At 29.8% G+C, this 57,671-nt stretch carries 56 protein-coding genes and 1 pseudogene (1 of these 57 only partly in view); 9 read left to right on the top strand and 48 right to left on the bottom strand.

Features of this window, described 5'->3' with window-relative positions; all coding sequences use genetic code 11:
• The 8 genes from ACWW38_RS14245 to ACWW38_RS14210 all read right to left on the bottom strand — a co-directional run.
• Nucleotides 1-461, bottom strand: partial view of a response regulator transcription factor gene (locus ACWW38_RS14245; RefSeq protein ID WP_456258189.1) — the 5' portion only. The gene continues 205 nt to the left of window position 1, outside the view; only the first 461 of its 666 coding nucleotides appear in the window; the start codon lies at nucleotides 459-461; the stop codon falls past the left edge of the window.
• Nucleotides 462-615: 154 nt separating this feature from the next.
• Nucleotides 616-1,635: a glycoside hydrolase family 5 protein gene (locus ACWW38_RS14240; RefSeq protein WP_456258188.1), complete on the bottom strand. Its 1,020-nt coding sequence runs from the start codon at nucleotides 1,633-1,635 to the stop codon at nucleotides 616-618.
• 5 nt (nucleotides 1,636-1,640) lie between these two features.
• Complete coding sequence (locus ACWW38_RS14235; RefSeq protein ID WP_456258187.1) at nucleotides 1,641-2,204, bottom strand: hypothetical protein; 564 nt, start codon at nucleotides 2,202-2,204, stop codon at nucleotides 1,641-1,643.
• A gap of 234 nt (nucleotides 2,205-2,438) precedes the next feature.
• The gene (locus ACWW38_RS14230) at nucleotides 2,439-3,503 is read right to left on the bottom strand and encodes a glycosyl hydrolase family 18 protein (protein ID WP_456258186.1); all 1,065 of its coding nucleotides are present in this window, start codon (nucleotides 3,501-3,503) and stop codon (nucleotides 2,439-2,441) included.
• Between the two features lie 15 nt (nucleotides 3,504-3,518).
• A complete protein-coding gene (locus ACWW38_RS14225; RefSeq protein WP_456258185.1) occupies nucleotides 3,519-5,204 on the bottom strand; it encodes a glycoside hydrolase in 1,686 nt (561 codons plus the stop codon).
• Nucleotides 5,194-7,080 carry a glycosyltransferase gene (locus tag ACWW38_RS14220; protein WP_456258184.1) on the bottom strand — a complete coding sequence of 629 codons (1,887 nt, stop codon included), beginning with the start codon at nucleotides 7,078-7,080 and terminating at the stop codon, nucleotides 5,194-5,196. The genes ACWW38_RS14225 and ACWW38_RS14220 overlap by 11 nt, the downstream gene beginning before the upstream one ends.
• A 101-nt stretch (nucleotides 7,081-7,181) precedes the next feature.
• Entirely contained in the window at nucleotides 7,182-9,773 is a 2,592-nt protein-coding gene (locus ACWW38_RS14215; protein ID WP_456258183.1) for a polysaccharide deacetylase family protein, read from the bottom strand.
• An 83-nt stretch (nucleotides 9,774-9,856) separates the two neighbouring features.
• Nucleotides 9,857-9,979, bottom strand: a complete 123-nt coding sequence (locus tag ACWW38_RS14210) for a hypothetical protein (protein WP_456258182.1) — start codon at nucleotides 9,977-9,979, stop codon at nucleotides 9,857-9,859.
• A 700-nt stretch (nucleotides 9,980-10,679) separates the two neighbouring features.
• Here ACWW38_RS14210 and ACWW38_RS14205 point away from each other — a divergent pair.
• Together ACWW38_RS14205 and ACWW38_RS14200 are read left to right on the top strand one after the other, a co-directional pair.
• Nucleotides 10,680-12,182, top strand: a complete 1,503-nt coding sequence (locus ACWW38_RS14205) for a sodium-dependent transporter (protein WP_456258181.1) — start codon at nucleotides 10,680-10,682, stop codon at nucleotides 12,180-12,182.
• Nucleotides 12,183-12,290, top strand: coding sequence for a MetS family NSS transporter small subunit (locus tag ACWW38_RS14200; RefSeq protein ID WP_456258180.1), 108 nt, complete (start codon nucleotides 12,183-12,185; stop codon nucleotides 12,288-12,290).
• Nucleotides 12,291-12,345: 55 nt separating this feature from the next.
• On the opposite strand, the gene ACWW38_RS14195 is transcribed toward ACWW38_RS14200, so the two are convergent.
• The 14 genes from ACWW38_RS14195 to ACWW38_RS14130 all read right to left on the bottom strand — a co-directional run bounded on the left by ACWW38_RS14195 (nucleotide 12,346) and on the right by ACWW38_RS14130 (nucleotide 24,116).
• Nucleotides 12,346-13,836: a phytoene desaturase family protein gene (locus tag ACWW38_RS14195; protein WP_456258179.1), complete on the bottom strand. Its 1,491-nt coding sequence runs from the start codon at nucleotides 13,834-13,836 to the stop codon at nucleotides 12,346-12,348.
• 169 nt (nucleotides 13,837-14,005) lie between these two features.
• The gene (locus ACWW38_RS14190; protein ID WP_456258178.1) at nucleotides 14,006-14,725 is read right to left on the bottom strand and encodes a nitroreductase family protein; all 720 of its coding nucleotides are present in this window, start codon (nucleotides 14,723-14,725) and stop codon (nucleotides 14,006-14,008) included.
• Nucleotides 14,726-14,862: 137 nt separating this feature from the next.
• The gene (locus ACWW38_RS14185) at nucleotides 14,863-15,132 is read right to left on the bottom strand and encodes a hypothetical protein (protein WP_456258177.1); all 270 of its coding nucleotides are present in this window, start codon (nucleotides 15,130-15,132) and stop codon (nucleotides 14,863-14,865) included.
• A 255-nt stretch (nucleotides 15,133-15,387) separates the two neighbouring features.
• Nucleotides 15,388-15,585 (bottom strand): DUF2179 domain-containing protein, encoded by a 198-nt coding sequence (locus ACWW38_RS14180; protein WP_456258176.1) that lies wholly within the window; start codon nucleotides 15,583-15,585, stop codon nucleotides 15,388-15,390.
• 179 nt (nucleotides 15,586-15,764) lie between these two features.
• Nucleotides 15,765-17,153 (bottom strand): GntP family permease, encoded by a 1,389-nt coding sequence (locus ACWW38_RS14175; RefSeq protein ID WP_456258175.1) that lies wholly within the window; start codon nucleotides 17,151-17,153, stop codon nucleotides 15,765-15,767.
• A 184-nt stretch (nucleotides 17,154-17,337) separates the two neighbouring features.
• Nucleotides 17,338-18,339 (bottom strand): 4-hydroxythreonine-4-phosphate dehydrogenase PdxA, encoded by a 1,002-nt coding sequence (pdxA, locus tag ACWW38_RS14170; protein WP_456258174.1) that lies wholly within the window; start codon nucleotides 18,337-18,339, stop codon nucleotides 17,338-17,340.
• Nucleotides 18,340-18,353: 14 nt separating this feature from the next.
• Nucleotides 18,354-19,679, bottom strand: a complete 1,326-nt coding sequence (locus ACWW38_RS14165; protein ID WP_456258173.1) for a four-carbon acid sugar kinase family protein — start codon at nucleotides 19,677-19,679, stop codon at nucleotides 18,354-18,356.
• A gap of 19 nt (nucleotides 19,680-19,698) precedes the next feature.
• Nucleotides 19,699-20,457: a DeoR/GlpR family DNA-binding transcription regulator gene (locus tag ACWW38_RS14160; RefSeq protein WP_456258172.1), complete on the bottom strand. Its 759-nt coding sequence runs from the start codon at nucleotides 20,455-20,457 to the stop codon at nucleotides 19,699-19,701.
• A gap of 264 nt (nucleotides 20,458-20,721) precedes the next feature.
• Nucleotides 20,722-21,618, bottom strand: coding sequence for a DNA-3-methyladenine glycosylase family protein (locus ACWW38_RS14155; RefSeq protein ID WP_456258171.1), 897 nt, complete (start codon nucleotides 21,616-21,618; stop codon nucleotides 20,722-20,724).
• Between the two features lie 208 nt (nucleotides 21,619-21,826).
• Nucleotides 21,827-22,054: a small acid-soluble spore protein Tlp gene (gene tlp, locus ACWW38_RS14150; RefSeq protein WP_456258170.1), complete on the bottom strand. Its 228-nt coding sequence runs from the start codon at nucleotides 22,052-22,054 to the stop codon at nucleotides 21,827-21,829.
• Between the two features lie 216 nt (nucleotides 22,055-22,270).
• Complete coding sequence (locus ACWW38_RS14145; protein WP_456258169.1) at nucleotides 22,271-22,843, bottom strand: zeta toxin family protein; 573 nt, start codon at nucleotides 22,841-22,843, stop codon at nucleotides 22,271-22,273.
• Nucleotides 22,844-22,845: 2 nt separating this feature from the next.
• Nucleotides 22,846-23,010 (bottom strand): hypothetical protein, encoded by a 165-nt coding sequence (locus tag ACWW38_RS14140; protein ID WP_456258168.1) that lies wholly within the window; start codon nucleotides 23,008-23,010, stop codon nucleotides 22,846-22,848.
• Nucleotides 23,011-23,148: 138 nt separating this feature from the next.
• Nucleotides 23,149-23,427 (bottom strand): DUF3784 domain-containing protein, encoded by a 279-nt coding sequence (locus ACWW38_RS14135; RefSeq protein WP_456258167.1) that lies wholly within the window; start codon nucleotides 23,425-23,427, stop codon nucleotides 23,149-23,151.
• Nucleotides 23,428-23,588: 161 nt separating this feature from the next.
• Entirely contained in the window at nucleotides 23,589-24,116 is a 528-nt protein-coding gene (locus ACWW38_RS14130; protein WP_456258166.1) for a DUF2179 domain-containing protein, read from the bottom strand.
• Between the two features lie 274 nt (nucleotides 24,117-24,390).
• On the opposite strand from ACWW38_RS14130, the gene ACWW38_RS14125 reads away from it, so the two are divergent.
• A complete protein-coding gene (locus ACWW38_RS14125) occupies nucleotides 24,391-25,164 on the top strand; it encodes a YhfC family intramembrane metalloprotease (protein WP_456258165.1) in 774 nt (257 codons plus the stop codon).
• 464 nt (nucleotides 25,165-25,628) lie between these two features.
• Here ACWW38_RS14125 and ACWW38_RS14120 read toward each other — a convergent pair whose 3' ends face one another.
• On the bottom strand, nucleotides 25,629-25,904 hold the full coding sequence (locus ACWW38_RS14120) for a hypothetical protein (protein WP_456258164.1): 276 nt from the start codon (nucleotides 25,902-25,904) through the stop codon (nucleotides 25,629-25,631).
• A gap of 225 nt (nucleotides 25,905-26,129) precedes the next feature.
• Complete coding sequence (locus ACWW38_RS14115; RefSeq protein ID WP_456258163.1) at nucleotides 26,130-26,471, bottom strand: hypothetical protein; 342 nt, start codon at nucleotides 26,469-26,471, stop codon at nucleotides 26,130-26,132.
• Nucleotides 26,472-27,333: 862 nt separating this feature from the next.
• Here ACWW38_RS14115 and ACWW38_RS14110 point away from each other — a divergent pair.
• Nucleotides 27,334-30,312, top strand: coding sequence for a DUF3427 domain-containing protein (locus tag ACWW38_RS14110; protein WP_456258162.1), 2,979 nt, complete (start codon nucleotides 27,334-27,336; stop codon nucleotides 30,310-30,312).
• A 65-nt stretch (nucleotides 30,313-30,377) separates the two neighbouring features.
• Here the strand turns inward: ACWW38_RS14110 and mutT are convergent, their stop codons facing one another.
• The 6 genes from mutT to ACWW38_RS14080 form a co-directional block, all read right to left on the bottom strand.
• Entirely contained in the window at nucleotides 30,378-30,761 is a 384-nt protein-coding gene (gene mutT, locus ACWW38_RS14105) for an 8-oxo-dGTP diphosphatase MutT (RefSeq protein WP_456258161.1), read from the bottom strand.
• A 652-nt stretch (nucleotides 30,762-31,413) separates the two neighbouring features.
• A complete protein-coding gene (locus ACWW38_RS14100) occupies nucleotides 31,414-32,007 on the bottom strand; it encodes a nuclease-related domain-containing protein (RefSeq protein ID WP_456258160.1) in 594 nt (197 codons plus the stop codon).
• Between the two features lie 687 nt (nucleotides 32,008-32,694).
• Nucleotides 32,695-34,365, bottom strand: coding sequence for a DUF262 domain-containing protein (locus ACWW38_RS14095; protein ID WP_456258159.1), 1,671 nt, complete (start codon nucleotides 34,363-34,365; stop codon nucleotides 32,695-32,697).
• Between the two features lie 563 nt (nucleotides 34,366-34,928).
• Entirely contained in the window at nucleotides 34,929-36,041 is a 1,113-nt protein-coding gene (locus tag ACWW38_RS14090; RefSeq protein ID WP_456258158.1) for a 4Fe-4S binding protein, read from the bottom strand.
• Nucleotides 36,042-36,078: 37 nt separating this feature from the next.
• Nucleotides 36,079-36,282, bottom strand: coding sequence for a hypothetical protein (locus ACWW38_RS14085; RefSeq protein ID WP_456258157.1), 204 nt, complete (start codon nucleotides 36,280-36,282; stop codon nucleotides 36,079-36,081).
• A gap of 60 nt (nucleotides 36,283-36,342) precedes the next feature.
• Nucleotides 36,343-36,942 carry an NUDIX hydrolase gene (locus ACWW38_RS14080; protein WP_456258156.1) on the bottom strand — a complete coding sequence of 200 codons (600 nt, stop codon included), beginning with the start codon at nucleotides 36,940-36,942 and terminating at the stop codon, nucleotides 36,343-36,345.
• A gap of 243 nt (nucleotides 36,943-37,185) precedes the next feature.
• Between ACWW38_RS14080 and ACWW38_RS14075 the strand changes: the two genes are divergently transcribed.
• A complete protein-coding gene (locus ACWW38_RS14075) occupies nucleotides 37,186-37,983 on the top strand; it encodes a methyl-accepting chemotaxis protein (RefSeq protein ID WP_456258155.1) in 798 nt (265 codons plus the stop codon).
• Between the two features lie 104 nt (nucleotides 37,984-38,087).
• Here ACWW38_RS14075 and ACWW38_RS14070 read toward each other — a convergent pair whose 3' ends face one another.
• On the bottom strand, nucleotides 38,088-38,396 hold the full coding sequence (locus ACWW38_RS14070) for a winged helix-turn-helix transcriptional regulator (protein WP_456258154.1): 309 nt from the start codon (nucleotides 38,394-38,396) through the stop codon (nucleotides 38,088-38,090).
• A 256-nt stretch (nucleotides 38,397-38,652) separates the two neighbouring features.
• Between ACWW38_RS14070 and ACWW38_RS14065 the strand changes: the two genes are divergently transcribed.
• From ACWW38_RS14065 to ACWW38_RS14055, 3 genes are all read left to right on the top strand, one after another.
• The gene (locus ACWW38_RS14065; protein WP_456258153.1) at nucleotides 38,653-39,252 is read left to right on the top strand and encodes a nitroreductase family protein; all 600 of its coding nucleotides are present in this window, start codon (nucleotides 38,653-38,655) and stop codon (nucleotides 39,250-39,252) included.
• 268 nt (nucleotides 39,253-39,520) lie between these two features.
• Nucleotides 39,521-41,200, top strand: a complete 1,680-nt coding sequence (locus ACWW38_RS14060; RefSeq protein WP_456258152.1) for a MutS-related protein — start codon at nucleotides 39,521-39,523, stop codon at nucleotides 41,198-41,200.
• 104 nt (nucleotides 41,201-41,304) lie between these two features.
• Nucleotides 41,305-42,072, top strand: a complete 768-nt coding sequence (locus ACWW38_RS14055; protein WP_456258151.1) for a hypothetical protein — start codon at nucleotides 41,305-41,307, stop codon at nucleotides 42,070-42,072.
• Between the two features lie 136 nt (nucleotides 42,073-42,208).
• Here the strand turns inward: ACWW38_RS14055 and ACWW38_RS14050 are convergent, their stop codons facing one another.
• The 11 genes and pseudogenes from ACWW38_RS14050 to ACWW38_RS14000 form a co-directional block, all read right to left on the bottom strand.
• Complete coding sequence (locus tag ACWW38_RS14050) at nucleotides 42,209-42,439, bottom strand: hypothetical protein (RefSeq protein WP_456258150.1); 231 nt, start codon at nucleotides 42,437-42,439, stop codon at nucleotides 42,209-42,211.
• Between the two features lie 12 nt (nucleotides 42,440-42,451).
• A complete protein-coding gene (locus ACWW38_RS14045) occupies nucleotides 42,452-43,615 on the bottom strand; it encodes a radical SAM protein (protein ID WP_456258149.1) in 1,164 nt (387 codons plus the stop codon).
• 104 nt (nucleotides 43,616-43,719) lie between these two features.
• Nucleotides 43,720-43,941, bottom strand: a pseudogene (locus ACWW38_RS14040) (DnaB-like helicase C-terminal domain-containing protein); the annotation flags it as partial.
• A 140-nt stretch (nucleotides 43,942-44,081) separates the two neighbouring features.
• Nucleotides 44,082-44,516, bottom strand: a complete 435-nt coding sequence (hepT, locus tag ACWW38_RS14035; protein WP_456258148.1) for a type VII toxin-antitoxin system HepT family RNase toxin — start codon at nucleotides 44,514-44,516, stop codon at nucleotides 44,082-44,084.
• Nucleotides 44,513-44,953, bottom strand: coding sequence for a type VII toxin-antitoxin system MntA family adenylyltransferase antitoxin (gene mntA / locus ACWW38_RS14030; RefSeq protein WP_456258147.1), 441 nt, complete (start codon nucleotides 44,951-44,953; stop codon nucleotides 44,513-44,515). Before mntA ends, hepT begins: the two co-directional genes overlap by 4 nt.
• Before the next feature lie 141 nt (nucleotides 44,954-45,094).
• Entirely contained in the window at nucleotides 45,095-46,402 is a 1,308-nt protein-coding gene (locus ACWW38_RS14025; protein WP_456258146.1) for a DUF4179 domain-containing protein, read from the bottom strand.
• The gene (locus ACWW38_RS14020) at nucleotides 46,399-46,935 is read right to left on the bottom strand and encodes a sigma-70 family RNA polymerase sigma factor (protein ID WP_456260468.1); all 537 of its coding nucleotides are present in this window, start codon (nucleotides 46,933-46,935) and stop codon (nucleotides 46,399-46,401) included. Before ACWW38_RS14020 ends, ACWW38_RS14025 begins: the two co-directional genes overlap by 4 nt.
• 32 nt (nucleotides 46,936-46,967) lie before the next feature.
• Nucleotides 46,968-47,714 carry a sulfite exporter TauE/SafE family protein gene (locus ACWW38_RS14015; protein WP_456258145.1) on the bottom strand — a complete coding sequence of 249 codons (747 nt, stop codon included), beginning with the start codon at nucleotides 47,712-47,714 and terminating at the stop codon, nucleotides 46,968-46,970.
• A gap of 153 nt (nucleotides 47,715-47,867) precedes the next feature.
• Nucleotides 47,868-48,068 carry a DUF2992 family protein gene (locus tag ACWW38_RS14010; protein WP_456258144.1) on the bottom strand — a complete coding sequence of 67 codons (201 nt, stop codon included), beginning with the start codon at nucleotides 48,066-48,068 and terminating at the stop codon, nucleotides 47,868-47,870.
• 91 nt (nucleotides 48,069-48,159) lie between these two features.
• Complete coding sequence (locus tag ACWW38_RS14005; protein WP_456258143.1) at nucleotides 48,160-48,945, bottom strand: hypothetical protein; 786 nt, start codon at nucleotides 48,943-48,945, stop codon at nucleotides 48,160-48,162.
• Nucleotides 48,946-49,229: 284 nt separating this feature from the next.
• Nucleotides 49,230-51,188 carry an endonuclease MutS2 gene (locus ACWW38_RS14000; RefSeq protein WP_456258142.1) on the bottom strand — a complete coding sequence of 653 codons (1,959 nt, stop codon included), beginning with the start codon at nucleotides 51,186-51,188 and terminating at the stop codon, nucleotides 49,230-49,232.
• A gap of 503 nt (nucleotides 51,189-51,691) precedes the next feature.
• Here ACWW38_RS14000 and ACWW38_RS13995 point away from each other — a divergent pair.
• Nucleotides 51,692-52,549 (top strand): CAP domain-containing protein, encoded by an 858-nt coding sequence (locus tag ACWW38_RS13995; RefSeq protein ID WP_456258141.1) that lies wholly within the window; start codon nucleotides 51,692-51,694, stop codon nucleotides 52,547-52,549.
• A 201-nt stretch (nucleotides 52,550-52,750) separates the two neighbouring features.
• Here ACWW38_RS13995 and ACWW38_RS13990 read toward each other — a convergent pair whose 3' ends face one another.
• The 6 genes from ACWW38_RS13990 to ACWW38_RS13965 all read right to left on the bottom strand — a co-directional run bounded on the left by ACWW38_RS13990 (nucleotide 52,751) and on the right by ACWW38_RS13965 (nucleotide 57,336).
• Nucleotides 52,751-53,224 (bottom strand): pyridoxamine 5'-phosphate oxidase family protein, encoded by a 474-nt coding sequence (locus ACWW38_RS13990; protein ID WP_456258140.1) that lies wholly within the window; start codon nucleotides 53,222-53,224, stop codon nucleotides 52,751-52,753.
• 103 nt (nucleotides 53,225-53,327) lie between these two features.
• On the bottom strand, nucleotides 53,328-54,737 hold the full coding sequence (gene pdxR, locus ACWW38_RS13985; RefSeq protein ID WP_456258139.1) for a MocR-like pyridoxine biosynthesis transcription factor PdxR: 1,410 nt from the start codon (nucleotides 54,735-54,737) through the stop codon (nucleotides 53,328-53,330).
• Nucleotides 54,738-54,900: 163 nt separating this feature from the next.
• On the bottom strand, nucleotides 54,901-55,563 hold the full coding sequence (locus tag ACWW38_RS13980; RefSeq protein WP_456258138.1) for a DUF4397 domain-containing protein: 663 nt from the start codon (nucleotides 55,561-55,563) through the stop codon (nucleotides 54,901-54,903).
• Between the two features lie 601 nt (nucleotides 55,564-56,164).
• Nucleotides 56,165-56,611: a DMT family transporter gene (locus ACWW38_RS13975; RefSeq protein ID WP_456258137.1), complete on the bottom strand. Its 447-nt coding sequence runs from the start codon at nucleotides 56,609-56,611 to the stop codon at nucleotides 56,165-56,167.
• Nucleotides 56,612-56,623: 12 nt separating this feature from the next.
• Nucleotides 56,624-57,046 carry a DMT family transporter gene (locus ACWW38_RS13970; protein ID WP_456258136.1) on the bottom strand — a complete coding sequence of 141 codons (423 nt, stop codon included), beginning with the start codon at nucleotides 57,044-57,046 and terminating at the stop codon, nucleotides 56,624-56,626.
• Between the two features lie 122 nt (nucleotides 57,047-57,168).
• Complete coding sequence (locus ACWW38_RS13965) at nucleotides 57,169-57,336, bottom strand: zinc-ribbon domain-containing protein (RefSeq protein WP_456258135.1); 168 nt, start codon at nucleotides 57,334-57,336, stop codon at nucleotides 57,169-57,171.
• Nucleotides 57,337-57,671 lie beyond the last annotated feature (335 nt).

Below are 57,671 nucleotides of genomic sequence, written 5' to 3'. Positions count from 1 at the left end.
GTCATAGATAACTCTTTATCATTGTACTTTACTATTCTCTTTTCTACATCTATAGTATACCCTTCTATGGTTAAGGTTTTATTATCTATATTGCTGTTATACACCCTTTTTAAAAGTTTTTGTACTCTAATAACAAGTTCTCTAGGCATGAAAGGTTTTGCAATATAATCATCGCTACCCATTTCAAGACCAATAATCCTATCTATATCTTTGTCTCTTGCAGATATAAAAATAATAGGAATATTCTTGTCCTTGTCTTTTATTTCTTTTAACAACTGAAATCCATCTATGTCCGGAAGCATAATATCTAGTACCCATAAATCAGGTTTATTCTCTATATTACTTCTAGCTGATTCTCCATTTAAAAAAGAGGTAACTTGAAATCCTTCTTTTTCAAGGTAAGATTTTAATATATCGTTTAAGTTTTCTTCATCTTCTACTAAATATATTTTGTAGCCCATATCCTTATATCCCTCTCCTCTGACTATGTCTTATATAATTATATCAATAAAATCCTTAATAAATAAGTAAAAATATACCCCTATTTAAAATCAAGGGGTATTCTATATATTAACATAATTAAATTATTAGCTAGAACATATTTACTCTATTAATCTATTTATAAAATATTACTTGGAAAATTGGTTGCATTCTTTCTATCCATGTATTAGATTCTCGGTTATAAAATTTCGTATCAGAATTAACAGCAAATGGTATTCCTGCTTTATCAAGTTGTTGAACCATATATTTTGAAAATTCAACTTGCTCGTTAATAGAATAGTCATCACCATCATTATAATTACTAGGCATCCAAGCACCTACCCATGTAGGAATTTTTGTTTTATTTTGCCATTCTAATGCACTATCAACTTTATCAGTAATCATTTTCTTTTCTTTTTCACTTCCAGTTAACCATAGCTTCCTTTCGTTTGTTTTGCTTGGACCAGCCGCATAAAAATGCCACTCTGCAATTAAGTAACCATTATGGTTTGATGGGATTTTTAGTTCATTTAAATAATCAGCATCAGATCTAAGACGTGGAGAAATCATAATTATTCTAGTCTTATTAGTACTTCTGATTTCTGTAACAACTTTTTCGTAAAGCTCATTAAGTTTTTCAGGTTGCTTATTTAGAGCATCTGTAGCCTCAATTAACAAGTCAAATGCTAATAAGTGAGAATAACTTTTGTATCTTTCTGCAACTATCTTCCACCATTCAACTACCTTTTTAATATTTTCTTCATTTGGCTCATTTTTAAACTCATCTGCTTGATAAGCTATTACTGGTATTATTTTATTTTCAAGGCAATCATTAATTTGTTTATCTAAACCTTTTAATAACTCTTCTGTGGCATCATTTGCAATACGGATACGAACATGAGAAACCTTTGCCTCTTTAAAGTCCTTTACAGTTTGTTCATTGTAATATTTCCTACCTTGAGCATTTTTTGACCAATCTACATCAATTCCATGCCCTAAAAGTTTTACATAATCCCAAGGCTTAATTGCTTCATCTGAATATAAAATATTCTCTTTTGATGAGACAACTTTCTTATCAAAATTTGTAGTTGCTATTGAATATACTATTATTATAACGGTAAAAATTGAAAATATAATATCAAATCGTTTTTTCATACTATTTAATTTAATGAAGCAAGTACTTTATTTAGTATTGCACTTTTTTGTTTTATATTTTCTAATATAGAAGTCTTCTTTTCGATTATACTTTTAAAAATTGCTTCTGCTGCTGTATAATCCTTATTTTTAATATTCTCCTTATAGGTATTCCATAATTGTTTCTTTTCTTGTTGCTGAGTTTTTATAGTTTCTTGCATTGCTTTAACCTGCTTAAGCTGATCTTTAACATTATTTTTTAACTCTTTATTTGCACCTTTTTCTTTTGTATTTAGTTTAGTTTTTTCTCTAATTTTGTCTTTTATTTGTTTATAAACTGCCTTATTAGCTTCCATAGCATCTTTTGTTTGTTGTCTAAGTAATAGAAGTTGATTTTTATCATTAAGATGTACTTTTAAGTAGGCATCTTTTGCCTGTTTTTGTTCTAGTGTAAGTTTTTCATTTTTAGTACTTGTTGTAACTTGAGTTGCAGTTGTTGCATCATTTCCTTCTGCAAGAGCAATTGTAGATGCACCTACAGCTAATGATAGTGTAATTAAAATTGATATAATTTTTTTTGTTTTCTTCAAAATAATCACCTCTCTGTTTTGTATAGTTTAATTATAGATAATTTTTATGGTAAAAATATTAAATAATTATGTGAAATTATGTGAATTACTTATATACATAACGACAAAAAAATCACCACATTATAAATTGCATTAAATAAGTATATAAATAAAAAGGGTCATTACAGAGCTACGACTCTGCAATGACCCTTTTTATGCTTATTCTCCTGAATATACTTGTGAAACCACATCATTTCAGAATAAATTTCCGCCTAGTCTCCAGATGCTAATATCGTATCCATTCTCTATTATGACCTTCATCCAAGACTTTAAGGTAATAACATCAGCATACCATATCTGATGTTCTATATTATTTTCATCTTTATAATTAAAAAACAAACACTGGCTTTCATTGTCACGTTCTACTTTAGTGCTATACTCTTTCGATATATGGTCAGCCTCAGTTTCTGAAAGAGAGGTAGCCTTTCCATTAGATGCCCAGTTAAACCCTCCAGTAGCAATTGCAAACTCTTTTTTTCCTGGAACTTTATCCATCTTTTCTATTAAACCCTTAATAAATTTAGGATTTGCCTTTTCTCCTGGTTCACTAAAAGCTCCATGTAAATTGTAGCACATCATTACATATGTAGGGCCTTCATTAAAACTTAGCTTATTAAAAGGCGTATTAGGCTCTAATACAATTCTTAGTCTTAACCCTTCTTTTTCTGCTTTCTGGTATAGTTCATTTATAAATAATATATAGTTATCCCACAATTTTATATCATTTTTTATTTGTTCATAATCAATTTCTATACCCTCAAAGCCATATTTAACTGCTAAATTTATAATATCTTTAATATGACTACTTCTTGAATCTGAATCACTTAATAGCTCTTTTAACAGATTTACATCTTTTAATGAAGAACTTCCATCATTATTTATTTTATCATTAACAATAGTTATATATTTATTGTAATCATAACTCTTTGTTTCATTATAGTAATTAGTTAATTTTTCTGGCATCACTAATTCATTATTGGAGTTAAAATTAGCAGCAAAGTAAGAAATATTTTTTAATTTCTTGCCTAAAGTTTTAATTTCACTATCAGAATTTAAATCCCAGTATACAACCCAAGCTGATAGATTATTTATATCTTCTCCAAATGCCTGTTTCGTTTCTTCATTTAGGTTTGCATTATTATCTTTATTTGTAAAATTACCCTCTTTTGAAGTAACATTTATATATGTGAATGTTACTATTGATAATATTAAAATTATCAATCCAGTAGAAATCAAGTTTTTTCTCACATTATTCTTCATTTGACACCTCTTAAACTATAGGTTTTTAATAAACCAATTCACAAGTTTATTGAAAGAATTTTTAATCTTATAAGTTACAGCCTTTACTCCTTTTAACGAAGCATCATATAGTACTTCATTATTTATATCAGTTACTTTAAAGCTTTTAAAAACTCCATCATATACATCATCTGCAATATTTCTTTGACTATATCCATATTCTCCCCATGCAGACTCAAGAAAAATACTTCCTCCATTTTCATTATTTACTTTTAAACCTTCTACTATTTTCTTTTCATCAATGTCTAAAGTAAGTTTTTTATCAACTAATGTTATATCAACTTTTTTACTTCCAGGTTCCTTTATATCAATCTTTTTATCCTTATTCTTATCATTTAAATCTAAGGAATATATTATATTTTTATTTCCATTTGAAAATTTAATAATATTAACTATATTATTAATAAGTTGAACACATATACTATTGCTTCCATCTTCATTAGACTTTAAGTATATAGATTGAGAACCTATAACATTCCCCATTAATGTGGTTGATATTTTAATATCCTTGTACCTTTCACTATTTAACAACTTAATAAGCCCTCTATCCTTTGGTAATGATGTTAATACAATTTTATCATCTATAAACTCTGCTTGCCCTTTTATTTCTTTGAACTTGCTCTCCTTTTCTTTATCTCCTGAAACAAATTCAATATTCTTTTTAGTATCATCCCAAATTCTCATCAACAAATGATTAGTTGACCAGTATGCCTGTGGCTGAATCCTAGTTAAATCATAAATAGAACTATTTGATAAATTTAATGAATGTCCCTCTCTATTAAAGTTCATGCTAAATAACTCTTTAATCCATTTACCATTTACTTCGCTAGCTTTATCATTTGTGCCAAACTTACCTGTATTCGAATGCATTAGTGCATATGCAGATGGCATAGATCCAACCTCTTCATTATATATTTTTGATAAACTTTCGTAGTCATTACTAATGCGCTCTTTCATCTCTTCATAAGTTTCCATAGGAATACCATGTTCATCTCTAATATAATCCATCAAATAATGATTGTATTCTCTATTAATCTTAGAAGCTGCCTCTGAAAACTGAACTGAATTCAATGTTCCTAAATAATTTGAGTTTTTATCAAAAACATTTATATATTCTAACCTATATCCATTAGTCCCTAATTCCCAATAAGAGCTATCTTTTAATTTTAGTAAATCCTTAGGCATTAAAAACTTTGGATCTTTTTTTGCAAATTTGTCTGCATAAGTCAGCATTGTAGCTTTATAATTATACTCTTCTAGAATTTTTTGAGAAAATATTGCTGTGTCTCTTCTTCCATCCTCAAATAATAAAAATAACGCCTTTTCCGGTAACGTCTTCCCTTTTATATAATAATCTAATATATCTTGCTGAGTAATAGTTATATAACCGTTATCTTTTAACGCTTTAATATGCTTTTCTAATGTTTCAGTACTTATTAGTGTATCATCACCAGTTCTATCCACACCAAAATATGATACTGCAACAAATCCACTATTCCTATCTTTAGAAACCTCTTGAGAGCTATATGGTTTGTATACTGAAAAAGTGAACAGTGCTTTTATAATAAGTACTAATATTATAAATAAAGTTATTCCTTGAAATGTGCCCCTTATTCTCTTAATTCTATCTTTTTTTTCAGGAGAAAAATTTTTATCTTTCATAATTATTCTCTACCCTTTTTCTTAATATACTGGAAGCTTTCCTTTGCTCTTTTTTTCTTTGGGCTGCTATATCACTTGGGGTCATTCTTGTGCCCCATGTGGATTTCCAAAATGTTACCCAAGCTATAGGCATCTGCCAAAGCAATACTGCTTCATAAAAAATACAAAATACCATTCCAAAAATCCAAGTTGTGCTTTTCCTAAAAAGCATTTGAGCAAAACTCATCATTAACGCCATCATTAGCAGTCCAACAAGAAATGTAGTTGGAAATATTTTGTGTACAATTGGTATATAAACTAGGTTATAGCAAACTATTACAGGTGCAGCAATGGGAACGAATACTCCCATATAAAAGAAGGCAGCCATAAAAGGTTCCTTTTTCCACATAAACTTTCCTGCGATAATCGATTCTCTGAGCCATGACCGTTTCCATCTCATTTGCTGCTTAAGAAATACCTTATACTTATTAGGTACAATTGTAGAACAAATTGCCGTATCTTGATAGCTGGTTCTATGTCCATTTAATACAAAATTAGTCATAGCTCTATCGTCCCCAAAGGTTGCCTTTTGCCCTAAAAATTTTTGATTTATCCATTCATCCATATTATCCATAATTATTTGCTTTCTGTAGCAGGATAGTGGTCCTGACAGGCATGTAACTGCATCAAAATAAGCTTCTGCAGCTTTCATAATTCTAAAAGCAATATAGTATCTAACAGACTGCATTTTGGTTAAAGTATTTGTATAAGTATTGGCAACATCCGTTCTGCCTGATACTCCACCCATTTTAGGATCTTTAAAAGGTTGTACTAAATTTCTTATTGCAAAGGGATCTAAAAAGCTATCTGAATCAACAAATACTACTAAATCGTGCTTTGCATTTAATACTCCCCTGGATAGTGCTTCTCTCTTTCCTAGGTTCTTTTCTTGAACAAAATACTTCACCCTATTTGGAGCATCAAATCTTTCCGCTTCATTATTTAACTTATTTATGGTTTCCTTAATTTTATCTACAGAATTATCATTAGAACAATCATCCACAACTATAATTTCCAAATTATCAATAGGATAATCTTGGTTGATACAACTTAAGATTGTCCTTTCTATCCACTCCGCTTCATTAAAACAAGGAATAATAATAGTTACACCTGGTGTATAATCTACATCTATTGGCATAGGCTTGTACAAAACACCAAATAAATATCTACTTAATAGAAATACAGCTGCAATAATACTATATAGGTATATCCACTTATTAAATTTAAAGTATATTATACTCTCTGCACGCATTAATAAAATGAAAGCACTTATAAATAATAATAATAAACTAGATGCAGCTAATACATACCTATCCTTTTTTCTATTGGAGTATTCTGATAAAGTCTCAATAAATTCTATTCCACACAATATTTTTCCATCTTCTGTAATAGAATTTCGAACCTTTTTCCCTTTAATCTTTACACTCATTTCATATCCTTCTGGCATAGAACCAGGCAATATTTTGAAGTCTAATTTAATGCTTTTAGCATTGCCAATTATATTTAATTGTTCTTTATCTTTTAATTCTAATAAAATTCCCGTTGTAGAAATATCTACAGATTTAACGCTAAATGTGATATTGCTACTTTGATTTTTACATACTACTTTAATGTCAGCTTGCATTATATATCTTATTCCAGCTTTTTTACTTTCTATAAATGCATTAGGATCTCCCTTATAGTCCTCTAATACCTTTTTACCTCTACGATCAACACTATTTCTTATAGCTTCTTTATCAGGTACATTTGCTAGCAGTCTTCTATCTACACGGGGATTTAAAAGAATATCATGGGTTTTACCTTGCTTCTTTTTTAATTTCTTGTATTCAACCCTCATTCTTTAAACTCCTTATTTGACATATTAAGGCACATTCAAATAAATAACAGGTCATCACGCTAGTCTATTTTGACTTTTTATTTATTCTCATATGCCTAACATTATTTTTCTAGATAATCACTTAGTTTTGCAACTTTATATTTTTCTCCATACAATCCTTTTTCATTGTTAGTTAAGAATATGTCTAAAGCCTCTGCAGTGTAATAGCTTTGGTCATTCATATGCATTACCACTACATTTCCCTTGCCTTTAACTAGTTCTTCTTTTATATAATCAGCAATTTCTTGCGCAGAAGACCTTTCATAGTCATGAGTTGTAATATTTCCACTAATAGTATATTTATATCCACTCTCAAATACAGCAGCTAGTCCTTCTTTTCTTAAAAGCAAGGTAGGCGGTCTAAAATATGGTCTCAATGAATGTAAATCACCTATTACATTAGACATAACATCATAAGATTTAATTAGAGAAACTTCAAGCTCTTCTCTGCTTGCTTCTAAAAGTTCATGGTTATAGTTATGACTTCCTATATCATGACCATTTAAAGCGATAGTTCTAAGTAGGTTTGGATTAATATTTGATATACCACTGTTAACATCTGTATATTTTGATATTACAAAAAATCCTGCCTTTACTTTATGCTTATTTAACACATCTAGTATTTCATTAACTATTGGATCTCCTCCCCAGTCATCAAAGGTAAAGAATATAACATTTTCACCATTTGTATCAATGGTTCCATCCTTATCAATAGATAATTTTTCATCATCACTAAAGTCACTTAAATCTACATATTTATTACCTATATAATTAGTTTTCATCATTCCTAGTGCATCTTCATAGGTTCTTTTCTTCATATGGGTCCAGTTATTTATAATATTGTATCTGCCCAGTTGTGATGGTGCTTCAATTGTATTTTGTAAGTTACACAATGTTACTACTGAATATCCTAATGGCTTTTCAGCTAAATCATAGGATTGTGATTTTTCATTATATCTATTAACATAACCATTTTGAACATAATTTTTAGTTAATAACTCAACTATATTGGCAATAATATCATCACTTTTAAATAAATCTGAATCTAATCTAAAATAAACTATCTCTCCCTTTCTAAGGGATACATATGAATTTATATTGAAATAATCATGCACAATCTCTTCAGCACTCATATTTTTATATCTATGAATAATAGGTGCCTTAGAACAGGTAAATAACTCATAGTTTTTAAAAGAAGGAATATTAGTCATTGCCGACACAGCTTCTTGAATTTCCCTATCTGAGTACCCATATCCGGCCATATATGCGTTAGTATTTATTCCACTTTCTTTTAATAACTTGTCCACTTCATATATTTCTCTACATATTTCCTCTGTTGATTTATTTAATAAAGTGGAACTAGCTGTTATTCCTCCATTTCCAATTTCGTGTCCTGCTTTTAATATTTTATTTATTCTATCTGGATACTTCAGTATTTCATCCTTTGTCACAAAAAATGTTCCCTTGGCATTAAGTTTTCCAAGCATCTCCAATGTTTTATCTAGACTAGCTTCATTACTTAGACCTCTAAATGTATATGCTAAAGACTTCTGAGTTGTGTAAAATTGTGAGATAACAGGGGCAAGTTTCTTATTATTTTTGTCTATTAATTCTTTAAAGTTAATTAAATCTATGTCATTTTTCACTTCATTATTTTCTGATTTAATATTTCCTGGTTTATTACCTTCTGATTTATTATTTTTCAATTTATTATTTTGCTTGTATATCTTATTTAATATATTCTTACTATTGTATAATTCATTATATTTTTTAATACTTGGCAGATCAGCTACCTTAACAGCCATCTTTTTTTGTTCATCCATTGATTTTAGTAACCATTCTACTATTTCTACAATTGTTACTTCTTCTTTATCCTTGCTTTTAGATTCATCTATTCCGGCTTTCTTATCTATTGCAGGTTTTTCTTCAGCCCTTCGCTGTCCATATTCAAAACTATCTAAAACACCCTCTAATTTAATAGAAACTATGGTTCCATTTTGCAAATTCTTCATATACCAATAGGCTTCATCATAATTTTTAAAACTCTGATAACTTAAATAATGATTACTATTAACAACATACTTATTTCCAGATGCATAAGCCGTTGTTAAAACACTATCATTATAGGTTGTAGAATTGCATTTTAATAGATCAGGAACTTTACCTGTTATAGATTTTAAAATCTTGTTAGTATTACAAAAATCAGTAACCAACTCTTCTTTAGACAACTTTTCCATGTTTTTAGTTCCAGAAAGAGTACCATTTCCTATATCATGTCCACTTTTTTTTATCATTTTTATTATGCTGGGATCTTCTGCTGCTTTAATCCCAGGGACGAAAAAGGTTGCCTTTATACCATAAGTATCTAATAGATCTATTATTTTATTCATAGTATCTTTATTACCAAGCCCTTCAAAAGACAAAGTTACCATATTTGATGATGTATTAACATTAGTTATTACATCTGCCTTTTTACTACTATCCAATGAGTTTAATGCTTCACTAATTTCCTTTGATGCATCATAACTACTTTTCTTATTTATAGTTAGCTCTCCTGTGCTATTATCTATATCATAATTTCTATAAATAAAGATACCTATAAAAATACTTACTAATAAAATTACACCAACAATGATAGTATACTTTTTTTTCATATTTCACCTCACAACCTGTAACTCCATTTATTTAATTATTATACTATATTTTTGAAATTATTTTGAGCTCTTTAATTATAATTTTATATTTTCAAACTCCCCTCACTTCCTGTATGTTCTATGGTTGCAACAGATATTTTAAGATTTCTTTCTATAGCTCCTTTCAATATTGGCAAATTTAAATTAATTTTTTCAATTTTCAGCATACCTTCTATATTTTTTATAGTTTAATTCCTGTTGTGTCATATTCTCTGGATCACCCATCTTTATCCACTCATCAAATACCAAATCATTTTCCCTGTTTTCCTCTCAATGTAAAACTTTATTTGCTAGAAAAACGCATTGCATTTATAATTTATTTACACCTGATAGATTAACTTTTATATTATAAAAATTCTATTGGAATGGTAATATTTTAAATCATAATCACTCCTAAAGAGCCTATTTAGAAATTATTCATATTTGACAATATTATATATATGTGATACCATTACACAAATTATAGTTTCCTAAATTAATTATTGTAATGTTACTTTTGTAGAAATAATATTACAATAAGTTAACGAAAATAAAAGCCTAAATCCTTAAAAGTTAGGTTAATCAATGTTTGCACAATTTCTAAACAGACTAAAATTATAATTAGGAGGATATATTATGAATTTTAAAATTAATACACCAATATCAAAATTAAATAATTCCCTCTTATTATTAGCTAACTTAATTTAGCGATTGTATATAGATAGACAAAAATACTATCATAAATACAATCGCTTAAACAAATGCGTATTGTATCTATGATAGCTAATATAATATTTATGATTAAATATATTGAAGCCTCGTAGATAATATAATAAACTACTAGGCTTTTTTATTTTATAAAAAAATATATTAAAGGGGCTGAAACAAATGAAAAAATCTCGTGAACAATGGGGAACTAAAATGGGTTTTATCCTTGCAGCAGTTGGTTCTGCAATAGGATTAGGAAACATATGGCGATTCCCATATGTAGCTTATTCCAATGGTGGTGGTGCTTTTTTAATACCCTACTTTTTTGCTATATTTACAGCAGGAATACCTTTATTAATTCTTGAATACGGAATGGGACACAAATATAGAGGATCTACCCCTCTTACAATTGCAAGATCAAATAAAAAATGGGAATGGCTTGGATGGTGGCCAATAATTAGTTCAAGTATAATTCTATGTTATTATTCAATGATTTTAAGCTGGGCTATAAAATATTTAACACTAAGCTTCAAAAAAGGCTGGGGCACTGATACCAATAAATATTTTTTCAATGATTTCTTAAATTTATCAACATCACCTTTTGATTTTGGCGGTATAGTAATGCCAGTACTGATAAGTATAATTCTAGTTTGGATTATTAATTGGATAATATGTTATAAAGGAATAAAATATGGAATAGAAAAACTAAACAAGATCGTATTACCAACACTACTAATAATTATGATAATTATAGTTATAAAAGGAATATCTTTAGAAGGCTCATCGGTAGGCTTAAACAAATTATTTACACCGGAATGGTCAAAAGTAAAAGATCCTAAAGTTTGGATTGCAGCCTACGGACAAGTATTTTTTTCACTAAGTATAGCTACAGGTATAATGATGACTTATGCAAGTTATTTATCTGAAAAAACAGATATAAATAATAGTGCCTTCATAACCGCCTTTGCAAATTGTGGTTTTGAATTTTTATCTGCTATTGGAGTATTTGCAATAATTGGATTTATGGCAAATAATCAAGGAGTAGGTATTGATGAAGTTGTATCTAGTGGTATAGGACTTGCCTTTATAGTTTTCCCAAAGGTATTTTCAATTATGGGATTTTGGGGAAATATTCTAGGTGTTTTATTTTTCTCTTGTCTACTATTCGCTGGATTAACATCTTCCGTATCTTTGGTAGAAGCTATTTCTTCTTCTATAATTGATAAAACAGGATGGGATCGTAAAAAAGTAGTGTCTATTATGTCTTTAATTGGGCTTTGTATAAGCTCAATATTTGCAACAAATGCAGGACTTTATTTATTAGATATTATGGATAATTTTATAAACAATTACGGAATAGTAGTTGTAGGATTATTAGAATCTATATTGGTAGGTTGGATAATTAAAGCAAAAACAATACGTAATCATACAAATTCAGTTTCCTATTATAAAATAGGTAAATGGTGGGATATAATTATCAAATATATTACACCAACTATATTAACTTATATGTTAGTTAATAGTATTATTACAGAAATACGTTCACCTTATGGGGATTATGAATTATCAAGCTTATTAACATATGGATGGAGTATAATTTTATTTGGTATTACATTAGCAATAATAATTAGTAAAACATCTTGGAAAGAAGATATTAACTCTGAACAAGAGGAGGCGATCTAAATGTCATATAGTGCAATACTATTTTTTATTATAGGAGCAACAGTTCTTTGGGGAGGACTATTATGTACTCTCACAATTGCAATAAAAAAAGAAAAAAAATCAAATTAATCACAAGTGCCACTGGGGACAACGGCAACGGCATTGCCCCCAGAGGTGATTTTGCTTAAGAAAAATCCTTTAATATTTCTTCAACAGCAAGCTTACTAGAAAGCAATACTATAGACACTCCTGTGCCAGGGTGAACAGAACTTCCTACAAAATAAAGGTTATCAATTGTATCTGACTTTATATGGGGTCTAAAATAATTAGTTTGTGTAATAGTAGGACTAAGACCGAAAGCTGTTCCACCATAAGAGTTAAACCTAGTTGACAAGTCTTTAGGTGTAAGGTAGCTTTCATATATTATGTTTTTTTCTAAGTCTTCTAAACCTTTTATATTGGAAAGCTCATTAAATATTTTTTCTCTTAAAAGATTTATAGTATTATCATTCCAATTAATATTGTTAAATAACATGTTAGGCACACGAACCGTAACATTTAAAGATTCTGTATTGCCTTTTGCCATAGCATGATCAATTCTACTTGGACAATAGATATATAAAGAAGGATTTTCAGGAAGCTTGCCTAAAAAAGCTGAATCTATATTTTCTTTAAAATTCTGTCCAACATAGATATTATGAACTGAAAGTTCAGGATATTTTTTTCTTAAACCAAGGTACATTATGAATGTAGAACAAGAATATTTCATTTTAGAAAGTTTTTTATCTGTATATTTTCCCTTATTCCTCTTATCTTTAACTAATTCTTTAATTGCATAAGGAAAGTCTGCATTACAGATAACAATATCCCCTTTGTCTATTCCCAAGGTACTCTTAACCCCTACAGCCTTATTATCCTCAATTAAAATTTCTTCTATAAAAGTATTTTTACTAATAGTTCCTCCCAACTCATATATTAGTTTTTCCAATGCTTCTATGAAAGAGTACATTCCTCCTTGAAGATACCAAAGTCCGTAAAGTTGATTTATAGTAGGTACAAGAGTATAAATATTAGGTCCTTCAAATGGAGAAATACCTACGTACAATGATTGAAAAGCTATTAAATTTCGAACTTTTTGGTCCTTTATGTATTTTGAAATATAGTTATACGCAGTAGAAAAGGAATTTATTTTAAATATCTTTTCTATGGAAACAGGATTAAAGAAATCTATAGGTTTTCTATAAGTCCGTTGAAGAAAATATTTATCAGCAATAATGTACTTTTCATAAACATGCGAAAGAAATTTATAGTAACCTATAGAATCTTCCTTTGATATTTTTTCTAAACTTTCAGTAAGCCTTGAAGTATCACTAAAAAGATCAAAGTTACTCCCATCAGAATAATATACTCTATAAATTGGATCAATTTTTATAAATTTTAAGTAATCTTTATAATTTCTGCCTGCGTACTGGAAAATCTCCTTGTATATTTCTGGAGTCATCAAAATAGACGCAGTTAAATCAAATTTAAAATTCTCTGTTTCAATAAAATTTACCTTTCCTCCAACTGACTTTTCTTTTTCATAAATAGTAACTTTATAGCCTTTGCTCAGTAATCTTACTGCAGTAGCTAGCCCACCTACCCCTGCACCTATAATTATTGCTGTTTTATCCAATGTAATTCTACTCCTTTTATTAATCCTATTATGAGTATTTTTAGCTTTATGGTAAAACTTATCCATCATATATGAAAAATATTTAAGATGCGAAGGAGCGGAGGGAATAAAACATTTTACACTCTCCTCAATAATATCTGCACTGTTGAATAGTAGTCTTTTATTATATTTATCCCACAGTTCCTATATAAATGTATCCTTTTATCTCTTTAGGATCTTCTTCTTTTTCAAAAATAAAATTCTTTCCATGATATTCTGTTGCAATATACAAATGACAAACTGCAATGCCCATATCTATCTTGTTCATTTTATCATATATAAGTGCTTGCACTAGATTCAATCGTTTTTGATATGCATGAATCTTTCCATTATCTGCAACGAAAAACCAGTTTTGACTATTGGTTGCAGATGGTGAAAGTCTTGCTACTTCCAATCGTTCATCTATTCCCATTGAAATTTCAGACAGGGATTTTCTTTTAAACTCTGAAAGTTCACGATATGGACTATTTATGGCCTTACCAAAGGCAAGAATAATTACAAATTCTAGCTTAGTGTTAATTTTTTTATTAGGCTTTGCCATTCCAAGCCAACATGACCCTAAGCCTTTACTTGACAAATACAAGTCCATCTGCTGAAACATAAAGCCAACATTAGTAAGATATCCATCTTTTTTTTCACTTGAGATAATAAAATAATGTGGTGCTTTTACAGGTAAAATATTTCTTACATCTGTAGCATTTGCAATAAAATATTCTACCTTGATATCCTTATAAAGAGGCTTTAAGTTATCTGCAAAGTTTTTGATTTCCGCAAGCTGTTCCTCTTGCAGCGGTGTCATATCATATTTTCGTGTAGATTTTCTTTTAAATATATAGTTATATAAATTCATAAATTACCCACCTACATTGCTTTATAGTATTATATATTTTACTTCATTTGGAGATAAATTAATAGCAACTTACTTAAATTGGTTTTTTATCCAACCCTAAAATACTTTTTAACGAATTATGGATACTAATCTCTTATTCAATTTTTCATAATCCTTTCACAAACAAACTTAGCCACCTGCTTTTTAACCCATTCCGGCGGTACTTTGTCCATAAATGTTACTCTTAATTTATTAATTCCCATAGATATTTTAATCACTAACTTAACATCTTGAAATTTAAGCAACTTATAAAATTCTCCATCTTTAATTTTATGAAGACATTCTATATCAGATCTATTTAAATATACCATGCACTGCTGAAAACTGAAATCTTTAGGTACGTCAATTTCTATATAACCCTTAGTCATGAAATATCTCCTTTTTTAGTGGCATCATGTTAACACTAAAATTTGTACTTGTAGATATATTCTACCATGAAAATGTGAATATATAGCAAAACATCACTAAAAATATCTATATATCTCTTTAATAATTTAAAATTAAAAAGTAGAATTATAATTTTCTACAATTCTACTTTTTATTTCTAAACATTATGTGAATTGAATTCTATCTACATTATCTCTTCTATCATCTAGTTTGCTTTTCATATTATAATTTCATTATTATTTCTTATCTTTTAATTTTTTCATAGTATTCACCATGAATCCACCTTTAAATCTTCTTGCTTCATAAGAAATAATAAATGCTTTAGGTTCATATTCTTCAATTATTTGTAGCAGTTCCTCTTCTCGACTCCTCTTTGTAAGAATATCTAGACGGTATCGCTTACTGTCTCGACCTTCTCCTTCATACACAAGCATTGCTGCTGGTCCCTTTTTTCCGCTAAATACAAGAGACAGGCCAAATACATATTTGAACTTTTTAATATTTAATTAAATTTATTATTTTTTCATTTGTCAAGTTAATCTTATCCACAAGAAATAAGTAAGAACAGGAAGGATAAAATTATATCCTTCCTGTTCTTATTTACTTTGCCATATTAAAATACAGCATTAACTATTAATAGCTCTACAAGACCTACTGCCCAAGCAATAGTTGTTGTAACAGACCAAACCTTCATCTGCTCTTTACCATCTTTTATACCAAGTGAACGGTTAACTACCCAGAAAAAGCTATCATTAAAGTAAGAGAATAATAATGATCCCATACAAGCTCCTAGTGCTGCAAACACTGGATTTACATTTAATGATGTAATTATAGGTGCTGTAATTGAAGCAGCCGTAATCATAGCTACTGTACCACTTCCTTGTACTAGACGAACAAGAGATGCTATTATAAATGGTAATAGTATAGCTGGCACGTGAGATGCAACAATTAATTTAGCAATATAATCTCCTGTTCCACTATTACGAAGTACCATTCCTAGTGCTCCGCCACCACCTGTAACTAATATTATAATACCTGCTGATTTTATTCCTTTTTCCATTTCATTTATAACATCTTGTCTATTCATTTTTCCTGCTAGTCCATAAATAGCCACTATTAATCCTAATCCAACAGCTATTATTGGTGTTCCTAAGAATACAAATACGTTAGTTACTGTATTTGGATCTATTGACTTTTGTTTAATAAGTGCTGATAATATTGTATTTATTAAAATTAAAATTATAGGAATTATTATAGGTGCAAATGCCATAGCTGTAGATGGTAAGTTTTTATCCTCTTTTTCCATCTCAAACCCATAAACTGGTTCTTGATATTCTGGCCTTAACCAGGTATCTTCTTCTTCACCTGGTATTTGATATATCTCCCTACCAACACGTTTAGCATATATTAATCCAACTAGCATCATTGGTATAGCTAAAACAATTCCCCATAGAATAAATGTTCCAACGCTTACTCCAAAAATACCAGCAACCCCAACTGGACCTGGTGTAGGAGGTACTAGACTGTGAGTGATAACAAGTCCAAGACCAAGTGCAGCTCCTAATCCTACTACTGATTTTTTAGTTTTCCTAGATATAGCTTTTGCAAGTGGTGCTAAAATTATAAAACCTGAATCACAAAATATTGGAATAGATACTAAAAATCCTGTTATTGCAAGAGCAAGTTCTTCACGTTTTTTTCCAAGAACTCTTATAAAGGTTTTTGCCATTCTTTCAGCTGCTCCTGAAACCTCAAAGATCTGTCCCATCATTACGCCAAAACCAATTATTATACCTATACTTCCCAAAGTTCCACCGAAGCCTTGAGTTATTGAATCTAATACTTTGCTTGAAGGCATTCCGCCTACAATACCAGTAACCGCTGCAGATATTATTAGTGCTAAAAATGTGTGTATCTTTGTCTTAAGAATTAAAAATACCAATATTGTAATACCAATAAGCAGTCCAATTATCATTTGGCTTCCTACTACTGTATTTTCCATTTACCTTTCCCCCTTAATTTAGTTTAAAACCACTTCATCACTCATGCTAATCGTTTACTTAAATAGTTCTATGAGCCTTACTTCTACTCCCACTCCTCCTTTTTCTTTTGTACTTAATCAGTATATATTTATCTTAAGTACCTCCTAATAAATAGGAGGTACTCTCTTTATCCTATCTTTGATCCTATCTTTGAAAATTTGGTGAGTACTTAGCTGCTAAAAGGATAGCTTCTACCATGCTTACACTGCTTGCCTTACCTGTTCCTGCAATATCAAAAGCAGTTCCATGGTCAACTGAAGTTCTTAAAATTGGCATTCCATTTGTTATAGCTATAGTTCTTTCAAAGTCTAATGTCTTAGTAGCTATATGACCTTGATCATGGTATAGTGATAAAACTGAATTAAATCTTCCTTGAAGTGCTAAGTGGAATACTGAATCTGCTCCTATTGGTCCTACTACTTTATATCCCATTTTCTTAGCTTCTTCTATTGCAGGCTCAACTCCTGTCATTTCCTCATCACCAAACAATCCATGTTCTCCACTGTGAGGGTTTAAACCTGCAACTGCCATAGTTCCATCTTTTACTCCTAATCTTTCAAGAGCTTCTGTACATCTAACTATATAGTCTAGAACTTTTTCTTTTGTAACTAAATCACAAGCTTTTCTAAGTGACACATGTCTTGTTAAGAAGAAAACTCTCATTCCCCTTACTTCAAACATTGTTAATGGATCTTTTGTTCCAGTTAAATCTGCAAGTATTTCAGTATGTCCAATATAATTTATATTTGCTGCTCTAAGAGATTCTTTATTTATTGGTGTTGTAGCAATAGCATCAACTTCTTTTGACATAGCCATTTCTACTGACTTTTTAATATATTCAAAGGCTGCTTTTCCCCCTAAAGCTTGAACTTTTCCCATTTTTAGCTCACTTATATTTACATTATCTAAATCTATTAAATCTATAGTTCCTAAAGTGTATTTTCCTTCCTCTGCACTATTAACTATATTTATATCTAAATCTAATCCACAAAAATCTAAAGCTTGTTTTATTACATCCTTGTCTCCAATTAAAATAGGTCTACACTCTTCAAATATCTTTTTTTCTATTAAAGACTTTACAACAATTTCAGGTCCAATACCTGCTGGATCTCCTATAGGTATACCTATTAATGGTCTTGCTGTCATAATATATTCCTCCCTTAATTTTGGCTATTAATTCTATCTAATAAATATTGAACACATATTTTCATACCTTCTTCGTTCCCAACTATTCCACCCTTACTTACAATCTTTAACTCCGGGAACTCTCCTCCAATAAGACTTCCATAGGCTGCTAGCGGAATTACTTCGCCAATTAACTCTAATCCTGCTGAATTAAATTTCTTACATACTTCTACACTTATATCTCCGCCACTGCTAAATATTCCGCCTATATCTGGTATGTTTCTTATTATTCTATTGCTAATTTCCGCAATAGATTCGTTTATCCTTAATGATAAATTTTCCTTTGTGGTATTCCTAATACTTGCTATAACATCTAAATCTATTCTGTTTTCAGGGTTAACGGAATTTACAGCTACACATAGTATGTTAGCTTTATCTTTGCCCTCTAATACAGCCTCAGTAACTCTGTTGATTTCACACTCTCTTTCATCATCACTTTCTATCAATCTTTTAACAATTATATCTACCTTAAATACATTAAAATCAGTAACTATTTTTTCTAATTGTACTTTTGTAGTATTAGTTATGCTGCCTATTGCCATTAACACTTTTTTTTCTTTAGACATATCATCTAAGGATTTTTCCTGCTTATTGTTAAATTCCTTTGCAACAGCTGCTGTAAATGGACCTGGATCCACAGATACAAATTTTAATTTTGTTTCTATTAAGGCTTTAGCTATAACTTCTAAATCATTGTTGCTTATAGCATCAAATATAATTAAACGTTTGCAGTTATTATGCAATTCTAAAATCTTATTTTTTATCTCATCAATTCCACTTTTAACTATATCTAAATTTATAGTTGCCGCTTCATATTTAGTTTGTTTTTTTACTAACTCTTCAATTACCGATGTATTTATAGGTCTTTTACTGTCTCTAGCTGCATCTGTTTCTTGAAGTGGAACTCCATCTATTAAAAGGTATCCTCCAACAGCAATTCTATTTACATCTGGAAAAACTGGAACTATAGCTGCTATACGTTCCTCTCCTAATCCTTCTAGAATAGCATCAATTTCTGCTCCTAAATTTCCCCTTAGAGTTGTATCTATTCTTTTGCTATAGGCCTTCACATCTTCACTTTTCAGCTTTTCAGCTGCTTCAAAAACTTCTTTATAGGCTTCCTCTTTTGACATTCCCCTGCTGTCTGTAGAATAAAGAATAGTATCATATTTTGAATTATTTAAAGAAGCTTTCATTGCAAAATCTGTAAGTGTAACTGGTTTTAAGGAAAGTTTTTTTAATAAAGCTCCAGTAGCATTTGCACCAGTGAGATCATCAGCAATAACTACATAATTTATCATCTATTTTCCCCCTTGCATATCATAATTTTATTATTTCTACGTCAAATTTATTTAAATCATTTATCTCAGCTTCATTAAAAATTTTATCTGTAATAATTGCATTTAATTCTTTAATAGATGCCACTTTTACAAAAGATTCTTTATTAAACTTACTGCTATCAGCAATAAGTACTGAATATGATGAACTATTTATAATTTTTTTCTTTAAAGATGATTTTTCAAAGCTCGGAGTGGATAGATACCAGTCACTAGTTATACTAGAAGTTCCCACAAAAGCTATATTGACTCTTATACTTTCTATAAATTCTTCTGCTGTTGGACCTAAGGTGCATCCTATGTCTTCTTGTATCTTTCCTCCTACAATAAATACCTTTATACGATTTTGGTATAACTCTAAAGCAATCTTTAAATCATTAGTTATAACTGTGATATCAGTTTTATTTTTTAGAAGTCTTGATAGCTCAAATGTAGTGGTCCCCGCATCAAGAAATATAGTATCTCCATCTTTTATTTTGTCTAAAGCCGCAATAGCTATTTTTTCTTTGGCTTCAATATTACTAATCTTTTTTAAATCATAAGCTTGTTCTAATGGATAAAGAGACCTTAACACAGCTCCTCCGTGACTTCTATATAGCAATCCTTTTTCTTCTAACCTGCCTAAATCTCTTCTTACCGTCATAAGACTTATGCCCAGCTCATTAGCTATTTCTTCTACTTTTACGCTTCCATTTTTATTTAACTTTTCAACTATATAGTTTTCTCTTTCTGCTGGTATCAAGTTATCACCTCAATCACATATTTGTGTTCGTTTTGTTTCGTTTTTGTTCTTTACTGTTACTTATATAATATATTTTGTATTATTTTTTGTCAATACGCACAGAAAAGATAATTTTTTAACAATAATGATATTTTTTTAACAATTATAAAAGAAAATAAAAAGACACTTAAGGAAGCTTTGCCATTAAATGTCTTTTTTATTAATAACCTCTTTAATTTTACGAGCAAGAACTAAAAAATGTTAGTACCAGCCCCTTGACATTTTCTAGTCATATAAATGCCTCCATAAGTAGAATGCAGCATAAGCTTTCCAGCCTCTCCAGTTTGATGATAAATTTTCTATCTCATCTATTGTTGGTTTTTTATCCAACCCTAAAATACTTTTTAACGAATTATGGATACCAACATCAGCTATAGGAAAAGCTTCATTTATATTAAAGCATTTCATAATTACATAATCTGCTGTCCAATTTCCTACTCCTCTAATTGATACTAATCTCTTCTTCAATTTTTCATAATCTTTCTCCAAAGCTAATTCTTCTTTATTAATTATTCCGTCATTAAAAAGCTTTGAAATGCCGATTATATACTCAGCTTTTCTCGTAGTAAATTGTAGCTGTTTCAAATCTTCAACCTGAAGTTTAGAAATAACCTGTGGAGTTGGAAATAAGAAGTATTCCTCATTTTCATATATTACTTTTTCTCCATAAACCTCCACCAGCCTCTTTTTTAAGGTATATGCAAACTTTAGATTTATCTGTTGTCCAATAATAGCCCAGCATATTGCTTCGAAGATATCATTAATTTTTACAATTCTAAGCCCTTTGTATTTATCAATTAAAATCGCAAGAATCGAATCATTTTCGGCTAATTTATAAAAGCTTGTCAAATCAGTTTCTAGATCAAACATATCCCAAACAAACTTAGCCACCTGCTTTTTAACCCATTCCGGCGGTACTTTGTCCATAAATGTTACTCTTAATTTATTAATTCCCATAGATATTTTAATCACTAACTTAACATCTTGAAATTTAAGCAACTTATAAAATTCTCCATCTTTAATTTTATGAAGACATTCTATATCAGATCTATTTAAATACACCATACACTGCTGAAAACTGAAATCTTTAGATACGTCAATTTCTATATAATCCTTAGTCATGAAATATCTCCTTTTTTAGTGGCATCATGTTAACACCAAAATTTGTACTTGTGAATATATTCTACCATGAAAATGTGAATATATAGCAAAACATCACTAAAAATATCTATATATATCTTTAATAATTTAAAATTAAAAAGTAGAATTATAATTTTCTACAATTCTACTTTTCGCTAACAAATATTATGTTACATGTTTTAAACTTCCTTTACTTGTATCCATTTTTCTTATCTCTTGCTTCATCTTCAATCTCTCTTCTCATGCCATTGAGAGCTTCTTTTCTCCTTGTATTCTTCTCAGTTAATGTTTTCTTCATTTTTTCATCACTTGTTTCTGCAATCATTTCCTCTGCAAGCTCACAGTTTTCGATAGTTTTATTGATATTATATTGAATTCTATCTACATTATCTCTTCTATCATCTGGTTTGTTTTTCATAGATCATATCTCCTTTAATATAAAAAATATAGTTTTAATAGACAAACACTTCTTTTTTATTATTGCTAGAAATATGTTTTCTATACTTTTGTAATAATAGCTGAAGAATAATGTTATAAAAAATAATTACTTAAATAAATGCGGTCTTATACAATAATTAACCATATGATTTTTTTTAAATTAGCATAAGCCAATGATATCTTTATTATCATTGGCTTATTTATTAATATTTAAAATATTTTTTGCCCACCTTGGCATATTTTTATCCTTCCAAATAAGTTTACCATCTTTAAAATTTATTATCTCTTTGAGCATTTCTGTATTATCATATATATTTATTTCATCGCAAATTTCAATAATATCATTTAAGTTATTTATTGAATCAAAATATCTTCTTTCAATAGCCTCACTTGGTATACCATGTCCACCTTTACTTACCCTTATTCTTACTCTTTCCTTTGCAATTTCAACACTTTCTACACCTATATAATTCATTACAACATAAAAGTTTTTTTCTTTTGCCATCTTTATATTTTTAATTATACTTTTACCTGATAAAGTAGTTTCTTGGTTAAAAGATACTCCTTGTGAAATATAACTTTTTATAAGTTTCACAGCTTCCCTTGCACATTTTATTTGAAGATTACTATCCTGCCACGAACCAATGCGAGCTACCATTTCATCAGTATTTATTCTTTTCTCATACTTCTTTTCATTATAATAAATTGACTTATAAATCGATGTTTTGCCTGCTCCATTAACCCCTGCAAATATTGTATATGTTGGCATAATTATTTACCTATTACCTTTGCTTGTTCTCTTTGCAAAACTATATTAGATAAGGCCATATAAAAATCTTGTTCTTCTTTTGTCTTTGCGCTCTTAAATAAATTCTTTAATTCACTATATGAATAATTCAAAAATATATCATATAATTTATCCTTTTTATTTTCCATATCTAATACCTCCTAACTCTAAGTATTTATATAATATTATATACCAATAAATTTAAATAATAAACATAACTTCTATTTAAAATTTCAGGTTTAATTTTTGAGCAAATATCAATAAAAGCTACATCAATTATGTCTAAACTACTTAACTTTTATATTCACAAATACAATAAATCCTATTATATATGGAATAGTTGCAAGGCTATAAAATAATTTATATTTTCCATTAACAAAAGGAAGGAAAAATATTGAAATACCAAAAATAATAAGGAAGATTCCCATATATCTAGCTAACTTATCTTTATCTTTTATCCCACCTTCTTCATAGCCCGCAATAAAAAATAACTTTTTCTTTCCCCAAATGAGATAAGCTAGTATAAAAAATAAGAGTGCTACACAACCTGAAACAATAAATTCCATAAACTCAATATCTCCTTTACTTGCTAATTTAGTTAAATTATTAGTATTAGAAACGGAAAGGGTATAGTCTAGTTTAGCACTATACCTTAAACTCGCTTATTATTTTTTAAAAAATTAAAGGAGATAATTTCTAGATATCTCTCCATTTTATAATTTCATTATTATTTCTTATCTTTTAATTTTTTCATAGTATTCACCATGAATCCACCTTTAAATCTTCTTGCTTCATAAGAAATAATAAATGCTTTAGGTTCATATTCTTCGATTATTTGTAGCAGTTCCTCTTCTCGACTCCTCTTTGTAAGAATATCTAGGCGGTATCGCTTACTGTCTCTACCTTCTCCTTCGTATACAGTTACACCGAAACCTTCCTCCCTTAGGTGGTTAATAAGCTCCTGGTTTTTTCTTATCAGATTCACCATAATATTGTTGTATCCAATTGCAAGCTTGTTCTCAATTGCTCCTCCAATCAGTATACCAACACCAAATCCAACTGCATACACAAGCATTGCTGCTGGTCCCTTTTTTCCACTAAATACAAGAGACAGGCCAAATACATATATTAACGATTCCATAAATCCAAGAAAAGATGCTGCCAGTGTCATGTTTTTAACAAGAAATATTGTTCTAAGAGTAAATATGGGCACATAAATCAACTGCAATAATAAAATTAAAATAATCTCCCGCATGTCAGTACTCCTTTATTTTAATCTGCATTATTAATGATAGCATACTTACAGTTAAAACTCCATTATAGTACTATTTTTCATATTTCACCTTATAGTCAGCAGCTCTATTTAATTAATTATTATACTATATCTTACTTTTAGATTATTATGTTAAAAATTTTTTGAACTTTTTTCTTATGTCTACGTTTAATAGTTGATTGATAAAAAAGTATTTCTAAAATATCTTTGCTATGTGTATATAAATATCAATATATTGTATAGGGGGTTTTCTGTTATGGTAAGTATTTTGTCTATTTCTTTTATGATAATATCTGCCCTTATTGCATTGTGTATTGTAATAGGAGCCTTTATTTACTTTCACAAGAAAGAAAAAATATCAATTAAACCTGTTATTGTTGGAATTGTTACTTTTCTATTCTTTACTCAAGTTTTAGAAAAGTCTTTGCATATGGTAGTAATGAAAAATAATCTTTTTACTACTGCTATATCTTTTACTATTTATGGCGCATTGGCTGCTGGCATCTTTGAGGAAGTTGGAAGATTTATTATGTTTAAAGTTTTCTTAAAGAATAATCGTAAATGGAAGGATGGTATCGCATTTGGTATTGGTCACGGAGGTATTGAAGCAATATTCATAGGCGTAATTTCAACTATTAGTTCTATTGCTATGGCTGCTTTAATTAATGCTGGAACTTTTGAAAAAACCCTTGGAAGTAAGCTTCCTCCAGAATCTATTATTCAGCTTAAAGCAACCCTTACAGGCCCTTCTCATGTCTTTTTAGCAGCAGGCTTTGAAAGAACTTTTGCTTTTATTATTCAGATTGCTTTAACTATGACAGTACTCTATGCAATAAGATCTAGAAAAATTATTTATCTATTTGCAGCAATTATTTTACATGCACTTATTGATGTACCTGCAGCTCTATATCAAACAAAAATTATAACCAGCCTTTGGGCTTTAGAAGGCTTTCTGCTAATATACGCTGTAATTGCTTTATTATATATTATTAAATCAAAGAAGATATTTAGAGATGCTAACTTATTATAGCTATGAACTAGGCATAGTACCTATAGGACTATGCCTAGTAATAGCTTGTATATTTCTCTAAACTATCCCTTCACTAACAATTTCCATTATCCCTGCTGGCATCTCCTTTAGCCTCCAAATAAAACTAATAGGAGTATTTCCACTATGACTAACATATTCAGCTTCTCCAAGATAAGTATAAGGAGCAGTTACTCCATCCTTTTCATAAATTTATAAACTGCATTGCCTTTTTTTAAAACAACATCCTCAACCTTATTATAATCCATAGTTACCTTCTCTTTATAGTGACCTAATATTACTTACTATCTCCAAGTCAAAAGAGGTTATGAAAACATTTGTTCCAAATTTGTAGTTTTATTTATATCTCCGTATTGAAAACAAAAACAGACTACTCTTAGTTCTTTTTAGAGTAATCTGTTTTATTACCTGATAAATAAAAACCCTATAGTATTCTTTATAGGTAGCTACTTTTTTATTAAATCAACAATTATCGCAGTAAGTAGTGAGACAATAAACTCAACTATAGAAATAACAGAAAATACAATATATACAATATCTTCAAATCCAATAGAAAAATATTTTCCTTTGATAAAAAAAGCTGCACTTAGAACTATAGAAGTTATAGCTGGGATGTATTTAACTATTCTTCTATTGCTAAAATATTTGCTCAATAAAAGCACAACAATAACAAATATTAAACTGATAATTAATACACTTATATAAAGTCTTATATTATTCACTATATTCCCTCCATAAAGAACATAATATTTCCTTTTCATTTTATTTTAAGTGACTATCTTTTTATTTACGAACAACTTCTGGAATTGTACCATTTTTCGTGGGTAACCTGGTACCTTTGCGAAGGAATGCAGGGACTAAGCTTACTTTGTAAAGCCTAGCTAAAATATCTCTCTATATCTTTAATATTTTTCATATCAAATATGTCAGTAGCTATTACATCTATTCTAACTGTTTTTTAATATTCTTACCTCATTTTTATAAAATATATTGAAGCAGTATCTTATATATTGACTTCTTTCTTTATCAAATTTAAATCCCTTGGCTTCTAAATCTTCTAGTATATACCTATCTAAAATGTAAGCACCTCTTTCTTGTAATTTTCTACACTCTTCTTTATTTAAATTAACTTCATAATTTTCTATTGCTATCTTATAATTATCTTCATCTATATTTAAATTGGTTGTAAATCCAAACTCTTGCTTTAAACAATCTAAAACATGGATGAGAAACTTTTCATTCTCCATATTTTTGGCCATATATCCTCTTATAAATCCAGTAGTATTCATTTATATACCTCCATATCTATTATTAATAGTAAAATATAAAAAACCTTCTCATCTAATAAAGACAAGAAGGCATTAATCTCTCATTGACATCACCCCTTATCATAATTAGCTGAACCACCTTACGAATAGCAGGTTGGTATAGGGTCATAGAGCTAATCCTCTACCCTAATTCTTTATAAGGAAAACTTGTATTTAATTGTAATATAATTATAACACATTTTAGTTAATTTAAGGTAGTGATTTTAAAAATAAATCGTCAATTGATCAAAAATAGCCTAACTCTGAAAACTCATAAATAAGCCAATCTCCCAGACGCTCTAAAAATGATTCTATATTACTGTGTCCTCCTTCAATTATCTTGCTTGCAGCAATATTATTCTTAACTACAAAGCGACACCTTCATTAAATATAAAAAAATAGATAGCCACTATTAATTTCATTTTAAGTGACTATCTTTTTACTTATAAACAACTTCTGAAATTGTGAAATTCTTCTGGTGGAACCTGTTACCTTTGCGAAGGAGTGGAAGGACTGAGTTTGCTTCTTTCTAAGTTTAAAAATTTAAAGTGGATAAAGAAGCTATATATTTTCTTCATAGAGTTTTTCAAATCATAGGTCCAGTACCTAAGTACTTTTATATCTTGATTTAAATAATTAATGATTTGCCAAAAATTTATAAGTCAAAATTATACATATATGTTATAATACCAAGTGAAATATAGCAAATATTGCTGCTATTGATATATATTTGTAACAACTTACTGCAAAAAGTTATTACAAATTAGCTATTTACGAATAACAAATCTTTATGAGAAAATATTAAAATTATATAAAACTCAATAAACATTTAAGGAAGGATAGTATGAAGAACCTAACTGAAATAGATAATATACCGTTCCTAGAATCGGATATAAATATTAAATCCATCGATATTGACTCACCTAAGGAATCAATACTTGCTAAAGATATCTTAACAGCAAGTGAAACTGGATTAATTAATAATTTAGTAAATTCAAATTTAGCATTGAGACCTAAGCTTATAATAAATGATTACAGTAAAGGCAGCAAAGTTTTAAGCGATGTTGCTTCGGAACTTGTAAAATGTGATGAATTCATGATGTCTGTAGCTTTTATTACTAGCAGCGGTGTAACACCTCTACTGGAAACTTTAAAGTATTTAGAGAGAAAAGGTGCCAAAGGCAAAATTCTAACAACAGATTATCTAAACTTTAGTGAACCAAAAGCTTTAAAGAAGCTTTTAGGGTTTTCTAATATTAGTATAAGACTTTATAGCAAAGATAACTTTCATACCAAGGGATACATCTTTAAACATAGTGATCATTATAGACTTATTGTTGGCAGTTCAAACTTAACTCAAACTGCATTAACTAAAAATAAAGAGTGGAATATAAAAATATCTTCTCTAGAAGAAGGCTCTTTAACAGAAGAAGTATTAAATGAATTTCAAGCTATGTGGAAGGAAGCTGAGGATTTAACTTTAGAATGGATTGAAACTTATGAAGATATATATCTAAAACAAAGAGAAGCTGCTAGAAAAAGTACTGTACCAAGAATTTCGCAATATACATTAAAACCAAACAAAATGCAGGTATCTGCAATCCAAGCCTTAGATAAGGTAAGAGAATCTGGAGCTAAAAAGGCACTATTAATATCAGCCACTGGTACTGGGAAAACTTATTTATCAGCTTTTGACATTAGAAACTTCTCTCCAAGAAGAGCCTTATTCATTGTTCATAGGGAACAGATTGCTAAACAAGCTTTAGAAAGCTATAAAAATGTCTTTGGTGATACTAGAAGTATGGGCATCCTTTCAGGTAACTCAAAAGATATACACAAGGAGTTTATTTTTTCAACAATACAAACTTTATCAAAAGATGAAGTAATGCTAAGCTTTGGTAAAACTGATTTTGATTATATAGTTATAGATGAAGTTCATAAAGCTGGTGCTATGACCTATCAAAAAATTGTAGGTTATTTTGAACCTGAATTTTTATTAGGTATGACTGCTACTCCCGAGAGAACTGATGATTTTGATATTTTTAAAATGTTTGATTATAATGTTGCCTATGAAATTCGTCTGCAGCAAGCTTTAGAGGAGGACTTGCTATGTCCCTTCCATTACTTTGGAATTACTGATATTTCTGTAGATGGTAACGAACTAGATGATTTTACAGAGTTCAAATATTTAGTTGGGGACCAAAGAACTGATCATATTATTGATAAAATAAATTTCTATGGGCATTGTGGTGACAGAATAAAAGGATTGATATTTTGTAGTGATAAGAAAGAAGCTAAGGAGTTATCTAATAAGTTTAATGAACGTGGTTTAAGAACCTTAGCCTTAACCGGTGAAAACTCCCAAGAGGAACGTGAGGAGGCTATTCAGCGATTAGAACAAGATGAAAAAGATAATTGTTTAGATTATATATTTACAGTTGATATTTTCAATGAAGGTGTAGATATACCAGCAGTTAATCAAGTAGTTATGTTAAGAGCTACTAAATCCGCTATAATTTTTGTACAGCAATTAGGCCGTGGTCTTAGAAAATTTAATAATAAAGAATATGTTGTTATTATTGACTTTATAGGAAACTATACTAATAACTTTTTGATTCCCATAGCACTTTCAGGGGACAGAAGCTATAACAAAGATACTATTAGAAAATACGTTATGGAAGGTAACAGGGTAATTCCTGGCTGCTCTACAGTGAATTTTGATGAAGTCTCTAAGAAACGTATTTTTCAATCCATAGATCAAGCTAACTTCAATGATATTAAACTCATTAAGGAAAGCTACAATAATTTAAAACAAAAATTAGGTAGAATTCCTAGATTAAAAGACTTTGATTTACATGATTCCATTGATCCTGTAAGAATCTTCGGTAACAACGGCTTAGGTTCATATCATAAATTTTTGACTAAGTATGAAAAAGAATATAATGTAGAGCTTACCCCTATACAAAAATCCTTTATAGAATTTATTTCTAAAAAGCTTGCTTCAGGAAAAAGAGTTCACGAATTAGAAATGATTAAATGTGCCATTAATTATAAATTTGGTTTAATGTCTAAGCTAAAAGAAATCCTTAAAGAACAATATAATATTAATTTTACAAATTATACAGAGACCTCTGTAGTTAACGTACTTACAAATGAATTTCCTAGCGGAAGCAGTAAAGAAACCTATAAGAATTGTATATTCTTAGAAAAACATAATGAGGATTATAAAACATCTGAAATCTTTATTGAACAATTAAATAATGAGGACTTCAAAGAAATAATCCTAGAAACAATAGAATTTGGCATAGATAGGTATAAGAAAAATTATAGCCAACGTTACATGGATACTAATTTTCAATTGTACCAAAAATATACTTATGAGGATGTATGCAGACTACTTGAATGGGAAAAAGCCGAAGTAGCTCTAAATATCGGAGGTTATAAGTTTGATAAAAATACCAAAACCTATCCTGTATTTATAAATTATAATAAGTCAGATGATATTAGCGCTACTATAAATTATGAAGATAGATTTGAATCCACATCACAATTAATTGCTATATCCAAATCTGGAAGAACAGAAACTTCTTCAGATGTTGTTCAAGCATATAATGCTGAAAAAGATGGAGTTCAAATGAGTTTATTTATAAGAAAGAATAAGGATGATAAAATATCAAAAGAATTTTATTACTTAGGGAAAATCAAAGCTATAGGAACCCCTAATCCGATTACTATGGCAAATACTAACAAAACCGCTGTAGAAATAAGATATCAACTATATACACCAGTAAGAGAAGATCTTTATGATTACATAATTTCATAATCGATAATGATACAAAAGTGATATTTCTTCTAAATTACCTCAATTTAGATAATATCACTTTTACTTTATATTTTCTTAAGTTTTTCAACTACTAATATATCTGCTGGAACCCACTTGAGGTTATCTACCTCATCTAAGGTTATCCATTTAGCATCATTATGAGCATTTAAGTGCAGCTCTCCACCGCAAATTTCACATATAAAACAGTGCATTGTAAGATGGAAATTTGGATAATCATAATCAACAGTAGTTAAATATTTTGATACTTCAATATCTAACTCTAGTTCTTCTTTAATTTCACGAATAAGTGCTTCCTCTTGAGTTTCTCCAACTTCCATCTTGCCACCTGGAAATTCCCACATATTTTCAAATTCGCCATAACCACGACGAGTAGTAAATATTTTTTTATCATGTTTTATAATTGCTGCAACAACTTCTATTGTTTTCATATGTATCCCTCCCCAATAACTATAAATTATACTATAAATATATAGAGAAATACAAATTATGCTTACTTTTAATTTTATTCATGGACAACTTCTGAAATTGTGAAGTTTTTCGATGGTAACCAGGCACCTTTGCGAAGGAGTTGGAAGACTGATCTTCTTAGTGATAATATTGATTAATCTAAAGATTCATATCTTCTTACAGCTTCTAACTTAAATTCTGCACTATATTTATTTGACATATACCATTCCTTTCACTTTTAGCATAACACGAGTTTACCATGTCTACCAGAGTGGGTACGAGCCAATAATCTTGATCATAATTAACTAAATAGTATGAGAAGTTTTCCAAAATATTTTTTAAATATTCTTTATCCTACTTTGTTTAAATCTACTAAATTAGATGGATATGCATTATAGTTATTAATATTGTTTATATCTTTCATAACTCCTCCCATTGTTATAACCTATAAACTTTCCTAAAATATATTATTCATTTTTATAAATCTCTTAAATGACTATTATAAGCTTCTTTCGGCTCGCACCGAATACTCCTCTGAAGATTCTTTATTTTTAAAACATCAATGCCTGTCATAATTTTCTTTAATTTAATCTTTAGTATATATTTTATATTCTCCTTATACTATATACTTCTCTATACTTTCTTACTCCTCACCATCTTCACATGTTCTTTCTTAACCTCCTTGTCCAAAATATTAGCCCTTTTTATAATATTGCAAATATTAATTACTTCCTTCTTAGATATTGCCTTATCTGTGTACTGTCTTATTGTTTTTTTCAACTGACTCATATAAACTACATTGGACATCTTATTCTTTAAAGTAGCTTTAGTACTAAATGCTACAATAGAATAATAAGGAATGTCTTTACCTATAAGTTCCTTTAGCGCATTTATATGTCCTTTATTTTGAAATATAGGGTTAAAGAACTTATTTTTTGTTCTTTTGTTTAAAACTTGAGTCCAATATTTATCATTTTCTTTTCCAAAAATCCAACCAGCATAATTTTTAGTTTCTATTACAAATATCCCATAAGCTGAAACAATAATATGATCAATTTGAGTTGTTTTACCATCTTTTTTTCTTATCATTATATCATTTAGTACTTTATATTCTTCTGAATCTAGGCTAGACAATAAACCACCTACTGCCGTCTCTCCTATTTTTCCCTTAACCTTAGGTAAGCTTAAGATAAAGACTATTATAGCAAGTATAATTAAGTAAATCATAGTTCTTTCTCCTATCAATATTAGTTGTATATTAGATTATAATATTTCAATACTTCTTAAGAATTTTTATACTGATATCTTAATATTTTCCTTCCAACCTCCTTCTATAAAACTCCCTTTCTCTAAGCTCCACAGCATCTTTAAAATGCTCTAAAAACACTTCGTTAACTTTAAACTCTTCAATTTCTTCATTCAAGCAAAACTCTTCTCCATCTCTATAGAAAAAATTACTTGAAGATTGTAATAAAAATTTTGTAGGATTATCCTTAGCTAGTTTTATATAATCTTTCTTCTCCCAGCTCTTATAATCACTAGTAGCTTTATGCCTCGCTAGGTCAACTCCATTAGATCCTCTAGTGTAAAATTTTACAAAATTTCTATAAATGCCCTTTATTTACTAGAAAATTATCATATATTGCAAAAGCAAAAGCATTTTCTGCTATGTATTTTTCTTTAGGATAATTGCAAAATAAACAACTCATAAACTCCTCCGAAATCATAAATTCCTTTTAAATAAAATAATTATCATATTTTACACTTACGTGTATATTTTACCATAAAAAACTGGACACAAATCACCTACTTTAAAAAATTTCTACATTAATTCCAAAATTTATTTATATTGTTATCTAAAAGAAAAAGTTGCTGTAGAATTTTATCTTTCTACAACAACTTTTAACTATCTAATTAATTTTTTACCAACATCTCTACAATCTCTTTTTGTCTTGTCTCCAGCACCTTTGCTGTCCAACTAACATTCTGCTGTATAAATACTTTATTTCCATGAAAAGCATCTATTCTTTGTTTTAAATACCTTTCTTTTTTCTCTTCAAAGTCCAAGTTGCTTAATTTAGAATTTTTCTTCATACTGATTAGCACTAAATTAGCTATTCTATGAGTCCAATAATTTCTTTCCTCATCAGTAAAATCTTGAATCCATTTACTATCCTTATCTGGATTCTGCGGTAGCACATGCTCTACACTTATGTTTTTATAGCCTGATAAATGCACAGTATTGTCTCCCATTAAATATTCTAATTTCAATAAAAGATATCTTCCAAACCTTCTTTTATATACTTCTCCATCTATTAATTGTTTATAGAATTCTATATCTATCTCAAACAAATCCTTGTCATTTAACATATTATCTAAATCTTTAAGGTCTGTTCTTTCAATAGCATTTAAAATTCTATTCATTGCTTCTATTCTATATGTAGGACTCTGCTGGCATATCCAATCCCCTGCAAATTTGTATTCAAGCTTCTTTAAAAATTCTAAAAGTCTTTGCATTTTAAACTTGCTATAGTAATACATTAATGGAGGTATCCAGTCTTCTGAAGGTAATCCTATTTTCATAATAGTTATTAAATTTTTATACTCATTACTTAAATGTAAGTTTTCTAAGTCAATTATTTCACTATATATTTCATCATACTTTATCAAAAGCTTAATAGTTTCTTTTCCCATTTCTAATTTGCCTTTTTTATATATGTTTTTTTCGAATTCCTCCAATAGATTAGCTCTTGCTTTTTCTTTAACTAATATGGTTCTTATAAAAGCTAAGAATCTATCAAAGTCCTCACCATATTTTCCCTCTATTTCTTCCCAAATAGCTGCATATTTTTTAGCTTCATTCCGATCCTTTATTTTTCCTATATTAGAAGATTTAATTATATCTGCACTGGTTAGTGGGATTCCTCTATTATTTAATATAGTAAACAATCTAAAAGCATCTTCCGTGTTATCTGTGGAAACATATATAAATAGGGCATTATTAAGTAGGAAACCTGCAAATTCCTCTAAGTTATCTTTTCCTTTTAATATATCTCTTATGGTTAAAATAGCCTTTGACATATTCGATATAGAAATATTTTCTTCTAATGCTTTTTCATTTAACTCTTCTGATAAGGTTCCATCTTCGCTTATGATAAAATCATTTATAAATTCTTCTACGTTGTCTCTTATTTCATAGGTTATTCTCTGTCTAGAAGGTATCTTTTTAAGCTTGTTCTCTTTCTGGTAGATCATATCCTGAAGTGTCATTTTATAATCTCTATCTGTAAGTATATCTCTCATTACAGCAATAATCATAAAAAAAGTTGTTAATCTTTGTTGTCCATCTAGAACTTCATACTCTGAAAACTCTTCATTATCTTTTCTCTTAAGCACTAAAGATCCTAAAAAATATTCATTCTCCGGCTTATTTTCAAAGGCAAAAATTAGATCATCTAAAAGCTCTGATACATTATCCTTTTGCCATACATAGGAACGCTGATATTCTGGTATTACAAACCAAAAGTCCTGAGAGAAAATCTTTTGTAATACTTCCTTGTTAGCATCTATCTTTCCACTAGTCATAGCTTGTCCTCCAAAGTTCAAATATTGATACCATTTTTCTTATATTTATTATATCTTATTTTATATATCCATTGGTAAAGAATTTTAGCAAAACAAATTATGTCTACAACCTATTTGCGTTCCTTGGAGATTATCCCAATAATAAAACCATCGAAAACTTCATATAGTTAAAGCTAATATGATTTAATTTGCAAAAATCCTTAATTTTCAGTCATAATTATCTCCAAAGGATACTTGACCAAATTTTCAGAATATTGTATGATTTATTCATAAATTAAATCATTCCAAAAGAAATTCATAATAAGAAAGAGGTGATACCACCACAATATTAAAGCACATAATTTAAATCTAACTACCCCATTGCAATTCCTCTTTTAAGAGGGTTAATATATACATTATATAACCTATAAAAATAGCTAAAAGAGAGAATCTAAATGGATATGAAATTTCAAGTTTTTGAAAGGAGTGTTGCCAAAAATTGCAAAATGAATTACCACCACAAATAACAAAGAGTTAGAATGATATTGTAAAGTAATTATTAATATCATTCTAACTCTTTATGTCTATTCCACTGATTTATTGATTTGTTTTTTCTCAGCTGGTACCCTTTTCCCCTTAGATATCCTATCTATAAACTTTGTTGAATAGGCCAAAGTCCTTGTAGGACAAGTATCTACACAGTGTCCACAGCCAACACATCGAAGCTCTGAAACCTCTTTACCATCTTTTGCTTTGCCTTTAATGTCAATAGACATAGGACAGGCTTTATTACATTCATTGCATTGAATACATTTTGTATTATCTGTAGTAATCTTTTGATCGGCTGCTTTTCCAAGGAAGCCTAATAGAGTTCCTAATGGACAATAGTGGCAATATCCCCTACCAATAAATGCTATCCAAAAAAATATAGCCATTAATAATTCTGTAGTAAGGTATTTATAGTTTTCTACCTTACCTATCACCTGAAGACTTCCACCTAGTGGTGCACCTGATAAAAAGAGTACCCACCAAAGTGTAAAAAAGATAGCAATAGCCAGAAATACCCATCTTAAAACAGAAAAGATTTTAAGCTTTCTTTTATTTACTTCTTTCTCTTTTCCAACTAGAGGTATTGCCGGACCAAATACTTCTGCCGCAAAGCCATTAAAAAGGCATAATGTAGAACACTGCCATCTCCTGCCAAACAAAAGTGTGCCTAGAATAACAATAACACTTATGCATACATAAAATATCAAAGCAGCTGTTATCCCTGCAGCACCCCAAACTAGGAAGCGACTAGCATAAAAAGAAGATTGGGAGCTTAATAATTGCAGAGGGGTTGTTGTCCAAGGCAGTGGCATTGTAAAAAAGTATAATTCACTATTGTTTAAAAATAGTGGAACTGTTATGTGGACAACTAATGCGGATACAATAAAACCAATTAAGTTTCTTTTTCTCATAGTAGTTCTTTTGGACTTGCCTAATATCCTTAAGGTAAGAAAACTATATATAACTATAAAAAAAGTTTTAATCCAATTTTCGTAGAAGTGCCAAAACCATGTAATAGAAGCTGCAACTGTTGGAGTTGCCTTGCTGGCATAACCATAATTTAACCCTGCAATTACTATACATAGAATAATGTATATCCATAAAATAATTTTAAGTATTTTTAGCTCTATAGTTTTATTATCCCCCATTTTTATACACTCCTTTTATAAGTAGTGATATATTTGATTACTTAAATAACTTTTTAAGCAGCTTAAAAACATCAAAGGTGGTTCTATTATAAACCTTATTATAAGCATACTTTTTAGGATTTCTTAACCACCCATAACCCCTCGGCATCTTAAGTCCCGCTCTGTGGACTATTTGTCTTTTTAAACTAGTCCTTGCTGATATTCTTTTGCTAATACTTGGCTTTCTTATACCAAATTTCATAAACTCGCCCCCATAATTTTAATATTTAGCTCTGTATTAGATGAACATTGATTTTTACATTCATTTAAAACTCTCCATAATATAATTCTGTATAACCATAAATACTTTAATATCTATCTTCTCGTCAGACTCAATTAACCTTTTTGCTTCTTCTTTAGATAACAAGAAAACTTCAATATCTTCATCTGCTTCCAGGTAATCTTTTGATATCTCACCTAAACAGCTGCAGTAAACTAATGCCGCAGATTCATCTGTCATACCTGTTGATATGTATGCCTTTTTCTTGGTTTTATCATAATCAATTTCTATTAAATCAAGACCTGTTTCTTCCTTTAGTTCACGTTTAACAGTAGTTTCAAAATCTTCTCCACTATCTATAAGCCCTGCTGGAAGCTCATATACATAATCATTTAAAGGTACCCTAAATTGTTTTATAATCACTAATTTATTTTCATCTATATGAGTAGCTACTATTATAACAGCATCTATATTATCCTCAATTTTATTAAAAAATTTATTATTAATTGTACCTAAATCTTTCCTTGAGGCAATAGACCAATTTCTTGAATCTCCATTTTTATTTGTATACTCTGCATCATAAAGTTTTAAATATTTTGTATCTGCTAGTACATTAATATGATTTACTCTTGGTTTGCTCATATCTGTGTCTCCTTTAATCTATTAAGTATATCTCTATTTTAACATACAAAACTGGGCATATATTATAACTTTAAGCAATTTCTATCCTCCATTACAAATTCTAATGTAAAATTCAAATTATAGATATCATTTAGAAACTTTTATGTAAGCTTATATGTCAATATTTATGATATAATTATATATATTGTAAGCTATATAATATTATTTTATAGTACCCATTATTTATGAAAAAGGAGGGTTAACTTGAAAATTGCAATAGTAGGTGCTGGTACTGGTGGTAGCAACATCATTAATTCTTTATCAAATGTGGAAGATGTAGAAATAACCATGATAGTAGACAGAAACTTAAATTCTCCAGGTATATCCTTAGCAAAAAATCTCAAACTAAAATATTCAGATTCTATGGACAACATTAATCCTAAATTCACAGATATAATAATTGAAGCTACAGGTAATGTAAAGGTTACCAATATTCTAAAAGAAAAGTTTGAAGATACTTGTACCATAGTAGATTCAAAGGCTGCACTACTTCTTATGACCCTAGTAAAAAAGGATATGCAAAACCTTGAAAATATGAATAATCAAATATCTCTAATTCACGATACCTCCTCTATAGTACAAGAAGAATTAGATGAGATAAGTTCTTCTATTAATGATATACATAACTTAAGCAGTAATTTGCTTTCTTCAACTCATGAGTCTTATGAATACATAAAAAAGAGCGACAAAATAATAAAATATGTAAATGAAATATCTAGTAAGACAAAAATGCTTGGAATAAATGCTTCTATCGAAGCTGCTCGAGCCGGGGATGAAGGCAGAGGCTTTTCAGTAGTTGCAAAAGAAGTTCAAAAACTTGCCACAGATAGTGCTGGTTTTGCTAAAGAAATAAACCACATATTAGAGCAATTATCTGGAGAGATCAATAGAATAAATGATGAAGTAAATAAATTAGATTCACTATCAGACAAGCAAATTTCAGCTTCAAACAATGTAAATACTGCAATGTCTAAGCTTTTAGAAAATAGTAAAACCTCATAAAATATTGTTTACATTTAACTTCAATAAAAAATTGATGTAGAAACTTAAGTCTCTACATCAATTTTTTATCAGCTACCCCCACCCTTAGATGGTACAATGTTTTTTTATGTCCATTTTTCTGCCCACTTTTGTATTTCATCCATAGCATTTCCTAGATCTCTTCCTTTTTCCGTAATTTCATATTCAATACGAACTGGAACCTCTGGATAAACTCTACGAATAATAATTCCCTGTTCCTCCAGTTCTTTAAATCTCTCTGTAAGCATACGAGCACTTAAATTTGGAATGGCTTCTTGTATATCACTAAATCTTTTTGAACCACCAAGAAGTGAGCGTATTATAAGTCCAGTCCATCTTTTTCCTAATAATTCAAAAGCACTTTCGAATTTCGGACACAAATGAAATTTCTCCACAATTATCACCACCCGAACTTATTTTATCATATCTACTTGACAAAAGTAAGTACATTATTATATTATAGTTACATAAAGTAAGTTAATTACTAAAATATATTTAGTTATTTTAGTTTTGTATATTTACTCTAATGATAATATAAAAATAGTTTGAATTATGTTTACACATAATATTATTTAGATTAAGTGTATATTAGTTTTCTATATTATTTTATACACTATATATTCTAAATAAACGAAAGGAGCCATATAAATCATGGAAAAAAATTTTTATAATGTTTTAAAAGAAAGACGTAGTTTTTACGGGATTAGTAAAGAGTCCACTGTTTCAGATAAAAGAATTGAAGAAATTATAAATGAAGCTGTTAAATATACACCTTCTTCATTTAATTCTCAAAGTGCAAGAGTTGTTGTTTTATTTGGAGAACAACATAATTCATTGTGGGATATAGCTAGAGAATCCTTGAGAAAAATAATACCAAGTGATCAATTTACTCCTACAGATGAGAAAATCAGCTCGTTCCAAAATGGTTACGGAACAGTTTTATTTTTCGAAGATACTGCTGTCATTGAATCACTTCAACAGCAATTTGCCCTTTATAAAGATAATTTTCCAATTTGGGCACAGCAATCAAATGGTATGCTTCAATATGTTGTTTGGACTTCACTTGAAGCTGAAGGCCTTGGAGCATCATTGCAGCACTACAATCCTCTTATTGATGATGAAGTAAAGAAAAAATGGAATATTCCTGACAACTGGAAGTTAATTGCTGAGATGCCTTTTGGAAAACCAACAGCAGCACCGGAAGAAAAAAGTTTTCAACCATTAGAAGAACGTGTTAAGGTGTTTAAGTAATTAGAACCATCAAAGTTAACATAGTATGAAAAATTAAAAATATATAACAGAAATCTTAAATAAAGGTCTAGTTAGAACTCTCTAACTAGACCTTTATTAATTAATTTTTTATTAATACTTTATCTTAATATATAAAAAGTTTATAAAAAATATGTTATGACTAGTAACTTATATTATAATTGGTATATGAATAAACTATAATTTATCGCTTAGTATGGTTAGCAAATACCTGCTAATTAGGCTTTTAGAGAGGATGGAAGGGAAAAATATGGACAATTTTTTACTTTATGTATTAGTGGTTACATTGTTATTATCTATAATAACAATAGTTTCAGAAATACGAAATAGAATTAAGACTAGGAAAAGAATTAGTGAACAATGGGGGAAAGAAAGAGAACGAAAGTATACAGAAGATGATTGGACAGATATATCAGAATACTTTAATAACGTAAAAAAGCATAAGGAAGAAAGTTTTTTTATTGATGAAATTACTTGGAATGATCTTAGTATGGATAAGGTATTTGAGAAGATAAACAATACAGAAAGTACCGTGGGTGAACAGTATCTATACAGCCTTTTAAGAGAAATTGTTCATGATGAAAAAAAGCTTAAAGCTAGAGATGAACTAATAGAATATTTTAGAGAACACAGAGAAGAAAGAGAGAAGATACAATATTTATTATCAAAGTTAGGTAAGGTTAAAAGAGTATACATATCAGATTACTTTTTAAACCAAGGTAAAGATGATATTCCTGGTGCAAACTGGTATAAAATTCTAGGATTCATACCTGTAATATCAATTCCAATAATATTTTTTAATAAAGCTATAGGTTCAACCATGTTAATCCTCTCCATGGTGGTTAATATTATGATTTATTACTTAGCTAAAAAGAAAATCTTTGACAAGCTGGAGTCCTTTAGCTATATTACAGGAATCGTTAAATGCGGGGATTTGATTTATAAGGAAAAGCTTGAAATATTGAAACCTTACAATGAAGAATTAAAAAATTCTCTTAACAAGGTAAGAAAAATAAAAGATAAATTCATGTTGCTAAATACTGCTGGTACAGATATTGGCGTTATAATTGAGTATGTAAATGCTTTATTTTTGATAAACATATCAAATTATAAAAGTCTATCCAAAATGCTTATAGAGAATAGTGACGACTTTAATAAAATATTTAAAGTAGTAGGAATTATAGATAGCTCTATTTCTATTGCGTCCTATAGGGAAAGACTTAATTATTATGTTAAACCTGAATTATTTAAACAAAATAGAAAAGATGGCTTGCCTTTAGTTATGAAAGAATTGAGCCATCCGCTAATTGAAGATTCTGTCCCTAACTCTATAGATATTAATGACTCTATATTGATCACAGGTTCTAATGCTTCAGGAAAATCTACTTTTTTGAAAACAGTAGCTATAAATGTTATATTTGCTCAAACTATATATACTTGCCTAGCAAAAGAATTCAAAATTCCTTATATGAAATTATTTACTTCTATGGCTTTAAAGGATGATTTATTCAACAATGAAAGTTACTATATTGCAGAAACTAAATCATTAAAGAGGATTATAAATTCTGTAAGTGATGATATACCAACAATCTGTTTTGTAGATGAAATTTTAAGAGGAACCAATACAGTAGAAAGAATAGCCGCTTCAGCTGAGGTTTTAAAATATTTAACCTTAAACAATTGTATTTGTATTGCAGCTACTCACGACGTGGAACTTACACACATATTAAAAAAATACTTTGACAACTATCATTTTAGAGAACAAATTGTTTCTAATGAAATAATTTTTGACTACAAAATATATGAAGGCAGATCTAACACTCAAAATGCTATAAAACTTTTAAGTATCTTAGGCTATGATAAAGACATTGTAGACAGTGCTAATGAAAGAGCAAAAAACTTTTTAGAAAAAGGGGTATGGGCAGAATAGTTTAGGGCTGAACTTGTTTTTCCCCTGCATAAATGCTAAAATTTTATTTAAGTTCAATATATTTACATTGTACTTAATCAAAATCCATAAAGGAGGATAATGCAATGAAATATATAAATACTCAAATGTTAGCAATTCAACTAGAATCTGCTGCTCAGCGTGATATACTAATAAAATATATTCTTATTGCAATACCATTATCTTTTTTTATACTAGCTATAGTTGCTATTGTATTTAATAAGTATCCAAGCAGAAAAGGCTCTATACAAAGTTTGAAAAGGAAATATAAAAACACAAATATAGCTATAGATGAAAGGAAACTATCAATCCTTGATGGATTTGGATATGCTTTTACGGGAGTTGTATATTTTTTTATTGAACTACTTTATTTTAAAAATCTAAAGCCTACAAGAATTAACAATATGCCATTTTTTCTACTTGCAATAATTTTAATTGCTTTTTATGTAGCGTATTATAGGCTTAGAACTAAATTTGTAAAAATTACTTCTTTAAATACTCAAGATATAGTTGTAAAAAATGTAATTGAATCTGCTCACAAAATTTTAGACTCTATTATTAACTCTGATTCTCCGCCTTCAGAATCAGACTTTCTGGATATTAAAAATGGTGAAGGGAAAAAATTAAAGAAGGCTCTTATTCAGGTTACTTATGAACCTTTAAGAAAAGACTTGGAAGATGTAATTAAATATATTAACACTGGAGCTGATACATTTAATCTTGAAGATATTATTGAAGCTCATAAAATTATACATGACTTAGATATGCATGCTTATAAGAATAAGGATAAGGATGAACAAGATTATTTTGATGCTTCTTACACCGTTAGAGTTTTAAAAAATAATAACACTTAATTATCACTTTTTTCAAAAATAAACAGTAGATAAATTTGTTTTTACACAAATCTATCTACTGTTCTATATTAAAACCTTTTCTATTTAACAGCCTTTAATTCAGCTATTTATGTCCAAGCTAGCACCGACAAAGCTATTATTTTTGATTTTTCTTGATTCTCTTCTCATAAATAGTGCTAGCTATTATATAAAAAACTAACATACCTATGCTAATATACAAAAGAGGTTTGTTATTTGCAACAGGACATGCTCCTGGCGGCAGATTTCTTCTATCTATATAATAGGTCTTTATCATTGTAAAAATTGCAAGTACTATAGAAGATGTGAAAATTATATTTAAAATTATTTCTACTTTTTTATTTTTCATATAGAATTCCCTCTAAATAAAACGTTTCATTAATTCTGCAACTATACTATCTACGTTTTCTGATGTAATATTGTTTTCTACTACAATCTCTTTAGCTTTAGCTATTCTGCTAGGATAATCCATATCATAAATCCCTTTAATAGTTCCCGTTCTTCTTCCAATCATATAAACTATTTTATCTTCTTCGCTAAGATTTAAGAACTTTTTAATTGCAGATATGATTTTTTCCCTATCCTCTGGAAGTTTACCCTCTACTTCAGGAATAAGATTTAAAATGTGATCACTTTTTATAGTAGAAGTTATTCCATGCAAGTTTTCAATGAATAATAAAAGTTCTTCTACCATTTGAATATCTCCCATTTTCTTAAAGATTCCCTCTTGATAATCCTTAGCTAATGGAGCTTTGTCTGGAATCGCAAGAGTTCTTAGCCTAATAAAATCTGAGTTAATTTGATTCATGGCATCTGCTGTTTCAAGGGCATTTTCCTTAGAATAATCAGCTCCCCCAAGGCCAGGCATGAAATATTCCGATAATTCTATTCCAGCTCTTTTTACCTTTTGACCTGCAATAATGTGAGTTTTTTTATCTGCACCTTTTTTAATAAAGTCTAATACCACATCAGCTGCTGATTCCATTCCAATGTGAATTCTATTAAGTCCAGCTTCAGCCATTTTTAGGAGGTCTTCATCACTAATTCTAGCAATAGTTTGGGATCTGGCGTAGGAAGTTATTCTCTCAACCTTTGGAAAATTTTTCGTGATATGCTTAAGTATTGTTATCATATCTTCTGGCTTTATTACCATACTGTTAGCATCCTGAAGGAATACAGATTTCATACCGCCTGCAATCCAGGTTGCAGCCGAATAGTAAGCCCAACCTTCTTCTTCACTAAGAGAACTACCAAGTTTTCTTAATTCTCTATTAATGACTTCTGGTGGATTTTCTTTTATTTTTTTAATTTCATCAATATAATATTTAACCCTATCAATATCATTTAGTACGTGTTCCACAGGTCTAATACTAAATTTCTGTCCTTTGTATAGGGCACAAAATTTACATTGGTTCCAAGGACAATTCCTAGTTATTCTAACCAATAAGCTTTCTGCTTCGCTAGGTGGGCGAATTGGCCCTATTTCAAAGCCTTTATGTTCTTCACTTTCTCTTCTTATGCTCATATTTTACTCCTTTATCTATTTTATCTTTCCTCACTTTTTCCGTAACAAGCACTTTATTTTATTTCTATTATATCTTATTTTATATATACTTAGCTAAGGCTTTTTTATTCTACCAGTTGATATTGAGGCACCCATTTTAATTTCACTATACCAACTTGTCCATTCCTGTTTTTAGCAATTATATTTTCAATAACATCTTTATCCTCAGTATTTCTATTATAATATGCATCCCTATATAAAAACATAACTACATCTGCATCCTGCTCAAGACTTCCTGATTCTCTAAGATCAGAAAGCATTGGCCTGTGATTTAATCTTGCCTCTGGTGTAAGATCCATAATAAAACCGTCACGCCAAAATGATAATTGTAATTGTCTATATAATGCCATAAAAAAATCACCCTCCATAAATTTCTCTAAAGCGTATATATGCGCTTTGTGAGAAAAGTGGAAGGTGAAAATTTATTTTAATAATTCTTCTCAAGCCATTTATTTATATAATTCATAAACTTACCAAAATCATCTAAGTGATTGTGTAATATATCTATCATTATTTTTTCATCTACTCTGGTGTAATCATGAACTAAAATATTTCTAAAAGAAACCATGTTAGCTATATTTTTAGAAAACTTTTGTGGTAAAATATTATTCTCACCTAAGACCAAAATACCCTCTCTGTAAGTATCAGGCTTTTCAATATCTAATGTGGAAATAATTATATTACATATATCTATAATGCACTCAATAGAAATTTGTATACCTCTTTCTATTCCCCAATACCTTAACATATCTTCTTTCAAATTTTCTCTATTTATATTTACAGCAGTTGTTTTTAAAAGTATAAGATTTTTTTGAAGTTCTTTTATTTTTCCATTAATAGTATCTAAAATATTCCTAGTCATTCCATCTTTCCCCCTGAATTTTCTTTTGCCCAAAGTTTTATATACTCCATTTGAGTTCTTCTAAAAGGCTCCATGTCCATATACACACTAAGGACTCTAACCTCAAAATTAACCTTTACGTCTTCATCTTCTTTATAAACAAGCTTCCCATATTTAATAACTTGATGCCTTAGCACAGGGTTTGCCTCATTTAATACGACTAAATCTATATCATTTCTCTTAAATATATCTGTTAAATCTCCTATTAGCCTTAATTTATCTAAAGGGTCGTATTCCTTCTCTAAAAGAACTGCTATATCTAAGTCGCTATTTTTATCATTTTTTCCCTTTGCATAGGAACCAAATATATATATTAATTTAATTTTGTACTCTTTAATCAATTTGTTCAAATTCTGATTTAAGAGAATTACAACTTCAGATAAATCTTTCTGAATCATATCATAACCTACCTTTAGAATAAATATTTTAATCTATCTTAGATATTATTATATCATAATTCTATTTTAACAATTTTTTATTTTTATATTAGTTCAGTTTTAAATGAATGTTAGTCTTTACATTCATTTAGAACTTTGTACTTAATCTACCTGTACATCTATTACCTGATTATAAACTTTATCATAGGTAATACCCTTAACCTCTAATCTTTTATCCTTTCCTGTAGCTTTAAAGGAAAGAGTTCTAGTATGAGTAAGTGTCCCATTTAATTTTTTATCCTGGTTTACTGGTATGGTTTGGTCCAGTTTCGCTCTCTTTCCATCTACTATTAGATATACTTTAGAAAGAATAACTTTCTCCTCTGTGGTAATTGTCACATAGGTGTTTCCATCAGCTTCATATACATTGTTGATTATAACTTCTTTTCCTAAAATTTTTATTGTCTTATCTTTTTCCTTATCCTTTAGCTCTATTTCCTCTTCTACTTTGTTATTTGTCCCAAAGCTTGCAAGCTTAATTTGCAAGGTTTTAAGATCTTTTGGCAGTGCATCAAATTTACTATCAAATTTAATTCCATTCATATTAGTGCTCATGCCTCCCCCTTGCACTTGCACTTCTTTTCCGTTGGCAACAAGCCTTATATCCATACTTGAAGGTCTAAAGCCTTCTCCGGTAAGCTCACCTTTAGCTAGTTCAAATATATTTTGTATTGTTCCTTTTATATAGGTAGCTGTTGGAGACGCTACAATAGAGTCAAACTTTATACTTCCCTGATCCACTTTAATACTTTCACTTATATTCTTTTTTAGCGTATGTCCCATAGCTTTATTTTTATCTAATATGAAAGAGATTTCTCCAGTTTCTATTTTATTTCCCTCTCTTAAAGCAAAACTCCATTTTAACTTTTTTTCCAATAGATTAGGCTTTTCAAATTCACTTTTCCACTTAATCTCAGTCTTGCTGTCATTCATTTTGCCTTCTCCGCTCCTCATATAATGCTTGCCTAATGCTCCCTCAATTTGTGTATTACCTTCAATATTAAATCTGTCTATCTCTCCTTTTGGATTCTTTATAGAATAAAATAGTAAAAGTTGATTATCATCTAACATAACTCCATCTAATGTCACTTTTACTCCATTTTTGAAGGTATAGCTTTTATCTATAACCTGGCCCTTTCCCATTTCGTTAAGCTCTTTTAGTGTATCAGTCATAACCTCATCAAAGCCCATAAGTTTTTTTCCGTAAAATGCAAGTGTATCAATATTATATCCTACTAAAATAACAGCAATGATTAAAGAAGCAACTTTTAATATCCACTTATATTCCTTTTTCTTTTTAACAGAAACATTCTCTAGGGCACTTCTTAATCTGTCTTCTAATTCATCTGGCACTTTTATTTTATCTATCTCTAGTTTTTTATCGCTTAAAATTTTTTCAACTTCACTCATCTCTCTTCACCTCCAATACTTTCTTTTAACCTTTTGAGTCCAATTGAAATACGTGATTTTACTGTTCCAATTGGAACTTTTAATATATGTGAAATGGTTCTATAATCTAAATCTAAAAAATATCGAAGCTTTATCACTTCTTGATGTTTCTCATTTAACTCAGACATATATTTTTCTACCATAATTTCCTGATTTTTTTGTTCAATCATCTCTTCCTCTGCTTCTTCTTTAACCTTTTCTAGTGGAATTATTCTCTTTGTTTTTCGCAGAGAATTTTTGCAGCAATTTACTAAAATAGTTTTACTCCAGCTATAAAAAGCTTCAGCCTTTTTTAACCGATGTATATTTTCATATAAAATTACAATCATATCCTCCATTGCATCTAGCGCATCTTCATCATTTTTCATATATACATATGCAAGCTTATAGTAGTCCTGCTTTTTATCCATAATAAGTTTAATTAATGCTTCTTTATCACCTTTTTTTGCACTTTCAACTAGTCTTATATCATCCACACTCTCACCTCTTTCCATATATAAGAGTATTCTATCTTCTAAAAGGTTCATTATTTAAATACACCTAATAATTTTAAAGCCATTATTATTACAGCAATAATCAATGCAATTTTAACAAATTTATCCCCATTCTTTACTGCAAAGGAACTTCCTAAGTAACCTCCAATGCCATTCCCGATAGCTAGAGTTACCCCGAGTATCCAATGAACTTTTCCATTAATTATAAATATACTAAGAGATGACAACATGTACATTGCCATTACAAATACTTTTAGACTATTAATTTTAACAAGAGAAAAATTAGTCATTAGAGATAAAACTATTATTATTATAAATCCAATTCCTCCCTGTATCAGTCCTCCATAAATTCCAACACAGAAGAATAATATCATCAATATTGCTTGTCTAGTTTTTGTTAGTTCAAATTTTGAAGGCAATAATCTTTTCTGTGGTTCCCAAATTATAAAGATAACTACTATCACCATAATTACCCCTAGTATTTTATTAAATAACTCATCCGGCAAATTAATTGCAGCTTTTGCTCCTAATATAGATCCTATAACAGAAGGTATACCAATCATAAGTCCAAACTTCATGTCAAAATAACCTTTATTTTTGAAATTGGCTGCAGCCACAATATTTTCAACTGCCACAGCAATTCTATTGGTTCCATTGGCAACTGCAGAGGGTAACCCTAGAAATATAAGCATGGGAACTGTTAAAAGTGATCCTCCTCCAGCCAAGGTATTTATAAACCCTGCTGCAATTCCAATAAGGAAAATTAATATTATTTTCACTGCCATATCCCCCTATAAGTATTCTCAAGTATATTAGTGTAAAAAGTCCTAAAATTAAATTTAAAACAAATGAAAAAAGTGCTCCGTCCACCAAACGCAAGCACTAATTTCTTAGTTATCTTTTTTAGATAAATCCAATAGCCCTAATGTCCTTTATGCTTTTCTAATTTTTCTTTTCATCCTTTTGGGATTTTCCAGTCCTCTGACTAACTCCTCATTTAAATTGGCTATTATACTACTGAACTTTAAATTTTTAAATTCTTTTAATATAAATTGATGAATCTCTTCATCTTTCTGACTACCAACATAAACTGTGTTTTTATCTCTAATTATTAATTTACCAAAATTGTTCACAAAATACAATAAATTATATATTTTTTAATTTTATATTTAATATAATAAGAGGAGCTAATTTATTTAAAACTAACTTATCTTTTCATATCTTTTAATTTTTTTTATAAATCTTAGGCATTACCTTTTGCATAGCTTCCGCTTGCTGTGATGTAATTGTACCTTCCTTAACCATTTCTTTTAATATGTCACTTTTTCTTTTAAACTCCTTTTTATCCATATAAGTTTTTCTTTCTTCTTCACTCATGCCTCTTAATTTTTTATGTAAGGCTTTTCTTTCTACTTGTTGTTTTTCAAACTTTTCTATGAATTTATTCATCTGTTCCTGTGTTATTGTTTTATCCTTTACTAAATTGCTAAGGTTTTCTGTAATTTTTTCTTTTCTTTCTAAGGACATTTTTTCACGATTTCTACTTGTAATTGCCTCTGCTTCTGATTTTGTAATAATACCATCTTTTATCATCTCATCAAAAGGATTAATATATTTTTCTTTCTTGTTTTTAACATATTCTTTTCTTTCTTCTTCTGTCATCTTCTTCATTTTCTCAAATTCAGTTTTTCTTTCATCTTTTCTCTTTTGAAGTCGAGAAATTACTTTATCAGCTTTTTCTCGTGTAAGTGTTCCTTCATTAACTAATTCGTTTAAAGATGCCTTTAAACTATCCATGTTATTTCTTTTAATGTGCCTTTTGCAACCTTCATCAGATTCAGAAAATTTTACTTTGCACCCTTTTTCTTTTTCACATTCTCTTACATTAATTGAAGGTTTAGAAGCACCTGCTGCATAAGTTGTTTTTACATAAACTCCAGTACCTATAGATGCTACAGTTACTCCAATTACTAATGCTTTTAATACATTGTTCAACTTCTTATTTTTCATATCTAATTCTCCTCTGGTTTTGTTTTAGATGAATGTTAATTTTTACATTCATCTAAAACTTTATATTAGTAGGTTAAGGCTATTTTAAAGATTGTTGAATTCATTATAATGAAACTCCTTGCCATTCTTCCAAGGAGTAAGCGATTCACACCAAATCATAGATTTGGGTTCTCTGCTTATGCTAAATTTAGAATTATTTTCGATATTATAGGTCATCGACAATCTCTTAAAATATAGCCTTTACTTTATTATGTGTTTTTATGGTATATCTTATTACTTTTTTCCTATTTCTCCTTATCTAATTCAATAACTATCCCTTCTTGATGTTTCTTTTTCATAATCTTATCCTTTTTTCTGTACTCCTTACTTCTAAAAACTATGTCAAAATCATAATCCTCTGGATAAAGCTCATCACTATCTATATATAGTGACAATCTTTTTTTATTTATAGTTAATTTTTTATTCATTACCATTACTCCATACTCGCCTTTAGAGTTTTCAGTTTGGCATACTATACCTGTTCTTTTCATGTATGATATAAATACACAATCTCCTATTTTAAATTCTGGAATTTTCTTAGCCTCTTCTGCCATCTTTATTCTCTTTTCAGCTTCTTTGAATTTTTCTTTCTGATGCTTATGATCTAATATAGTATTAATAGTTGATGCTGATTTTTGGTTCTCCACTTCTTCATAATCTGAGTAATCTTTATCTTCTTTATAAGTTATCTTATGTGCTTTTTCTATTACCTTTCTATCCATTCCAAGCTTTAAAGCTATTAAAAAAGCATTACTCTCTCCTGCTTTACCTATATTCAGTCTATACAGCGGCTTTAGAGTATCTATATCAAAAGCCATAGATCCATTTATAAATCCAGGATGATCCTGTGCAAAATATTTTATTTCACTATAATGTGTAGTAGCGCAAATAGTGGCTCCTCTATCATGGAGCTCTTCTAGTATTGATACTGCAAGCCCCATACCCTCTCCTGGATCCGTTCCTGATCCTATTTCATCTACAATTACTAAGGTATGCTTATCAGCACAGCTTAATATATCAATTATATTTCTTATGTGAGATGAAAATGTGCTTAAATTTTGCTCTATGCTTTGTCCGTCTCCTATATCTACAAGTACATCAATAAATACTCCAAATTCACTTTTCTCACCTACAGGTACATGAAGTCCAGATTGAGCCATCATGGTAAGAAGTCCCACAGTTTTTAGTGCTACAGTCTTTCCTCCTGTATTTGGACCTGTAATTACTATTCCCCTATAGCCTTCTCCTATCTCAAAGTCAAGTGGAACAGCTGTGTTGCCTATAAGAGGATGCTTGCCTTTCTGTATTTTTATATAGTTTCTATTATTAAATGAAACCTCTCTTCCTTCTATTTCTTTGCTATATTTTCCTTTTGCAAACAAAAAATCGTAATAACTCATAGCTTCTACATTAAGATTAATTTCTCTTTGACTATTAAATACTATATTAGTTAAATAAGCTAATATTTTGTATACTTCTTTCTCCTCTTCTATTTTGTATAGATTAAGTTCATCTTGGGCCTTTTTAACCTCCGCTGGTTCAACAAATACTGTAGAGCCACTTTGAGATTTATCATGAACATCTCCACTTATTGACCTTTTATATTCACTTTTTACTGGAATAACGTATCTTCCATTTCTCTGGCTTACAAGTAATTCCTGAATACATCCTCTATAATTTTCATTTTTTAAAACATCTTCAAGTTTACTCTTTATTCTTTCCTCTAAAATGTGAATCCTCTTTCTAATTTTTGAAAGTGCTGAACTTGCCTTATCGTCTACGCTATTTCTCACTATACATCTTTCTATTTCTTCTCTTATATCATCAAGTTCATAAGTTGAATATATATATGAGCTTATAGTGGGAGCATAATATTCCTTATCTTTCATAAATCTTTTTAATCTTTTAGTCTCCCTTAAAAGTCCTGCTATTCCCTCCAATTCCTCTGGTGATAATATAGTTCCTTTTTCTAGCTTTTCCTTAATAAACTTTATTCCTTTTAAGCTATGAATTGGAATACTAGATGTTATATTGACAATAGCTCTTGCTTCACTGGTTTCTTTCATTGTTCTTTCTATAACTTTTATATCCACTGATGGTTCTAATCTATCTATTAAATCTATTGCTAGTTCTGATAAAGCAAAGCTTTTAAGTTGTTCCTTTATTTTATTGTATTCTAAAATTCCTATAGTTTTTTTGTTCAATTCTAATTCCTCCATTTTCTCTACACTTAGTTTCAAATTTTTTAATTTTTTCAAATACAATTAACATATTTCACTCCTCCTAAAATTAAAAAGACTGCAGATAAACACAAGTTTATCTGCAGTCTAAATTCTCTTTAAAATATAATCCGCCTGATGATTATAAAAGGGCATAAAAAAATCGTGCAAATGCACGGACTTTTCCCTTATTTAAGGAGACTGTATACCGTGTTCTTTTCCAAGCTTAAGCCTTAAAAAATTTCATAAAAAATAGACCTGCCTCAAGCAGATTTTCAAAATTTTAAGACTTAGTATTAAATTTGCTTAGTTAAGAACAACCTCTATCATAAAACATTCTCCTTCATTTGGAATATGCTTACATTATACTTCATTCATATACATTTTTCAATAAAATACATAATTTAATCAAAACATTCCTCTAATAGAATTTGCTTTTTATTCAAATACTATTTAGTGTCAATATTTAATTTTAAGGAGGAATACTAATGAAAAGAAGAATAGTTGCTTTAGCTTTAGTATTATTGTCATTCTTCTCAGTTTCATGTGCACCAAATAAAAGCCAAAGTAGAAATCAGACCCAACAAAAACAAGCTCAAAGAAATCAAACTCAACAAAAGGCTATTGGAGGCGTAGAGTCCTCTATTTCTCAAATGGGAGATATTAGCAAGATTAAAGTTACTGCCGATAGTGCAAATGTACAATCAGGCTGTTCTAATAATACTCCTGTACTTCAAAGCCAAAATAAAAATAGTACACTAGATGTAGTAAGTCAAGTTGAAGACTGGTATGCAGTAAAGCTTCCTAATAACTCAGTAGGTTTTATTTCTAAAGGACAATGTAAACCTATAGTACCTGAAGATCAGAAACCACCTACTCCTCCTTCAACTGCAGGAACAACACCACAAGGAACTAATACACCTAAAACACCAAGTGCAAATACAAATACTGCTACTCTATCTGATGCAGAACAACAAATGATAAAATTAGTTAATGATGCTCGTGCTCAAAACAACCTACCACCACTAAAAGTAGATACTCAGTTAGCTAGTGTTGCTAGAACAAAAGCTCAAGATATGATAGATAATAATTATTTTAGTCATAACTCTCCAAAGTATGGAAGTCCTTTTGATATGATGAAATCTTTTGGTATAAGCTATGTTCAAGCTGGAGAAAATATTGCAGGCAATCAGAGTGTTCAAAATGCCCACAATTCACTAATGAATTCTCCTGGCCACAGAAAGAACATATTAAGCCCAGACTTTACTCATATAGGAATTGGAATTAGAAAAGGTGGGCCTTACGGAAGTATGTTCTCACAAATGTTTATAAGCAAACCACAATAATACTTTCTAAAAGTATATTGTAACAAATAGCAGCATTCTTAAACACAAAATAAGGTGCTAAAAATCAAAGGTATATAATTCAATGTAGAATTATATACCTTTTTAACTTTTAGTAACTTAATTTAGGTAAATCAAGATCGTTTTACTTATACTATACATATTTGCTTATAAAGATTTCATTTGATGGACATTCAGCATTTACTACGAAAAATATTTTCCGGTCATTTCTACCACATCGATTCGTATTACTGCTGTACCTCTAACCATATTGTTTGGAATTTCATTTTTCACCAAGTGAGGTGTGTATTTTTCCACGATTTTTTTCAGTACTGTACTTTTTTCATCCATATCATCCAAGAGTTTGGCAGTACCGGAAATAATTACACTTTCGTATTTTGTATTTGTATCGCATGGTTTTCCATTCGGATCCAGCAACAACTTCTCCATTTCATAAACAGAAAATCCGACTTTGGAATTGTGGGCGATATTGTCAAGCTTTTTACCTTTTGGTAAACCATGAAAAAAAATTGTCTCATGGAAATAGATAAAATGGATTGGGGTGCTGTACGGTGTACCATCGGGATTCAGTGTGGCCAAACTGCCAGTCTGTGCTCGCTGAAGCAACTGTTTTATCTGTTGTTTGGTCAATGGGTGTGTTTTCATACGATGTTGCATAATATAGCCTCCTTATCATATCAGTTCCTTTTTTCTTTACTATACAACAAAACCGTACCCTTTATAAGAGCCGGTTTTGATAAATTTATAGGATACAGTTGAGTTAACCGAACCAAGCCTGAGATAAAATCTTCACAGCCATCCGAATATCCCTATCTGGTATCATGCCATATCCCAAGACAAGGGCATTGTTCTTATAATTTTGCTTGTTCAACCAGAAGGGGGACACAGGACACACCTTAATTTTGTGTTCAAATGCTTTTCGAACAAGTTCATCTTCTTTCTGTCCATCCAAGAATTCCAAATGAATATGCAATCCAGCTTGGTGACCATAGATACGAACCTTGTTTCCCATGTTTTGCTTAATTGCATCAATCAAGGTATCGTGCTTCTTTTTTTGAGATAGACAAATCTTCCGGATATGCTTTTCCCAATGCCCATCCTCCATAAATCGTGCCAGAATTTTCTGTTCTATCAACGGTACGGTACATTGATATCCAGTAAACTTTTCTTGATATACCGGTAGCAACCATGTGGGCAATATCATATATGCCATTCGAAGACCCGGAGAAAGTGCTTTAGAGAATGTACCAACATAGATTACTCGCTCATATTGATCGATTGATTGGAGAGATGGAATTGGTCGCCCGTTATAGCGAAATTCGCTGTCATAGTCATCCTCGATAATGATATTGTCATGTTCCCGTGCCCAGTTCAATATTTCTATTCGCTTATGAATTGGCATAACAGCACCCATTGGAAACTGGTGGGATGGTGCAATGTGAACCATTCTTGCGGATGATTCAGCAAGTTTGTTTAGTTCAATTCCATTCTCACAAACTGGTATCGGCAAAATCTCAAATCCATTACTCCGGAAGATGATGCTGGCACCATCATAGCAGGGTTCCTCCATAGCGACTTTTTTTTCTGCATAGGGAAATATTTTTATCATTATTTGAAGAGCGGATTGCGTGCCGCTGCAAATTACGATCTGTTCCGGTTTGCAGTTGACCCCACGGCTGTGATATAAATATTTCATTAGTTGGATTCGCAAATCCATGTCTCCTTTTACATCGCAGTCACCGTGAACATCTTGCGCTTTTGGTCCATCCAATACATCAGTCATATACCTTCTCCAGAGCTTATATGGAAAACTGGCGGCATCAAGATTTCCATATTGAAAACTATAATGGATATTCTCAGCCCCATGTTTGGAAACACTAAGCTCCACTTCACTTATTGTTAAACTGGCCGTTTCTTTTTGATTAAGATCAAATTGTAAATTGTTAACCACATAGCCGGAACCTGCCACACTTGTAATATATCCTTCCAACGCTAGTTGTGCATAGGCATTTTCCACAGTATTCCGTCCAATCTGCAATTCCTTTGCCAATGCCCTGGTGGATATTATCCGTGTGCCAATAGACAAATTTCCTATGAGAATATCATGTTTTATTTGTTCATATATCTGCTGATAAATCGGTTTTTTTCTCTCATAATCAATGTGCAGCATTTTCACTTCCCCCATTCATTACTACCATGCCGTAATTGTATCATAAAAAAATAGGATACCGTTTTCTAACAGTATCCCGTTCAGGGTCTTTATTCGATTTTTGTACTACTTCATGAACAAATTGTAAACAAAATTCAACCACCCACCGGCCACTGGTTACTCCCTAGCTTCTTGGTTCTATAGCAAGTACTGCTTGTAAAGGTGGTCTCTCCCCTAATAATCCAAATGCATATATAGAGTAGTAGTTATTAGCATCAAGTTTAACACCAGACAAAGTGAATGCTGCGTTCTCGCTACCTTTTGGACGAACTTCAAAAGTATAGACTCCTGCTGCAATGCAAGCATAATCAGTAATATACTTGTACTCAACATTACTAAAAATATTCTTCCCATCTGGTGTTGTTATATCTATAGCTGGTGAATTCGGAGATAAATTAATAAATCTTATACAAGGTCTTCCAAAGTTTTGCCCAGAGGCTGGTTCTGGAATAGGATACAGACTTACATTTGGAGCTGTTCCAATAATAGCTATATTAAAAATTGTTCCTTGAGGAATTGGTATATTTGAACTTAATATAGGCTTTGTTTTTTCGCCTGTTGGATAAACTTCTATAAGATAGTTTCCAGGTATAGCAGACCAATAGGAAGAAAAATCTTTATATCTAAGATTCTTTGCAACCATAGTTCCATTTGCATAGACATCTACATCTGGTGCATTAGGAGAAGCATGCATAATTCTAAAATATGATTTTGATTGAACTTGCTGAGGTTGTTGTATAGGGTCATTCATTTTATATTTCATAGCTCCACATGGACTAGCAAACATAATTTTTATCCTTTCTTCATACTAACTAATATAATTATATGAAAAAATTCTATAATATGTGTAACATTTAAACTTAGAAAATTGTCTAGACTTTGTTTTACTAATAAATTTCTATAGAATAAAAAATAAGCAAAGTGCACCTAAAAGATGCACTCTACTTATTTACAAGAACATTTTATTTTATTGAACAGCCCTACTTTTCTAACCATAACTTAAATATGCTTCCTATTATATTTAATATATTTAAACTATGATTAATTTTACCCTAAGCCTCTTCGTATTATTTCAAGGGGGAAGTAACACGAAATTAATTTTGTCTTCTAGCTACTGAGAATTCTTTGGTGGAACTTTAAGCAGTCTGTTCTTGTAACCAAAAGTTAACGTTTTCATAATTACTATAAAGCAACTTATATGCCAAATAATAAATTATATATTATCTGAAAATGCTTTTTTTATTTCCCCCTAATCCCTATCTCTAACTTTATACCCCTTTATAAAATAAAATAAGAATCAATAAATGTTAATTTCAATTTACTGACTCTTATTTAAAAAATATATTCATCTGTATAAAATATATACATTTGTTCCAAATCAATACACCCTACTGAATTGATTCTTGTTTTTTATCAACTCTGAAATTGTAAAAAAGTCCTGCAAGTATTAGTGCTCCTCCAATTAACTTTCCCATAGAAACATCTACCCCTGTAAAATAGTCAAGTGCTATCCCTGTGAAAAGCTGTCCAATAAAAATAAGTAGAGTAGAATATATAGTTGGAATCTTAGGAATTATGACATTTGATGCAGCTACAACTGCCACCCCAATTACTCCTCCTAGATATATCCAAAATGGAAAATGAATAAGTTCTGTAAAAGACAAATTTTTTCCATCATTTATAAATAATAATATTATTCCTGTAATTATCAAGCCTCCAAGGTAATTTATAAAAGTTCCTTGGAATACTCCAACTCTCTTTGCTAGATTAGAGTTAACTACCATAGAAAGGAGAACTAAACATCCTGATATAAATGCAAGTATTATATATATCATACTTTATACCCCCTAATATATTACCATTATAACTATTCCTGCAAGTACTATCATAAATCCTACTATTTTTTCTTTTTGGAACTTATGAACATCTAATCCGAAAAATCCAAAATGATCTATGACTACTGCAGCTAGCGACTGTCCAAATAATCCTAGAGCTAGAGTTAAAGATACGCCTAAATGCTTAAAACACACATTATTAAAAAATGTTAAAACCACTCCAATTCCACCTGCGAATAGCAAATATGTTGGAACTCCATTTTTTAAGCTGATTTTTTTCTTTTTTCCTATTAGTATGATTCCTACTGCTATAAGGCCTACAACTTGAACTATTAATACTGATAGATAATCACCTACATGAGCCGCCAAGGTTCCATTAAAGGTTACCATAACAGCAATTAAAAGACCTATAAATACAGCTGATAATTTATACACTTAAAACCCCCCTTATATTTTATCTATATTTAAAAGTTTGCGCTTAAATTTTGAAATTATTATTCATATTTAAAATAAAAACCCTATAAGAATTTCTTCTTATAGGGTGTCGATTCAAATTACTATCTTCTGAATCCTCTATTGTTGTTTTGTTGTTTTCTTGCTTTTCTGCAATCAACACATCTTTGAGGTTCATTTTCAAAACCTTTTTCTTTGTAGAAAGCTTGCTCGCCTTCAGTGAAAACGAATTCTTTTCCACAGTCTTTACATACTAAAGTCTTATCTGCCATTTCAACATTCCTCCTTTTTCAAATATTAGATTTAAAAACTGGTTATCACTATGTTCCTAAAAGAGGAAATGTTGTTAACAGTGTTAAATCTTTTTTATAGCTACTTAAATCGTACCTACTCAATAATTTTAACATACTTAAACAAAATATACAACAATTAAATTAAAATAACTTGAATCCTAATGTGAATAAAATGCGATAAAATAGTGGCATGTAAGATTACTTTGCTAACGCATATAGTATCATTGAGAAACCTTCAGTTTATTATGTAGTACTAATAGGACTTCCAAAATCAAAATGATAATTTTGCCTGGCGTAGCCACACTGTAAAGTTA

Source organism: Clostridium sp. JNZ J1-5 (genome assembly GCF_053901425.1).
The sequence above is the reverse complement of the archived record's forward strand: the minus strand, read 5'-3'. Positions and strand labels throughout refer to the sequence as shown.

What these genes read in the sequence shown, in the direction of transcription:
- ACWW38_RS14065 (WP_456258153.1), top strand. Translation starts at nt 38,653, where the DNA reads ATGGAAAAAAATTTTTATAATGTTTTAAAAGAAAGACGTAGTTTTTAC.
- ACWW38_RS14200 (WP_456258180.1), top strand. Translation starts at nt 12,183, where the DNA reads ATGTCATATAGTGCAATACTATTTTTTATTATAGGAGCAACAGTTCTT.
- ACWW38_RS13995 (WP_456258141.1), top strand. Translation starts at nt 51,692, where the DNA reads ATGAAAAGAAGAATAGTTGCTTTAGCTTTAGTATTATTGTCATTCTTC.
- ACWW38_RS14135 (WP_456258167.1), bottom strand. Translation starts at nt 23,427, where the DNA reads ATGGAATTTATTGTTTCAGGTTGTGTAGCACTCTTATTTTTTATACTA.
- ACWW38_RS14180 (WP_456258176.1), bottom strand. Translation starts at nt 15,585, where the DNA reads ATGCTTGTGTATGAAGGAGAAGGTCGAGACAGTAAGCGATACCGTCTA.
- ACWW38_RS14050 (WP_456258150.1), bottom strand. Translation starts at nt 42,439, where the DNA reads ATGAAAAATAAAAAAGTAGAAATAATTTTAAATATAATTTTCACATCT.
- ACWW38_RS14080 (WP_456258156.1), bottom strand. Translation starts at nt 36,942, where the DNA reads ATGAGCAAACCAAGAGTAAATCATATTAATGTACTAGCAGATACAAAA.
- ACWW38_RS14155 (WP_456258171.1), bottom strand. Translation starts at nt 21,618, where the DNA reads ATGACTAAGGATTATATAGAAATTGACGTATCTAAAGATTTCAGTTTT.
- ACWW38_RS13990 (WP_456258140.1), bottom strand. Translation starts at nt 53,224, where the DNA reads ATGCAACATCGTATGAAAACACACCCATTGACCAAACAACAGATAAAA.
- ACWW38_RS14045 (WP_456258149.1), bottom strand. Translation starts at nt 43,615, where the DNA reads ATGAGCATAAGAAGAGAAAGTGAAGAACATAAAGGCTTTGAAATAGGG.
- ACWW38_RS14100 (WP_456258160.1), bottom strand. Translation starts at nt 32,007, where the DNA reads ATGATTTACTTAATTATACTTGCTATAATAGTCTTTATCTTAAGCTTA.
- ACWW38_RS13965 (WP_456258135.1), bottom strand. Translation starts at nt 57,336, where the DNA reads ATGGCAGATAAGACTTTAGTATGTAAAGACTGTGGAAAAGAATTCGTT.
- ACWW38_RS14225 (WP_456258185.1), bottom strand. Translation starts at nt 5,204, where the DNA reads ATGAAAGATAAAAATTTTTCTCCTGAAAAAAAAGATAGAATTAAGAGA.
- ACWW38_RS14025 (WP_456258146.1), bottom strand. Translation starts at nt 46,402, where the DNA reads ATGAGTGAAGTTGAAAAAATTTTAAGCGATAAAAAACTAGAGATAGAT.
- ACWW38_RS14165 (WP_456258173.1), bottom strand. Translation starts at nt 19,679, where the DNA reads ATGATAAATTATGTAGTTATTGCTGATGATCTCACTGGTGCAAATGCT.
- ACWW38_RS14130 (WP_456258166.1), bottom strand. Translation starts at nt 24,116, where the DNA reads ATGCGGGAGATTATTTTAATTTTATTATTGCAGTTGATTTATGTGCCC.
- pdxR (WP_456258139.1), bottom strand. Translation starts at nt 54,737, where the DNA reads ATGCTGCACATTGATTATGAGAGAAAAAAACCGATTTATCAGCAGATA.
- ACWW38_RS14085 (WP_456258157.1), bottom strand. Translation starts at nt 36,282, where the DNA reads ATGAAATTTGGTATAAGAAAGCCAAGTATTAGCAAAAGAATATCAGCA.
- mntA (WP_456258147.1), bottom strand. Translation starts at nt 44,953, where the DNA reads ATGATTCAGAAAGATTTATCTGAAGTTGTAATTCTCTTAAATCAGAAT.
- tlp (WP_456258170.1), bottom strand. Translation starts at nt 22,054, where the DNA reads ATGAAAAACAAACCAGATGATAGAAGAGATAATGTAGATAGAATTCAA.
- ACWW38_RS14020 (WP_456260468.1), bottom strand. Translation starts at nt 46,935, where the DNA reads ATGGAAAGAGGTGAGAGTGTGGATGATATAAGACTAGTTGAAAGTGCA.
- ACWW38_RS14095 (WP_456258159.1), bottom strand. Translation starts at nt 34,365, where the DNA reads ATGACTAGTGGAAAGATAGATGCTAACAAGGAAGTATTACAAAAGATT.
- ACWW38_RS14140 (WP_456258168.1), bottom strand. Translation starts at nt 23,010, where the DNA reads ATGGAAAATAAAAAGGATAAATTATATGATATATTTTTGAATTATTCA.
- hepT (WP_456258148.1), bottom strand. Translation starts at nt 44,516, where the DNA reads ATGACTAGGAATATTTTAGATACTATTAATGGAAAAATAAAAGAACTT.
- ACWW38_RS13975 (WP_456258137.1), bottom strand. Translation starts at nt 56,611, where the DNA reads ATGATATATATAATACTTGCATTTATATCAGGATGTTTAGTTCTCCTT.
- ACWW38_RS14185 (WP_456258177.1), bottom strand. Translation starts at nt 15,132, where the DNA reads ATGACTAAGGGTTATATAGAAATTGACGTACCTAAAGATTTCAGTTTT.
- ACWW38_RS13980 (WP_456258138.1), bottom strand. Translation starts at nt 55,563, where the DNA reads ATGTTTGCTAGTCCATGTGGAGCTATGAAATATAAAATGAATGACCCT.
- ACWW38_RS14110 (WP_456258162.1), top strand. Translation starts at nt 27,334, where the DNA reads ATGAAGAACCTAACTGAAATAGATAATATACCGTTCCTAGAATCGGAT.
- ACWW38_RS14060 (WP_456258152.1), top strand. Translation starts at nt 39,521, where the DNA reads ATGGACAATTTTTTACTTTATGTATTAGTGGTTACATTGTTATTATCT.
- ACWW38_RS14220 (WP_456258184.1), bottom strand. Translation starts at nt 7,080, where the DNA reads ATGAGGGTTGAATACAAGAAATTAAAAAAGAAGCAAGGTAAAACCCAT.
- ACWW38_RS14005 (WP_456258143.1), bottom strand. Translation starts at nt 48,945, where the DNA reads ATGAAAAATAAGAAGTTGAACAATGTATTAAAAGCATTAGTAATTGGA.
- ACWW38_RS14205 (WP_456258181.1), top strand. Translation starts at nt 10,680, where the DNA reads ATGAAAAAATCTCGTGAACAATGGGGAACTAAAATGGGTTTTATCCTT.
- ACWW38_RS14230 (WP_456258186.1), bottom strand. Translation starts at nt 3,503, where the DNA reads ATGAAGAATAATGTGAGAAAAAACTTGATTTCTACTGGATTGATAATT.
- ACWW38_RS14145 (WP_456258169.1), bottom strand. Translation starts at nt 22,843, where the DNA reads ATGCCAACATATACAATATTTGCAGGGGTTAATGGAGCAGGCAAAACA.
- ACWW38_RS14115 (WP_456258163.1), bottom strand. Translation starts at nt 26,471, where the DNA reads ATGAATACTACTGGATTTATAAGAGGATATATGGCCAAAAATATGGAG.
- ACWW38_RS14240 (WP_456258188.1), bottom strand. Translation starts at nt 1,635, where the DNA reads ATGAAAAAACGATTTGATATTATATTTTCAATTTTTACCGTTATAATA.
- ACWW38_RS14055 (WP_456258151.1), top strand. Translation starts at nt 41,305, where the DNA reads ATGAAATATATAAATACTCAAATGTTAGCAATTCAACTAGAATCTGCT.
- ACWW38_RS14190 (WP_456258178.1), bottom strand. Translation starts at nt 14,725, where the DNA reads ATGAATTTATATAACTATATATTTAAAAGAAAATCTACACGAAAATAT.
- ACWW38_RS14125 (WP_456258165.1), top strand. Translation starts at nt 24,391, where the DNA reads ATGGTAAGTATTTTGTCTATTTCTTTTATGATAATATCTGCCCTTATT.
- pdxA (WP_456258174.1), bottom strand. Translation starts at nt 18,339, where the DNA reads ATGACAGCAAGACCATTAATAGGTATACCTATAGGAGATCCAGCAGGT.
- ACWW38_RS14175 (WP_456258175.1), bottom strand. Translation starts at nt 17,153, where the DNA reads ATGGAAAATACAGTAGTAGGAAGCCAAATGATAATTGGACTGCTTATT.
- mutT (WP_456258161.1), bottom strand. Translation starts at nt 30,761, where the DNA reads ATGAAAACAATAGAAGTTGTTGCAGCAATTATAAAACATGATAAAAAA.
- ACWW38_RS14210 (WP_456258182.1), bottom strand. Translation starts at nt 9,979, where the DNA reads ATGCTGAAAATTGAAAAAATTAATTTAAATTTGCCAATATTGAAAGGA.
- ACWW38_RS14215 (WP_456258183.1), bottom strand. Translation starts at nt 9,773, where the DNA reads ATGAAAAAAAAGTATACTATCATTGTTGGTGTAATTTTATTAGTAAGT.
- ACWW38_RS14090 (WP_456258158.1), bottom strand. Translation starts at nt 36,041, where the DNA reads ATGGGGGATAATAAAACTATAGAGCTAAAAATACTTAAAATTATTTTA.